The following is a 53,236-nucleotide window of genomic DNA, read 5'->3' as shown; positions in this document are numbered from 1 at the left end:
TGATAAAGTATCTAACTTCGCATAGTACCGATACCTTTATAATCATAAAATCAAAAACCAGCCAAGTACTCACAAGCATACTTGGCTGGTTTTAATTACATATCTAATATCCTTTGTTTTTCAAGTGTAGCTTGAATTTTACTTTCCGGGCCATGCCAATTATCGGGTTTAAGTACTTTTTTAGTACGTGAATCATAGTGGGGACGACCATCGGGAAAAAGCTTTTCTAGATTAGCTTGGTGAATACTTGTAATAATTTCTTTCGGGTCAATCCCCATTAAAGCAAAAGTTCCATAAGCTAAATAAATTAAATCTCCTAAAGCATCACTTTGTTTCACTAAATCCGGATATGACGGACGTTTTTTCATTAAAACTTTCTCTTCTGCTCGTTTCAATGCTGCCTCAATCTCAACAAATCTGGCTTTAATTTGGCTTTTTCCATGAGCATCTGCCACTAAAAATTCTAATAACTCTTCAAGCATGAATTCACTACGATAAGCCACTTCTTGATTCGGCAATTGGGTGGGTCGTTCCTTAATTCTATCATCAAAAATTTGGTGAAACTCTCTAACCATTTGATAGTTATCTTTTATCATACTTTATGGCCTCATTTCTTAAAAAATTCTGTATAATCTGCGCAGTTAATCCCCAAATTAACCGTCCTTTGTACTCCCAAGTTTTAACATAACCAGATAAAAGAGGATAATTTTTTAGGTAACCTTGTAGTGTAGTGGGTAAATTTTTAGTTTGGGCTAAGTCAAAAATTTCTACCGGATGAGCTTTTAACCAGGACAAAGGTAACCAAAATATTTCTTCAACTTCGGCTGGTGCAGGATTTATTTTATGATAAGTAACCATACTAATTTCGGTAAAATAAACTTCAATGGGACGCGGATGGGTTAAACGCATTAAAGGCACCTTAACTTCAAAATCCTGAGGAGACAGACCCAACTCTTCACAACTTTCCCGTACTACAGCCGCTAAGGTGGATTCGCCAGCTTCAACTTTTCCACCCGGAAAACAAACTTCACCAGGTTGAGAGATATTCGGGGCCCGCACTTCTAGGAGCAACCGATCTTGATACTTCACAATTAATACAGCAGCTAGCGGGCGCATCAAACATTCACCTCATTCATTCTTCTTTTTCCTTCCTGACACATTGCCAATAATGGGCAACTTGCACAAGCCGGATTACGAGCTGTACAAACTTGCCGTCCCCAAGTGATGAACAGGTGATGAGCGTGAATCCACTCTTCTTGAGGAATTTTAGTCATTAAAACCTTTTCAGTTTGTAACACGCTAGCATCAGTTGCCACCATAGCTAAACGCTTGGAAACCCGCTCCACATGGGTATCAACAGCTAAAGCGGGAATATGAAAACGCTCAGCCAAAACAACATCTGCCGTTTTTCGCCCCACTCCCGCTAGACTTTGTAAATCGCGATGATTTCGAGGAACTTGACTGGCAAAATTATTAACTAAGTCACGGGCACAAGCTACTAAGTAGCGAGCCTTATTGTGGTATAAGCCTAATGTACTGATGTACTTTTCAACTTCAATTGGTTGAGCTTGCATCAAATTTTCTGGTTGTGGGTAAGCAGCAAATAAAGCCGGAGTCACCCGATTAACTGCTGCATCTGTTGTTTGAGCACTCAAGATTACGGCTAGTAAAAAATGAAAATCACTATCTGCTACTAAACTTGATCCCACCTTTGGAAACTTCGTAGCCATTACCGCTAAAGCTTGAGTAGTCGCCTTTTCATCAAGCATCTTTTTCCTTCCTTCCTAATCTTGAGTCCACTTTTTCAGGGGGATTTTCTTCCCTGTCCCCTTAGCTTGATTGCTAGCTGACCAGGCTTGTTTTTGATAACGCTGGTCGCGTAACTTTTGCACGTCAGCTGGTGTCCGAATATTTTGTTTCTCCCAAGATAATAAAATTTTATCCATATACTTCAGGCTAGGTGCCTGATTCATCACAGCTTCGCGCAGTGCTAATTTAACAATAGCTGGTTGGTAATGGTCCTGACTAAACCACATGGCGATTGTTTCAATCTCCATCGGGGTTAGCGCCCGGCCAAATTCACTTTCAATGGCACGATAAATATCTTCGGCTTGGATTTGCTCTTGGACTTGTTCAGCTTGAGCTTCTTTTTGCGTTAAAACGGCCGCTAATTTATCTAGCAATAAATCAAAACTATAAACATCGCTACGTTTACCATCAGCAGCCGTTTTTTGATCAATCTGCAATAATTTCTTGTCCAAAAGACTCTGGACCATCCCATAAATATCAACGATTTTTTGTTGCATAATTTGAGCAATGACATTTAAATCTGGTAAACTTTCTCCTCTTTGGAGATAACTTTGCATTTGCAAATACAGCATAAACTCACTTTCCGTCATACCTAGGGTCCGGTAATGTCGTAACACCAAACCAGAAACATCCACTTGGCCGGCCTGTAAATAGGCTTTCATGAATCCTTCCATCTTCTTTCCCCTCCTAATCTCTTCTCTAACATTATAACAAGAAAAAAATAAGACCACCATTTGGAAGTCTTATTTTTAATCTTTTTAATTATGGGTAAATCCGGTTCAACAAACGTGGGAATGGGATAGCTTCACGGATGTGGCTTTCACCAGTAATCCAAGTTACCGCCCGTTCAAGTCCCAAACCAAAACCTGAATGTGGTACAGAACCGTAACGACGTAAGTCAAGGTACCATTCGTAATCCTTCAAGTCTAAGCCAGCTTTCTTAATTTCGGCTTCTAATTTCACGGGATCAGTTTCCCGTTCAGAACCCCCGATAATTTCTCCATAACCTTCTGGAGCTAACATATCGGCACAAATTACTAAATCTTCGCGGGTTGGGTGGGGTTTCATGTAGAATGGTTTGATAGCCTTAGGGTAGTTAACTACAAAGACCGGCTTTTCAAAGTGGTTGGCCAAGTAAGTTTCTTCTGGCGAACCGAAGTCATCGCCCCACTTAGTATCAGGAAATTCACCTGAAGCTTGAAGTAATTCAATCGCTTCATCATAAGAAACCCGCGGGAATGGTAATTGGGTGTACTTACGTAAAGTTTCCTTATCCCGACCTAAGATATCTAATTCATAGTCACAGTGATCTAAGACGTTTTGAACCAAGAAAGCCACGTATTTTTCTTGAATTTCCAAACTTTCCTCTTGGTGCATGAAGGCCATTTCTGGTTCAATCATCCAAAATTCAATTAAGTGGCGCCGAGTCTTTGATTTTTCAGCCCGGAAGGTTGGGCCAAAAGTGAATACCTTTCCGTAAGCCATGGCACCGGCTTCAGCATATAATTGTCCTGACTGAGATAAGTACGCATCTCTATCAAAGTATTCGGTATGGAATAATTCTGAAGTCCCTTCTGGAGCTGAACCTGTCAAGATAGGGGCATCTAACTTCGTGAAACCTTCTTGGGCGAAAAATTCGTAAGTTGCCCGAATCATTTCGTTACGCACTTTCATAATTGCAAACTGCTTGGAAGAACGTAACCACAAGTGACGGTGATCCATCAAGAAGTCCGTCCCATGTTCCTTAGGGGTAATTGGGTATTCTTCACTTTCCCCGACCACTTCGATATCTTCAATCGCAATTTCGTAACCGAAATGTGAACGGGTATCTTCATGGATTTCTCCCGTAACATACATACTCGTTTCTTGCTTTACTTCTTTGGCTAATTGAAAGACTTCTTCAGAAACTTTATTCTTAACCACCACTCCTTGGAAAAAGGCTGAGCCATCACGTAATTGCAAGAAGGCAATTTTCCCACTTGAACGCTTATTGGTCAACCAAACGCCAATCTTTACTTTTTCGTTAACGTGGTTTTTTGCGTCGATAATGCTAATTGTTTCCAAAAGCTTTCCTCCTAAATTATTGTTGATGTGTTTGGATAAATTTGTAAATCCGATTGATTGCTTCTTCTAAGGTTGCCCGATCAGCTGCATATGAGATTCGCACACAATCTTCCATCCCAAAGGCTTCACCTGGCACAATAACAACTTGTTGTTCCGCCAATAAAGCTGCTACAAAGTCATTGGTTGAGTCAAAGCCACAAGCTTCGACCGCACCTTTGACATTAGGGAAAAGATAAAACGCTCCTTCTGGTTTCGGACCGACTTCAAAACCGGCAAGATTTTCAAGCATTGGATAAATTAAATTCAAACGTGCTTCATACTCTTTGCGCATTTCTTCCACACATGATTGGTCACCTGTCACCGCCGCCAAAGCTGCGTACTGGCTAGCGGCGGTGATGTTACTTGTTACGTGTCCTAGAAAAGCTGTAAGCTTAGCACTTACTTCCTGAGATGCCACCACATAACCGACCCGCCAACCAGTCATGGCATAAGCTTTGGATAAGCCGTTAACTAAAATTGTATTTGCTTGAATCTCTGCTGACAGTTCAACTAAAGAAACGAACCGATTACCATTATAAACTAACTTGCCATACATGTCATCTGCTAGCAAGAGAATTTTATGGTTCACCGCCCAATTTCCAATCGCTTCTAACTCCTCACGACTATAAATTAAACCGGCCGGATTTTGAGGGGTATTTAGAATTAATAGTTTTGTATGATCCGTGCGCTTAGCTTCTAAATCTGCGACTGTGACCTTCAAATTCTGAGAAGGTTGGACAAAAACGGGCTTAGCTTCCGCCAATTTAACTTGTTCCCCATAACTTACCCAATAAGGCAGAGGAATCAAGACTTCATCGCCGGGATTCAATAAAACTTGGGCCAAGGCATAGAGGGCTAACTTCCCTCCCGTCGTGATAACTACATTTTCGGCAACGTAATCAGTACCATAATCTAAATTAGTTCTTTGAGCCACAGCTTGTCTTAATTCAGGAATCCCGGCAGCAGGAGTATAAGAATTAGCTTTATCTTGTGTAATTGCCTGAATGGCAGCTTGCTTAATAAAATTTGGAGTTTCAAAGTCTGGTTCCCCAATGGACAAGTTTAAGACCTTTAAACCCTGAGCTTGCATTTCTTTTGCCTTAGCTGAGAGGCTTAAAGTTGCAGAGGGAGTAATATTTAATGCTCGTTTTGAAAATTCTACCATATTCACGACCCTTTCTTGAAGCACTAAAGATTTTGAATGGTTTGAATAACCGTTCCTTCTTTGAAGGAAATTACGTCATAACACAGTTGATGATTTTTGTTATAGTAAGTAACTTCCCAAACCGGAAATTTGTGTTTCTTTTGCGTCCACATACCTAAGGCAACTTGGGTAATCTTTTGCGGATGGCGATTTTTAGCTACCAGCTGGCGGGCTTGCTGGACAGAAATTCCCTTATTTTGGGAGTAAATGTTAACTTTACTAATTTTCCGGTCCTTAACTGCCATAACAACATAGTACGACTCACCCTTTTGGTCACGCCCACTGATTGCATAGTAATCGTCACCACGTTCAAACCAATAAAAGTCATCAACCTTAGTGATTTTGGCGTACTTGGCTGCAACATTTTGAGCTTGTCTTTTAGCATTAAAGTAAGGTAGTTGGGCCGCGATATATATATATAGCATCGCACCTAATACAGTAATCAAAGTCAAAATCCACCCTAAATTGCGCCAATTAACTGCCCTTTTTCGTGTTCTGCGCATAAATGTTCACTCAATCCTTATTATTGTTTGTGACTTTTTCTCACAACACTTTGATTATACCATTATTTTGTATGAGAATGATGATTTTCAAAAAATTCTTTCACTGCTTGACTAATTTTTTGACTAGTAAATTCTTTTTGTAGTAAAGCCGATGGTAAGGCATGACGGAACTGCTGACCATAACCTTTCGTAACCACTCGACTGTCTAAAACTACTAAAGCCCCCCAATCATCTTCCGAACGGACTAAACGTCCAAAACCTTGCTGAAAACGTAAAATCGCCTCAGGTAAGGAAATTTGGCTAAAAGGATTTTTACCTTGCATTTGCACTCTTTGATAACGCACCGTATTAATAAAGGAATCTGGTACCTGAAAAGGCAAACGAGCAATAATCAAGAGCTCTAGTTGCTCATTGGGTAAATTAATTCCTTCAAAGAAGGTCCCCGTCCCTAGCAACACGGCTTTCTTATCCTGATCAAGACGAAAACGCTTAGCTAATTTCTTGGGGCCACCAGTTACACCTTGAGCATAAATCACCCTTTCTTTGGTCAAACCCATGTGTGCTAGTTTTTCGTAAACTTGAGCAATACTATTCAAAGAATTGAACAAAACTAAGGTTTGACGCTTGGTATCACGAAGTATTTGCGCCAACATTTGCGCTTGGTACTCTACATATTGGCTTTCTTCAATCCGCGTAAAATCTGGACCATCGTTAACTAAGAAAGCTTGAGCTTGATTTCGATAGTCAAAAGCTTCCTCATAACTTTGTTCTTGTAAACCGGGGTTAAGATCTAACTGATCCAAAACATAAGCTTTCGTAGCACGGGTAAAAATCCCAGCCCCTACAAAAGCAACCTTATTAAAATGACGGTAAACTTGTTTTTGCAAGTAATCACGTCCACTTAATAAACCAAAATGAAGACGTAAGTGGGCATTTTCTTGCCCATAAACAAAGCTTAACCAAAAAATTTCTGGATTTTGGAGCTGTTCAACTTTTTCTAAGACTAACTTTTGGTACAAAATCATAGCTTGTTCTAATTGACTTACCAAGTGAAAATAATCTTGCAGTAAATCAGCATGACTTTGGCTCAGTCCTCCGAGATTTTGTGCCGCTAACATCCGAGTCTTGAGACTTTGATTTAAACGGCTAAATTCTGCTTGAGCCTTGTAAATCCGTTGAAAATCTGCAATATTGGCTTTAATTAGTCCCCGTAACTTGGAATTTTCTACTCTGACCTCGGTAATCCCAAATTTCTGATGTTTTTTTGGCATTAGATAAGCCATAAATAAGGTTCGTATGGCGATAATTTCATGGTCAATCACCCGTAATGCACGTAACAATTCACTAAATTGTTGTTTACTTAATAAAAGCTGGTTAATCAAATCATAAAAAGAAACGCTGACATGCGATTGCATCTTAACCGCAATTTTGTCGGATAGAATCTTAATGGCATCAAAGTCTAAAACCTCTTGATTACTCTTAATAGCTGCTTGCACCAAGTGATGAGCTTCATCGACAACCAGCACAGCTTGACCACTGCTGAGTTCTGCCGCATGACTAACCAAGTTGGCATGGGTGGTCACCACCATTTGAGCTTGCTTAATACGGGTTGTTTGTCTTTGCCAAAAGTCATACGGATAAAAAATATCGTCATTTTTGAGATAATCACTAGCCGCCATACTATCAAGGTAAGGTTCTTGATTTAGATGTAATTCATCCAAATCTCCGGTTTGAGTCTCTAAGAGCCACACCAAGATTTTCATCTGCAAAAGTCGAACATGTTCATTTTGAGGAATTTTTAAGCTTGACCAAAAATCTTTCAAACTTAGAAAATGGCTTTTAGCCTTACTTTCAACCAATTGTGGTGGGATATCAAATAGTGGCGCCACCTTTGTCTGGTATTCTTCTCCTAATTGTTTAGCTAAAGTCATGGTTGATGTTGCTAAAACTACCTTCTTACCAGCTAAAGCCTGGAAACTAGCAGGTAAAAGATAGGCCACCGTTTTTCCTGAACCGGTCGGTGCTTGCAGGAGCATTTCGCGACTTTTTTTTTGTTTAAAAAAGGTCTGTAAATCATCCATCATGGCTCCCTGCTTCTTCCGTAAGGTTAGCTTATTTTTGAAAAAAGCAACTTTTTCCTGGTCACTTTGCGGATAAGTAGCTCCTTGACTAGTAGCAGTCTGGCTTTGGGGACGTCTAATCACGATATCTTGCACCAAAACCCATTCATTAGCCAAACTTTCGCTTTGTTTCTGGCGCGCCGCTATTTGAAAGACTCGCCCGGTTTCATAAACTAGACTTTGCCCTAAGAATGCCAATTGCTTAAGCGTTGCTTGCGGTAAAGTTGCTACTTTTTGAAGAATTTTAGTTAAAATTTGCGCCGTCACCAAGGCATCACTATCAGCCCGATGCGGTTGGTGTGCAAGTTTGAGCGTACGACTTAAATCTTCCAAGCGATATGAAATAAATTTGGGGTAAACAATCTGGGCTAATTGAACCGTATCTAAACCTGGTAAATCTAAAGATGGATATCCTACTCTTTCGAGTTCATAATTCAAAAAACGATAATCAAATTGGATATTGTGCGCGACAAAGACCGTCTCTTGTAAAAAAGCATATATACTGCCAGCCACTTCTTCGAAGGTGGGAGCTTGTTTTAAATCAGCTTGCTTGATACCTGTTAAATTTTGGACTTCCTCACTTACCGGACATAAAGGATTCACTAAGGTATCAAAAGTATTGACTACTTCGCCTGCCTGCATTAACACACAGGAAAATTGAATAATCCGGTTTTGACCATCAAGACTGGTCCCCGTCGTTTCTAAATCTACGACAGCATAAGTTGTTTGGTTGTTCACCATGCTCACTACTTTCTAGTGTGTAATCTGTATTTATTTTACCACATTTAGGTAAGGATTGCTTTAGCTTGTCGTTCCAAGACTTTCTTTGTATAATTAATTTGATTACAATTTTTAAGCATAAAAATAAATTTTTGAAAGGAAAATTTCTATGTATCCAGTCATTTCGGGTGCCCGTGGTACTAGTCATGCTAAGATCATCTTAATGGGGGAACATGCCGTTGTTTACGGCCAACCTGCTATCGCCCTACCCTTACTGACCGTCCAAACTCAAGTTACAGTCACAACTTTACCTTGCCAACAATTTCTCTTAGAAAGTGACTACTATTCCGGCGCGGTAGCCGATTTACCAACCCAAATGCAGGGCTTTAAAGACCTCATTATGCACCTAATTACCGCTCATCCTAACAGTCCGGGATTTAAATTAACACTTACTAGCCAATTGCCAGCCGAAAGAGGTATGGGTTCATCAGCAGCAGTAGCCGTAGCTTTGGTCAAAGCCCTGACTAATTTCTACCAAGATCAGCTCAGCCACGACGAGCTCCTAGACTTGGCCAATATCGCCGAAAAAGCCACCCATAAAAATCCTAGTGGACTTGACGCCGCTACAGCAGCTAGTAACCAACCAATTTGGCTCATTCGCGGACAAAAACCCCGGCCCATCCCGATTAAGATGAATGCCTACTTGGTAATTTGTGATAGTGGAATCAAAGGCCAAACCAGTCAAGCTATCCAAATTGTCAAAAAAAAACTGATAGAATCACCCCAAGCAGGCCAAACGACTCTCACAAAGCTCGGACAATTGGCTTATAAAAGTCGCGAGTTTTTGGCCAAAAATCAGATTCAATCCCTAGGTCAAGCCTTTGACGCCGCCCATCACGAACTTCAAAAACTTGGTGTTAGTCTACCAGCACTCGATAACCTCATTACCATAGCCCGTCAAAACGGCTCAATTGGCAGTAAATTAACTGGCGGTGGTCGAGGAGGCTGCTTTATTAACCTCTTACCAGACTACGCGAGTGCCAAAAACTTAGCGGTTCAGCTCAAAGCCGCTGGCGTACGCCAAATTTGGATTCAAGCTTTAAACCAATTAAATTAAGAAAGGAAATTTTCGATGTTAAACAGCGCTAGTGCCCGTGCACATACCAACATTGCCCTTGCTAAATATTGGGGCAAAAGAGACGAAGAGCTCATTATCCCTATGAACTCTTCTTTATCCTTAACTCTAGATCACTTTTACACCGATACTCAAGTCACTTTTGACGACAGTCTTACTGCTGATCTCTTTGAACTTGATAATCGAACTTTACCAGCCACTAAGTTAACTCCTTTTTTAGACTTAGTACGACAAAAAGCTGGGATTAAAACTTTTGCGGCCGTTAAGTCCTTTAACCACGTACCTAATCAAGCCGGACTGGCTTCCTCGGCTTCTGCCTATGCAGCTTTGGCAGCGGCAGCTAGCAAAGCTGCCGGTCTCGAGCTCACCCGACCCGAACTTTCACGCTTAGCGCGACGCGGATCTGGTTCGGCCAGTCGCTCCATTTACGGTGGTTTTGTAGAGTGGCAAGAAGGCCACGACGATCTCACTTCAGTGGCTGTTCCAATTGAAGAAGAAACAGACTGGAAGATTGGTATGCTCGCTATTATTCTAAATGCTGGGGTCAAGAAAATCGCTAGTCGTGCAGGAATGCAACATGTCGTAAAAACTTCACCTTACTACCCCGCCTGGGTTAAAGAAAGTCAAGCTGATATTGATGCTTTAAAACAAGCCATCGCTAACCGTGATTTTACTCAATTAGGAGAGATTTCGGAAAGTAACGCCTTACGCATGCACGCACTAAACTTAGCAGCGCGCCCACCATTTTCTTACTTTGAGGCTAGCACTATCAGGGCAATAACCATGATTGAGGAACTTCGCGCCCAAGGAGTGTCATGTTACTATACTATGGACGCGGGCCCTAATGTCAAAGTCTTATGTCAAGAAGAGGATTTACCAACTATCAAGGCCTATTTGGCACCGGCTTTTGGAACGGAAAATCTGCTCTTTGCTCGACCAGGACAAGGAGTAAAATTCTTGGAAGGTGATCTTCATGGCTAAGATTAAAGTTCCAGGCAAGCTCTTCCTAGCTGGAGAATACGCTGTCACTCACCCGGGGCAACCAGCCATCATCATGGCCGTAGATCGCTACCTCACTGCCCAGATTACGCCCAGTCTCGAAGGATTTATCACTTCTAATCAATACCCGGGCAAGGTCCAAAAATTCACTCGTAAAGCCAACGGTGACCTTCTTTTTCTTAAAGAAGACCGACACTTTGACTTTATTATGACTACTTTAGAACAGGTGGAACAATTAGTTGCCCCGGCCAACCGCAAAAATTTTACGCTTCATTTCACTAGCCAGTTAAATGACGCTGTCAGCGGACATAAATATGGACTCGGATCTTCAGCAGCAGTAACCGTTGCCACTGTCAAGGCTCTCAATGATTTTTATAACCTAAAGCTCTCCAAATTAGCTATTTTTAAGCTTGCATCCCTAAGTCATCTCTTAATTCAAGGTTCGGGCTCTGGTGGCGATATTGCGGCCTCAACTTTCGGAGGTCTGATTGGCTACCACAGTTATGATCGTCAATGGCTCCAAGCCAGGAGACAAATCCTTAATATTAAAGAATTGTTAGCTACCGACTGGCCTAACTTAAAAATTGAAAACCTACCTTGGCCTCATGAACTTTTTTTCGAAGTTGGTTGGACTAATCAGGTTGCAGACACAAGTCAACTTTTGAAAAAGAAAGCTCTATCACCTGCAGACCAAGCAGAATTCTTAAAAGAGTCTCAAGCCGTCGTTGAAGCCTTAATTATAGCCTTTAAAAACGGCTTACATCCTCTCTTATGGCCCGGTTTCGCTAAAAATCGCCAGTTTCTCTTGGATATGGCTCAAAAACGACACTTCACACTGGAAACACCGGCTTTAAATCAATTGATTGAACTCGCTTTAGAAAGAAATGGTGCTGCCAAAACATCAGGAGCTGGTGGTGGTGATTGTGGCTTCGCTTTTTTTGAAAGTCAAAATGACGCTATCAGGACTCGCCGAATTTGGCGTAAAAATGGGATTATTCCCTTACAGCTCAAACTCGATCAAGAATCGTGAGGAGGTAACTTATGGATCCACATATGCATCGTAAGTATGAACACATTTCCCTAGCAGAAAAATTTTATGCCGAAGCTAAGGACAACGGCTTCGACCAAGTTCAACCGTTGAGCCAAAATTTACCCGAACTAGCTTTAGCTGATATCCAATTGGACAGTCGATTAGCTGGAAGAAAGATGACCCGGCCTTTCTTTTTAAATGCGGTTACCGGCGGGAGTCCCCAAGCTCAAAAAATCAATGAAAGTTTTGCTCGCGTCGCTGCTAAGACCGGCTTGGCCATGGCTGTCGGCTCCCAGAGTATTACTTTCAAATTTGAAGAAAGCTTACCTTCTTTTACTCGGGTGCGGGAATTAAATCCTGATGGACTATTGTTAGCTAATTTAGGAGCTCACCACCCCCTCGTAAACGCCCAAAAAGCTGTCGACCAAATCCAAGCTGATATTTTAGAACTTCATGTTAATGCAGCCCAAGAATTAACCATGCCTGAAGGCGACCGTGATTTTTTCTGGCAAGATAATATTGCAACCGCAGTTAATTCTCTTTTAGTTCCCGTAATAGTTAAAGAGGTTGGCTTTGGTATGAGCCCACGGTCCTTACTGAAACTTGCTAACCTAGGCGTTAAGTATGTCGACTTGGCTGGTAAAGGCGGTACCTCTTTTGTACAGATTGAAAACTTCCGTCGCCCCCAAAAAGAACTAGCCTTTCTGGATAACTTAGCTTTAACCACAGCACAAAGCCTGATTTTGGCTCAACCTTACCGAGAGAAATTGTCCTTAACTGCTAGCGGTGGCATTCGGACTGCCCAAGATATCGTTAAAGCCTTAATTTTAGGCGCAGATAATGTAGGAATTTCCGGTCACTTCCTGCACGTCTTACTCAAACAAGGTGAAGTCGGTCTTGAAGAAGAAATTCATCGTTTAACAGAAGAAATCAAACTCATTATGCTCCTACTTGGTTGTCAGACAATTGCTGAACTTCAACAAGTGCCTTACATCTTGACAGGGCAACTCAAAGATTATCAAGCTTTCAATAACTAATAAAAGTCCTTACGGGGACTTTTTATATTACTCTTGTATGCAGAACTTACAAATAGTCACACCAATGAAATGTATGAAGTCCTTCTACAATAAATTAAGCCAAATTAAAAACATCTCTCAAACCAAATTTGGTTGAGAGATGCTTTTCTAATACTATAAGAATTGCCGATGTTTTTTGGTAATCCAATGATATAAATTAACATAAATTAGGGCAAAGACCGTCCCTACTAAAATCCCTTTAATAAGGTTAAAAGGCACAACCCCTGTTAAAATTAAGGTTGGTAAAGGAACATTAATCTTTAAACCCAAAACTGCCATGTAAACCGGAGTAATCACCGTCCAATTAGCCAAGGACAAGAAGAAAGTTAAAGAAACAGTTCCAGCTGCAATTGCCCTGAAGTAATCGAAAAGTTTAGGCTGTTTATCTTTTAACAAGAAGTAGATTGGTAAGCATAAAGCAAATGTCGCCAATAAGTTGCTACCGACCCCAATGATTGATGGTAAAGCTAATCCCTTAATTACCAGATATAAAACCGACCTCACAATAGCAATCATTGACCCGCCGAAACCCCCTAAGGCAAAGAAACCTAATAAAATCGGCACATCAGCGAAATCAATCGACATCCAAGGGACAATCGGAATGATTGGGAAGTGGAAAAACATCAGTAGATAAGAAATTGCTGCTAAGCAGGCAATAATTACTGATTGACGAACAGTTGTAGCTTGTTTACTCATGGTTAAGCATCCTTTCTTAGATTACCTTCATGCTTAGAATAAAGAAAAGGTCCTATTTGTGAAAATAGGACCTTCCTATCCTACCTTCTCTCATCCAGACTTTACTGTCGGTTTTGGAATTGCACCAAATCAACCCGAAGGTTCGCGGACTATCACCGCCGGTCGGGAGTTACACCCTGCCCTGAAGATAAACCAATATAAATTTTATTAACACCTATATGATACAACGCTTTCATAATTTTGACAAGAATTTTACAAAGTTTTTTCCTTATTTTTATTCAAACAACCAAAAGAGAGTGGGAAAAAACTATATTTTCAATTAAATTTTAAAAAATTTCTATCAAAAAACGCTAGAAATTAACGTTATTAGCAACGTAATTTCTAACGTTTTTAGCTTTGAGACCTTTCTCCTAGCCTCTTTTCTCATATTTAGTATTCGTTTTCGTTATAACCAAATGCTTGTAAGTCGACCTTACGATCTTTCCAATTAGGTTGGACCTTGACCCATAATTCAAGATAAATTCTATCTCCCAACATGAGTTCAATATCCTTGCGAGCTTTAACCCCAATGTTTTTCAACATTTGGCCACCTTTACCAATGATAATTCCTTTTTGACTCTTTCTTTCAACAATAATTGAAGCTTGAACATGTAGTTTTTCTTCATCTTCTCGATTGATTCCCTCAATTAAAACAGCCACAGAGTGAGGTACCTCTTGACGGGTCAATTCCAAAATTTTTTCCCGGATTAATTCACTCATAATAAATCTTTCAGGGTGGTCAGTAATCATGTCTTCAGGATAGAATTGCGGACCTTCTGGTAAATGTTGTTCAAGCGAAAGTAATAATTCTTCAACATTGTTTCCTTGTAAAGCTGAAATAGGAAAAACTTCCGCGTATGGTAAGGTATCCTTGTAATCATCCATGATTTCTAATAATTTATTGGGATGAATTTGATCAATTTTATTAATAACTAAATATATTGGCTTTTTGACGTTTTTGAGACGATTAATAATGAAGTCATCCCCCTTGCCCCGCTTTTGCGTAGCATTCACCATAAACAAAACAGCGTCAACTTCGTTCAATGTTGACAAGGCTGATTCCACCATAAAGTCACCTAAACGACTTTGTGGTTTATGAATCCCTGGTGTATCAATAAAGACAATTTGGGAGCTATTCGTTGTATAAATTCCTTGAATCTTATTACGAGTCGTTTGAGCCTTGTCGCTCATAATGGCAATCTTTTGGCCAATAACGTGATTTAAAAATGTTGACTTGCCGACATTAGGTCGTCCTAAAATCGCTACAAAGCCTGAATGAAATTGATCTGTCAAAGTATTAATTCCTTCCTCTTTTTAATTTTATAAACTTAACAACTGCCATAAATGTGGTACAAAAATAATCGCACCTACAATCATGGCATAAATAGCCGCCAGTAAGACCGCACCCGCAGCCATATCTTTGGCCTTTTTAGCGAGGGGATGCCGTTCCATCCCGGTCGTTAAATCAACGACATTTTCTAAAGCCGAATTCCAGATTTCACTGGATAAAACTGCGAAGATGGCGCTTGTCAACCAAAGCCACTCCATGGTTATTAAGTGAAACCACCAACCTAAAACGGCCACTAAAATTATTGACGTCACATGAAAACGAACATTTCGTTCTTCTCGATAAGCAGTCACCAAACCTAGAATAGCAAATCCTAGTGAATGGAAAAAGTGACGATTCTTCCAACCACTAACATTTTCAGGCTTTTTGATGATTTCTTTTTTAGTCTCTTTTAAGTCCATAGGCATCTAAGATTTCCTTTTGTAAGCCAAACATTTCCTTTTCATCAGCCGCCCGCATATGATCATAACCATTTAAATGTAAAAAGCCATGCACCACTAAAAAACCTAATTCTCGTTCTTCAGAGTGGCCGAGATACTCTGCTTGTTCTTTGACTTTATCCATAGAAATCATGATATCACCGATGTTTTTAGGCATTTTAAAATCAGCATCTTCTGGTATGATAATCTCCATTTCATCGGGATTATCTTCTTCAATTGCAAAGGAAATGACATCCGTCGGTTTATCAACCACGATATTCCTTATTAATTTGATGGATTGCTTCATTATCCATTAAAGTAACTGACATTTCAGTCTCGGAAGGTAACTTAATAAAATTTCCAGCAAACTCAATCAAATCAGCCACCATATCTAATTTAGCTTGAGGTACGGTTTTTGTTTCATCATAAATTTCTAAATCCATGTACTTAATCTTCCTCTTTCATTGGAACTTCTGTTTTTTTACTTTCTTCTTGCTCTTGGGGCCGATCGTAGGCAGAAATAATTGCCGAAACTACCGGATGACGGACCACGTCTTTGGCATCAAATTCGACAAAACCAATCTTTTTAACTCCTTGCAAAACTCGTTTGGCATCAACTAAGCCGATTGGCTGTGACCTTTGGGTAAGTCAATCTGGGTTTCATCACCATTAACCACCATCTTCGAGCCAAAACCTAACCGCGTTAAGAACATCTTCATTTGCGCCCGGGTAGTGTTTTGCGCTTCATCTAAAATCACGAAAGCTTTATCTAAAGTTCGCCCCCGCATGTAAGCTAAAGGTGCAATTTCAATAATGCCCCTTTCAATTAGACGTTCGGTATGTTGGGCTCCCAAGATTGAATTTAAAGCATCATAAATCGGACGTAAATAAGGATCAACTTTTTCTTTCAAATCACCGGGTAAAAAGCCTAATGATTCCCCTGCTTCTACGGCTGGACGAGTTAAAATCAGTCGATCAACCTCCTTACGTTTTAAGGCAGCCACAGCCATAACGACTGCGAGGTAAGTCTTTCCAGTCCCTGCTGGACCAATACCAAAGGTCAAATCATTGTGACGGACCATTTGAACGTATTGTCGTTGACTGTAATTTTTAACCCGAATCGCGTGGCCGTGATTATCTTTTAATAAAACATCACTATATAGATCTTGGAAGTACTCCAAAGTTCCTCGTTGCGCCATATTCATAGCCGAAACCACATCAGCTTCTGACAAGCTCACCCCTTGTAGGAGTAAATTCTCTAATTGACGTAAAACTTCCAAAACCATGGACACATTTTCTTTGGACCCCTCAATCTTAATTTTAGTACCAAAAGGGTTTAAACTTACATCACTTTCTTCTTCGATTAATTTGAGATTGCCATCATTCACTCCACACAAAGCCAACACTAAGTTAGGCTTTTCCAGGTGAAATTCTTTTTCAACCATTTCTTCTGCGGCCAAAACAATCCCTCCTATTTATCCTAGTATTCTTCTTTATTCTACCATAATTCTAGCTTTTTGGATAATTATTCCCTCAAAAGCTCTAGAAATCATTTCACACGCATTCGCGTACTCAACAATCTAAAGAACTAATAAAAAAATGTAGCGCTTTTTGCACTACATTAAAAAGGATATACAACTTCCAATCGAAGTATATACAAGTTTTTAGGGCCAAAAAATACTAGCCTTTCCGGCTTTTCTTAAAAGTAACCCCTGCGCCTAAAGTAGCCAAGACAGTCGTTACTCCGAGTAAAATTTTGTTAATAGCCCCACCAGCCACTTGATCTGCTTGACTATTCACAGTTTTAGCTAACTTCACTGGAGCTTTCTCAACGGACATTTGGTCATCTGCTTGCTTTAAGGCAACTGTTTGCGCTTGGTTAGTTGCTTGGTTAGTTGACTCAACTGATGAATCCACTACTTTAACAGTGTTTTGATTAACACTTTCCTTAAAATTGACAGACTTACTTACCATTGGAACATTGGCGCTTGCTTGGATAGTGTTGCTTACGTGGTAAGTAGCTGAAACAGGCTTATACGCAGAAGCTACACTACCATTAGGAGTCGATACTACTGATTCAGCTACAGATGTTGGCGCCACTGTTGGTCCTAAATCCGTTGCAGTCGATGCAACAGTTACGTGATCTGTATTTTCTGCTACCAAATCTGCGGTATTTTCAACTGCTGTTGTGTCAGTAGTATTAGCTACCGGCTCCTTGTAAGCGGAGGCCACTAAGATACGACCATTAGATTGAGCTAACTTCATTTCAACTTCTTTAATAGCCAATAACGCTTGGTGAGCAGTTTGAATCTTAGTTAATTTAGTTTGAGCCACTTCTAAGTCAGCTTGTTGGCTGGCTAAAACTTCTTGGGCAAGAGTCAATTCTGCTTGAGCAGTAGCTTGCGCTTTTTGAGCAGCAACTAGGTTAGCTTGGGCTTGCTTCAATTGTGCTGGAGCTGCTTGGTAAGTAGCTAATTGGTTTTGCAACTTTACAATTTGCTCTTTTTTCGCTGTTACTTGCTTTTGACTTTGTTTAAGGGCTACTTGAGTAGCATTTAACGTCTTTGTTGCTTGAACTAATTGTGTTTGCTTAGCTTTTAAATCAGCTTGAGCGCTACTAATTTGGTTTTGTAATTCACTCACTTGAGCTTGGGCCGCCACCAAAGCTGCTTGGTTTTGACCTTGCACAGCTGCTGCAACTTGATAATCAGCTTGAACTGTAGCAACTTGCTTTTGAGCTACTTGGACGGCCTGCTTAGCCACTTGGACAGCTTGCGTCGCTTGTCTTTGAGCTTGTGCAGCCAATGTTAATAATTTAGCTTGACTTAATTGATTTGAACTACCAATTTTTTGTGTTAAGTTAGTAGCAGCTTGCTTTTGAGCTACTTGAGCCACAGCTAACGCCTTTTGCTTAGTATCTAAAGTTACTTGCGCTGCTTTTAGTTCTGCTTTTAAGTTTACTAACTTAGCAGATGTGTTCTTAATAATTACTTGAGCTTGGTTGGCTGATGTTTGCGCCTTTTGAAGCTTAGTTTGAGCTTGCGCTTGTTGATTTTGCACTTGACTCATCTTTGTCTTAGCGGCTGTCAAGTCTTTTTGAGCTTGTTTTAGTTGACTTTGTAAGTTATTAACTTGCTTTTGGGCTTGGTTTACCTGGCTTTGCTTATTAGCCACTTGGTTCTTAAGATTTGTGACTTCACTTTGAGCTTGCTTGTAGTTGGTTTCCACCTTTTGGTAACGTGCTGTTTGGTTAACAAAGTTACTTCGGTTGACATTTGACTTTCTAACTGGACTACAGTCAAAGCCATCTTTAATATAAGCTTCAAAGTTGTAGTGAATTTGCCCCATAGAGTCGATACTTAAACCAACATATTCATAGCCTGCATAAGTCACAAAGTTTGTAGCGTGTCCCCAAGAAACATGAGCGTCATTAAACATCATGCTAATAATCGTCCGATAAATTCCGCGCTTCAGATCGTTTAAGCTAATTTGACCTTTACGTAAGTATCCAGCACTAATATTTTCTCCCACGCCTACATGGTTAGCTTTCCCAACTTCGTTTAACCGTTTAACATCGTGAGCCCGGTAAGTGTAAAGTGACCAACCGTCAGCATCGTAAGCCTTAGCAACTTCATTAGCCACCTTGATTGAACCGTTACTTAATTTAAGGTCAGGCATTCCAAATTGACGTCGCATGTTATTAATTAAAACTAAAGTATATTCGTTCAAGTACAACATGTAGTCTTCAGAGATATCATTGTAACTATCAAAAACAATAGTCTTATCTACTTCACTATCAATAAATAAATTATTGTTGTATTCTTTTTCGCCTAAGGTTGTTAATTGCTCAGAAGTTACCCCTTGACCGTGAGCGTAATTCTTCAAGGCTGCTACAAATTGGTTGCTTATTTTAATTTCAGTATCATCAGCCAACACCGCAGCACTTGCATCGTTTAATAACTTCAAAGTACTTTGTAAATTAGCATTAGCCTTAGTTAAATCAGCATTTAAACTTGCTTTAGCTACTGTTAGATCATTAACTTGAGCTTGAGCAACAGTCACCGCGTCTTGTAAACTTTTAACCTTAGTTTCCGCTTTAATTTGAGCTGTTTGAGCTTTAACCACATCAGTTTGATTTTGAGCCAAGGCACTTTGGGCTTGAACTAAAATTTGATCAGCTTTCCGCGCGTTAACAATGGTCGTATTAGCCATATTAATTTGGTCTTTTAAACTGGCAACTTGTTTTTGAGCAACATCTTTTTGAGTTTGAGCAGTGGCTAAGTTTTGAGTCGCTTGAGCCATTTCTTTTTGAGTCGCTTCAATATCCGCTTTTACAGCCTGAGCTTGCGCTAATTTTTCTTCTTGATTAGTTGCAACTTGTTGAGCTTGGGCAACATTAGCCTGTAAGTGTTCTAAATCTACTTTACCTTGTAAATCAGCAATTTTATTATTATTAGCGTCAATTTGGGCTTGAATAGCTTGTAAGTGGGAATTAGCTACGTCAACTTGCTTTTGAGCTGCAACCTGTGCTTGGGAGGCGTCATCGAAGGCGGCTTGAGTAGCCTCTGCTTGAGCTTGCATTTGTGCTAATTCAGTTTGACTCTGAGAATAATCAGCTTGAACTTTTGCAGTGTTGGCTTGAGCTTCGTTAACCAAGACTTGGGAGGCTACGACTTGAGCTTGAGCTTCTTCAACATTTTGGGTAGCAGCTTGAGAAGCTGCTTGCTTTTGACTAACATTCTCGGAATTTGTATATACACTATTTTCGAGAGTTGATACTTTATTATTAGCTTGATTTAAATCTTCATTAACTTGACTTGACATGTATGAGTTAAATTCATTGCTTGTTTGGTTATTGTTGATATCGTCAGCTTGAATTTGAGGAGCTGCAATAACTGATCCACTAACTAATACGGCAAGTGATGCTCCGGTTACAATTGATTTTTTATTCACTTTCATTTTCATAATCTCCATTTGTTATTATTTTTAGTCCGAACATGTTTATACACGTATAATAACACGACTTCGAAAAAGCACAACACCCCAGACTCCCTCAAACTTGACTATACATGTTTGGTAAAAGCAAACTCTTGGTGATATATAAAATTTTTATAACCTTGTTTTTGCATGTACATGTTATAAGGTGGCGATAAATCAACTTTCATTGTCGTTAATAAATAACTTATGCGTAAATTTCCAACAATATATTTCGAAAATTTTAGTTTAAAATATACGAAATTGTTTTTGAAAAAAATATTTTTTTGTAAAACCGCACCTCTACCTAATGCAATCCGTCCTTTTTTATGCTAAACTACTAATTGTATTTAAAAGAGGTGGATTTTCATGAAACATTTAACAGCAATGTTTTGGGGTGCTATTTATGGTGAAGTCTTAGGTTTCTTAGTATCATCTTTAACGGGTGAACACTTTACTATGGGCATTAGCGCGTTGATTCCAGCCATCGCGGGTTGGTTATTCGTAGCCCTAGTCCAAAAATTCATCGATACTCCTGCAGAAAAATAGCGCCAAAAAAGAGATAGGATCAATATCCTATCTCTTTTTTAAATACCCTTTCTTTGGGTACTAAATTCTAACTGCTTTTTGTCATTTAAATCAATGGTAACTCGATCTCCCGGTAGGACTTGACCTGCAATAATCTCTTTTGCTAAGGGAGTTTCCACTTGGTTAGTAATAAATCTTTGCAGTGGCCGTGCACCATATTCTGGTACATAACCTTCCTGAGCCAGGTAGTGCTTAGCCGTATCAGAAATTTCCAAATCAATATCTTGTTCAACCAGGCGATTAGCTAAATTTTTCACCATCTTAACCACAATCTTTTCGATTGCAGCCAAACTTAATGGCGTAAACATGATAATATCATCAATTCGATTTAAGAATTCTGGCTTGAAGTGACCTTGAGCTAATTTCAAAACCGCATCCTTGGTGCTTTCACTAATTCGATCGTTTTTCACACCTTCGAGCAATAAATCACTACCTAAATTGGAAGTCATAATCATGATAGTATTTTTAAAGTTAACAGTCCGACCTTGCCCGTCAGTCAAACGTCCATCGTCTAAAACTTGTAAGAGAACATTAAAAACATCCGGGTGAGCTTTTTCTACTTCATCAAGCAAGATAATCGTGTAAGGCGAACGTCGTACGGCCTCAGTTAATTGCCCCCCTTCTTCATAACCTACATAACCGGGAGCCGCTCCAATTAAACGTGAAACAGAGGTCTTTTCCATATACTCACTCATATCAATACGAACTAAATGTCTTTCTGAATCGAAAAGATTTTCAGCCAAGGCTTTAGCTAATTCTGTCTTCCCTACCCCTGTTGGTCCTAAAAACATGAATGAACCCAATGGTTTACCCGGATCTTGAAGACCAGCGCGGGAGCGAAGAACGGCATTGGCCACCGCTTCTACAGCTTCATCTTGGCCAATAACACGTTCATGCAAACTATTTGCCAAATGTAAGAGTTTTTCTCTTTCACCTTGAACTAGCTTAGCCACTGGAATCCCCGTTAAACGAGAAATAACCGCAGCAATTTCATTTTGAGTTACTGATTCTTCCACTAACTTATTTTGCTTATCTGTATCCACCTGAAGCTGTGCTAATTGTTTTTGTAAGGCAGGCAATTCACCATTTTGAATTTGAGCAATTTTTTCGTAATCATAATCATTTTGAGCTTGCTCTAATTCATGCTGTTTACGGTCAATTTGATTTTTGACTTCACTAATCTGGTTAAGAGCTTCTTTTTCATTATCCCAACGGGCTTGAAGGACGCGGGCTTCTTCCTTCGCCTCAGCTAATTGCTTCTGGGCTTCTTCCAGACGTTTTTTTGAAGCCGGATCACTTTCCTTTTCCAAGGCATTTTCTTCAACCTGTAAGCGTAAGACTTGACGATTAATAACGTCTAGTTCATTGGGTACGGAGTTTAATTCCACACGAATTTCTGCACAGGCTTCATCCACTAAATCTAAGGCTTTATCTGGCAAAAAACGGTCGGTAATGTAACGATTAGATAAACTAGCCGCAGCCACTAAGGCATTGTCATGAATCTTCACTCCATGGTGAATTTCATATCGTTCTTTCAAGCCCCGTAAGATTGCAATCGTGTCTTCAACACTTGGTTCTTGTACCAGTACTTTTTGGAAACGTCTTTCTAAAGCTTGATCCTTTTCAATATTTTCACGATATTCATCTAAGGTTGTGGCTCCAATCAAGTGGAGTTCTCCCCGGGCAAGCATTGGTTTCAAAAGGTTTCCAGCATCCATGCTACCTTCCGTTTTGCCGGCACCAACAATGGTGTGAATTTCATCAATAAAAAGCAAAATCCGACCTTCAGATTTCTTGACTTCTTTGAGCACAGCTTTAAGTCTTTCCTCAAATTCACCACGATATTTTGCCCCAGCAATTAAAGAGCCCATGTCTAAAGAAAAAATCGTTTTATCACGAAGGTTTTCTGGTACATCCCGCCGGACAATTCTTTGAGCTAACCCTTCGACAATCGCCGTTTTTCCGACCCCTGGTTCCCCGATTAAAACGGGATTATTCTTACTTTTCCGGGATAAAATCCGAATTACATCACGAATTTCTTCATCTCTTCCAATGATAGGGTCTTGTTTTCCCTGACGGACTTCCTTAACTAAATCAACCCCATATTTTTCTAAAGCCTTATATTGACCTTCTTGATTTTTATCAACAATTCTTTCACCACTACGCAAATCTTTAACTACATTAGCTAGTTTTTTAGCTGTTAACCCTTGCTCTTGTAACCAACGAGTCAAAGGATTACCATCTAAGTCCATCAAGGCCAATAATAAAGTGTCAACTGCAATGTAGCTATCACCTAATTGATTACGCTTAGCTTCTGCTTCAGTAAACAAGCGGTTTAAAGCTGGTGACAGATTTGTACCATATTGAACATTGCCTTGAACGACCGAAATTTTATCCAATTCCTGGTCAACTTGGCCTTCAAAATCAACCACGTCAATCCCAGCCCGCTTAAAAAGATCCTGCCCCAGCTCACCTGGTTGTAAAGCAAATTTCAATAGGTGAGCCACATCAACTTCCTGATGTTTGCGCGTTTGAGCAATTTGTTGGGCTTGTCCAATCAAAGCTTGGGTCGCTTCCGTTAATTTTTCTGGATTCATATATTTTTCCCTCATCTTTCACCTAAATTCATATTCTATTATAATGATTTCCCTCAAAAAATACAAATAAATAGCACTCGATATTAACGAGTGCTAAAATTTTAAGCGCATTTGATTCCAATTAACATCCCCATGAGTCGAGCCCGCAAAACCTTCATTAACCATCCCAAAATTTTCATAGTAGGATATCAAATGATCCTTGCAGGTTAAAACCACACCCTGACGTTTTTGAACACGAGCATCCTCAATCGCAGCTTGCAAGCATTGTTGTGCTAACCCTTGTTTACGATAGTCTGGATGAGTGACCAAACTAAAAATCATTTGCCAAGCTCCTGTTTCTTGATGTAAATCTGCTTGTTCATACATGCGATCTTCTAAATTAGGACAATCTGTAACCATCCCGTTAGCGAAAGCTAAAAGTTTCCCGGTATCGCTAAACAATAACCAAAAATGGTTACCAAAAACTCGAATGCGGGCTTGGATACTAGCTAAACTCGCAGCCTCAGATACCGGAAAGCTCAAAGCTTCTAACTTCGCAATCGCACTCGCATCACCTAACCGAGCCTTTCTTAATTCCATCAAAAATCCCCCTTAATAAAAAAGTCCCCCAGGGAGACTTTCAATTATTTCAAACCGGTCATTTTCTTCAACTCATCAATTTCATCCCGAGTTAAGGCCCGGTAATCACCAGAGGTTAAACCTTTTAAGGTTAGGAAACCATAAGTTTCTCGGCTTAATTTTTGTACTGGGTGCCCCACAGCCTTTAACATATTTCTTACCTGGTGATTCCGACCTTCGTGAATAGTTAATTGCACGATAGCGGTTTGCTTCTGACGATCACTAGAAATTACCTTCACTTTAGCAGGCGCCGTCTTTTTGCCTTCGATGATCACCCCTAAGCGCAACCGTTTCAAAACATCATTGCTAGGAATTCCTTTAACTTTAGCTACATAAGTTTTATTAACTTTGTAACGGGGGTGCATAAGACGATTAGCCATTTGACCATCATTAGTTAGTAATAAGAGACCGGAAGTATCGTAGTCCAACCGTCCCACCGGGTAGACCCTTTGTGACACATCATCCAAAATATCGACTACGGTTTTGCGTCCTTTATCATCTTTAACAGCTGTAATCACCCCACGTGGCTTGTAAAGCAAGTAATAAACCTTATCTTCACGGTCAATGGCTTGACCATTAACTAAAACCACGTCACTAGGACTCACTTTTACTCCAAGTTCCTTGATGACTTGACCATTGACCATAACCTTACCATCTAAAATTAATTTCTCACTGGCCCGACGGGAAGCAATCCCTGCGTTAGCCATAACTTTTTGTAATCTTTCTTCCATTATTCCTCCGTTGCTTCTTCATCCAAAGTTTGTTGGAAAAGTTCTAAGAATTCGCCTTCTGTGCGCTTTTCATCCCCACCTTCTACCTCTTTAGGTAATTCGGGTAAATCCGCCACTGATTTTAAACCAAAGTAATCTAAAAATTCCTGGGTGGTTGCATATAAGATTGGTCGCCCTATCACATCTAAACGTCCATCTTCTTTAATTAAATTCAATAACAAGAGTTTTTGAATCATCCCACTTGAAGATACTCCTCGAATTTCATCGATAGCCACCCGCGTCACCGGTTGTTCGTAGGCAATAATCGCCAAGGTTTCCAATGCAGCGGGCGTCAAATTGGTCGTGGTCGGTTGTTCAAAATAGTGACGCACCAAAGGGGCAAAGCCCTTTTTAGTTACGAGCTTAAAATTTTCACCCGTTTGAAGAATTTCAAAGGAACAAGAAGTATCCTGTTTATATTTTTCCTGCAGTTTTTCAATTTGACTCAAAACTGCAGGCTTCATCAAGCCAACCAATTGTGCTAACTGACTGGCTGAGATTCCTTCGCTTCCACTCACAAAAAGTAGACTTTCAACTTTAGCTTGATTCGATAGCATCGACTTTCCTCTCAATCATTAAATCACCCAGTACTTCACTCTGGCTAGCAACGACTTTCTTGCGCTTGACTAGTTCTAAAAGTGCCAAGAAAGTCGTTACAATTTCTTCACGGTCACCATTTTCAAATAAAGCCGTAAATAAAACAGGCTTGTGATTTTCTTGTAATAACCTATTTAAACGTTGCATCTCATCTTTGATAGTATAACGTTCCGCTTGAACTTGCCGAGGTGCTTGAACTACTTCTAGTTTCTTTTTAGTCAATAAACGAACGAAAGCCTGCTGTAAAGCCTTCACTTCGAGCCCATCCTCAAGTTGCCCTAATTTTGCGTCTTCAGGTACCAACGCTTGGGGGCGACTGATTAATTGTTGGCGTTCATCAGCAAAGCCTTAAGATTTGCGGCTGCTCCTTAAAGGCTTGGTGTAAAAGTAATTGTTGCACCAATTCTTCACGCGGATCTTCATAAGTTTCATCTTCAACTTGGGGCGCTTGCTCATTTGGCAAAAGTAAGCGACTCTTAATATTTAACAAAGTTGCCGCCATTACCAAATATTCACCGGCAATGTCTAGTTGCATTTTTTTCATGCGGTGGAGATAGTCTAAGTACTGACTGGTAATAGCAACCATCTCAATATCGTAGATATCCATTTCATTTTGCTTAATTAAGTGCAACAATAAATCTAGCGGACCTTCAAAACTTTGCAATTTAAAGGTCAAAACATCTTCTTCATTAGCCATTTTTCCTTTGTTCCCACTTCGTAATTAGACTGCTAACTTCAATACTCCCCATCAATTTACGCTGGTAGAGCTTTTCTAATTCATCTAACATCAAGTAGGTCACACCTTCTTGGCGTTGGGCGGGAGAAACCGCAATTTCACGCACTAAAACTAAGTCCGGCACAACCTCTACTCCTACGACTCCAGCAAAATCACCATGATCATTTTGCCAAAGATATAGTTGACGTTCCTCACTCTGAGCATACCAATCCATCACTTCTTGCAAATGGGATAATTCCTTTAAGTCAGGAATAAAAGACAGCAAGCCCATGGCAATTTTTTTATAACTTTCTTTGTATTTATAAAGCATCATCCACTACCTTACCGTAACCCTTTCTGCCTAATCTTGTTGAATTAATTCCAATAGTCCATCAGCCTGCTTCACAACACCGGCCTTCATTAAATGACCCACAGCCCGCTTAAATTGACCCTTACTAATTCCAAAATATGCCTTAATCTCATCAGGAGAAGATTTATCTGTAAACGGCAGGACATACCCCGGCGTGTGTTGCAAAGCAGCTAAAATCATTTGGGCATCATCGCCAATAGCCTCAAAGGCACGCGGACGTAAAGAAATATTGAGGCTACCGTCAGGTTTGACATCAATTACCCGCCCAGAAACAACTTGCCCTAAACGGGGTTCTTGTTCTCTTTCAGAAGGGTGAATAAAACCAAGATTGTAGTGATCTGTTAAAATAAAAGTTCCTACCATCTTCAACCGGTAAACCGTTCCGGTCACATTGCGGTTTTTCATTTTGCGATCAGCTCGTACGGAAACTTGACGAATTTGTTCTTCTGTAGCTAATTCCCCCCATAAACGACCCTTGGCGTCAACTTTTAAGGCTAATAATAGCTTATCACCCACATTAGGCCATAATTCTGTAATAGTTGGTAGGTCATCTAAAGATACTGCCACATCCTTATTAGGTAAACCAATATCAACAAAAACCCCTAAAGAGCGGTTAACTTTAACGACTGTACCCCAATCATACCAGTCTAGGCGACTTTTAGGTAAAGTTTTTGTCAAAGCCAAGTGGTGGTTTTCATCCTCATAAGCAAAACCAGTAATCATCGCACCGGGTTTAGGCACCTTTTTAAGTTCACTTTTGGCTAAACGGAACGTATGGCCATCTTTTTGAGCGAAAATGGCCTGGTCATTTTCATCAGTAACCATGGCCGTAATTTCGCGTCCCATTAAATCTTGTAACATATAGTCTCCTCTTTAAAAGCTTAATTTAAATAAAGTAATAATACAGTAAGTGATTCCGGCCGCAATCACTGGTCCGGCCGCAATTCCTTTCAGGAAAACGACACCGGCAATAGTTCCTAAAACTAAAGCCACCGTCACTTGAGGTGAAGTCGCTAAAAAGCCCAACCCATTTTTGGAGAGCACTGCCACTAAGACCCCACAGGCCACCGCAATCCAACCAGCTGGTGACTTGAAAGCCTTAATTAAATCCTCAAAGCCAATCTCACCAGTTGCAATCGGCACCAAAACGGCAACCGTAATGATGGTCACCCCCCAGTTAATTCCTTTAGCATGGATGAGATTTAATAATTTGTCACTTTGAGGCAAAAGCTTAAAAAGCATAACCGCAACCGTAGCAATAATTAGTGAAGAGTTTTTTCCCAGGTAGGCCACTAATAAAATTAGGGCTAAAAATAACCAACTATTCAACGTGTTTCTTCCCTCCATTTTTTTGCATCACACCTCATTCTACCAAAAAATACCGGTAATTTGTTAATTTAACCGGTATTTCTTTAAATAATTTTACTTCTAGTCTAAAACAACTAATTCATAAGGTATTTGAGTATACATAGCATCCCCATTGTATTTGGAAATGGGAATCATCTTATAGGTTCCTTGACCCGTTTGAGCTAAAATAATGCGTCCATATTTGGCAAACAAATCTGCCTGTGCCAAAGTCTGCCCATCTTCCAAATAGCTTTCTGCACCTAAACTAGCATAAGCAGCTTGGCTACGTAAGAGATACGCTTTTAATTTCAAATTATCACCTTCTTTACTTATTTCTTTGCATGAAGTAAGCCAACAACCAAAAAGCTGGTGCTAAAAATAAGTATAACACAGTTAATAAAATGCTCTTACCTAGACCGTAGCCCCAATCATAAGAAATGGGATAAACTGTACTGTATTCGTAGGGATTAACTCGCACACCTGGACTGGACCAAGGACCGATTTTTTGATATTTAGCTCTTTGATTTTGGTAATTATCAAAATTATTTTGCCGATAATTAGCTACTTGAGCACTAAACCAGTTCGGATTTTTGATGCGAAAAATAGGATAGGTTAGTAACATCAAACCTAAGTATAAATGCAGAAATTCAACATGGTAACTACCATTTCCTTGCACGAGCAAAAACAGGGCTAATAGACAACCTCCAAAAAGAAAATATCCTAACATTTTTAAAACTTTTAGCATAACTTTTCCTCCCCTCGTCAATAACTACGATTAGTGGCTATAGACGTAACAGGCGTCACGACAACGTTTCCTTGTGCATCTAACAGTGGCGTTAAGCCCGTACCTTCGCCACTGTTATATATAAGATAATTGACCCCAGTCACCCTATCCACCACAATTTTATAATCCGTTACAATTCCTTGACGGTAGATAACCTCGAATCTTTGCTCTTTTTTCATTGGACATGTACCTCCTATGATTCTTCCCAAATTTTCTTAGCTGCAGGAAGATCAGCAAGCTTGGTTACTTCGTCCTTACTTAAAACCACTAAGTTGTTGTTACCATCTGCCAAGCGAGCAAAAGCTTCTAAGCTTTGATCCTTGAAGTAATTCTCATCAACTTGTCCTAAAGCTTCTTGAATCTTAGCAATCCGGTAAGCTTCCGCATCAGCTTTAGTTTTGGTGGCCTGCGCTTGCGCTTGCGCAGTATCAATCAAAGCCTGATTCTTAGCATCAGTTGTTAATTTGATATTACGCGCTTCCCCTTCAGCACGAGCAATAGCAGCCACTTTTTCCCGATCAGCTGTCAATTGCTTGTCCATAGCTCTTTGAATTTCAATCGAAGGCGTTAATTCATCAATATTGACCCGGTCAACATTAATTCCGTAGATATTTGTTAAGTCCCCAATAGCTTGGGCCAATTCGGCATTAATCTTAGAAGTTGATCCTAGGGCCTCGTTCAAATCCAGACGCCCAATGATATCACGTAAGTGTCCGCGAACTAATTGGGCCATTGATTCTACTGAATCACTGTTCTCATAAGTGTACTTACGAGCATCTGTAACATGATAATTCAAAGTTACCGATGCTTCAATATCCGCGTTATCCTTAGTAATTACAGAATATTTTTGTAACTTTAAAGGGTGCATGGCCATCTCCACCGGAACAATCCTTTGAATTAAAGGAACATAGAAATGCAAACCTGCATCCACACTCCGGGAATACTTCCCTAAAGTTTCCACCAAACCTTGACAATTTTGCTTAACAATTTTAACTCCTAACATAACTTCTTCCCTACTTTCATTTATACTAAGGGGCGTAAAGTGACGATATTACCAGTCACCTCTAAAACAATATAGTCCCGCTTTTCTGCAGGCTGATTACCCTCAATCAGGTAACGATAATAGATTCCAGCAATCTCGACCAAACCATTCTTAAGATCAATCTTACTAGCGGGGATTTTTTGCCCCATAAACTGCCGCTGCTCCAAGGTTTCGGTTTGATTTTCGGTATTTAATTCAGCTTCTAAAACGGAATTGAGATAACCATTCAAACTTTGATTTTCGGCCTTGGCACGATTTTCTAACAACTCCTTCATCTTGGCGGGCAAGCGTAAGAGAAAGGAGGTATTTTTATCTGCAGTCATCTGATTTCCTCCTTTGATATCATAATGATATCACAAAAATAACTATTATTGCAAGACAAATTGCCAAAAAATCCTTACCAGATTAACTAGCAAGGATTATGATTACTTGATAAAGGTTAATAAATTATCCTGTGAAAGTTCGGAATTATAAGTCCAACCGACTAAATCGAAATTTCTGAGTTGAGTCACATCACTAATTCCTTCTTCGGCACACCAACGTACAAAATATCCCCGAGCCCGCTTAGCATTCGTTGCTTTAGTGACATATTTCCCGTTGGAATTTTTTTCTTTAAAAGCAATGGTGATAAAGTTCTTCGCTTCTAAATAAGGTTGAACTGACTTAGCATACTCATCAGAGGCTAAATTAATCACAGGACCATTTTCAGCTACTAAATCGGCTAAACGTTCGCCCCAAAAATCATACATTTTTTCACCATTCAAACTATCTTTCATGTCTAAACGATGTGGTTGAACCCCATCGAAAGGTCGCAAGGCTCCATAAAAAGCGGATAAAATCCACAAGTGGTCTTGGAGGTAATCTAACTGCGCTTGGGTCAATAAATCTGCGCCTATAGCTTGGTATTGCAAACCTGTATAAGCCATAATCGCAGGTGTGAGACCTTGAGCGTAATCCAAGCGCTTCAGATCCTCGATACCGGCACTCACTAATTTATCACTAACTTGCCAGAGTTTCTTTAATTCCGCAAAATCCATTTTGCGTAAAACATCTCGCAAATAGTTGGACTGATCTTGATAGTAAGGCTGGTCAAAAACCTCAAAATCATCCTGATTAATTTGCATTTTTTTGGAGGGTGAAATAATTAATTGCATAAACGACCTCTTAAAAGAAAAAGAATCGCTTCTTTTTCCGTTCCTTTCTTTGACTAATGGATCCTTGACTAGGACGAGTGAAATCCTGGGCCACAACTCTTTGACCATTGATTAAGTTTTCGGCATTAAGTTCAAACTGCTGCGCCACTTCTGACCCCATTTTTTTGGTTAATTTATCGAAAGCCTCTCCCAACACAAACTTCCGTCCCTTTAGGGTATGGGCATCTGAAGCCATGATTTGCACTAAATTATGTGCCACCAATTGTTCGGAAATTTCTTGTACTCTGCTCCCAAACCCTCCTAAATAGCTGGTAGCAGTCAACTGAGCTAAGGCACCTTCACTAATGAAATCATAAAGTAAATCCAAATTTTTTTGAAAACCACGATTACGTTCTGGATGAACAATGACCGGCGTAGTCCCCACCTTACGCAAATCAAAAATCAAACGCTTAGCATAGCCAGGTACTTCACCATGAGGAAATTCAAGTAACATGTAACGCTTATTTTCATCAATCCCCAATAGGTCATCATAACGTTGAAGTAAATCACCATTGATATGAACTTCTTGACCAGGAAAGACTGCGAGCTCAATTCCTTGGGCATCTAATTGAGCTTGAAAATCCGCCGCTGCTTTAACAACATCCGTCGCGTGATTTACGTATTCATTATCTAAATGGTGAGGTGTCGCCAAAATATGCGTCACACCATCCGCCACTGCCTCACGTGCAAGGTTCAAGGAATGTTCTAAATCAGGGGAGCCATCATCTAATCCTGGTAAAATATGACAGTGTAAATCAACTAATTTATCTTGTGACATATAAAAAACCTCTTTACTAAATTCTTCTTCCTAATGTTACCTTAGTTTGTCTCCGTTAACAAGTTGGCCTCGTGTAAATAACGCTTAATATACACCTGATAAACCGTTGCTAAAATTGTATTTCGCAAAAAAATTTTATTAGGGTGTGCTTTTTGACAATCTAGAGGTGGTAAATTCGTTCCCTCAAAAACGTGATCGACAACCTTCTTTAATTCTGCTCGAAAATAGTTATAAGCCACTTCGGTTTCATAACTTGATTGTTGCATCGCTACTGCCAATTTTAGTTCGTCTAAAGACATCACACTTTTAGTCAAAGTAATGAAAAATAGATAACAAATTTGTTGCCGTGAATATTGTTTTTTTTCAGGACTAGTGATTATGTGTTTTTTAACATAATTACTCAACATTGAATTGGTCACCTTGATATCTAAAGGTTCCAAATAACGATTTAGATAGTTACTGGTCTGCTCTAAATACAAGCCTACATCAGGAATTTCGGTGTAAGCCGGTAAAATTTCTCTTTCCATCTTGTACCCTTTCTCTTGCTTTTGCTTAATAATTTAACCAAAAAAAAATCAAAAGTCAAGCCAAAACCGGTCATCGGTTATACCGTAACCCTTGACAAGAAACTACGTTCCAGGTACACTTTAAACAAGATATTACAAAGAAAAAGGACAAGTAAACTATGATCAAAAAAATCATTGCGGATTCGAGCGCCGATATTCTGGCTCTTGATGGCGTTAACTTTGAAAATGTGCCATTAACCTTAATTATTGATGGTCAAGAAATTCATGATGACCAAAATCTCGATTTAAAAAAACTAAAAACTAAATTAAAGGCTACTAACGATAAAACCAGTACTTCTTGCCCCAATGTTCACCGCTGGCAAGAAGCTTTCGGAGATGCCGATGAAGTTTACGGGGTAACCATTACCAGCCAACTTTCCGGTTCTTACAACGCCGCTCAGCAAGCCGCTAGCATTAATCAAGAAGAAAAAAACAACCAAAAAATTTTCATGCTTGACTCCAAATCAGCTGGTCCCGAAATGGGACTTTTAGTAGAAAAAATGGCGGAATTAGTCAAAGCAGATTTGAGTTTTGAAGAAATCTCCGCCCAAATGACTGCTTACCACCAACGTACCCATTTAGCTTTTGCCCTAGAAGATTTAACTAACTTAGCCCGTAACGGACGTGTTAACGGAACTATCGCTAAACTAGCCGGTATGTTAGGAATTCGTATGGTCGGTCGTGCTAGTGATTCCGGGGACTTAGAATCCGTCGGTAAAGCACGGGGTGCTAAAAAGGCTATCCGCCTGTTACTTTCCGAAATGGAAGCCCATGGTTTTGACCACGGACGAGCTAAAATTGGTCACAACAATAATCCTGACGGCGCCCAAGCCTTAGCTTCTGCTATCCGAGCCGCTCACCCTAAAAGCCAAGTTGATATCGTAGAGTTACGGGGACTTTGCTCTTACTATGCAGAAGAAGGTGGTCTCATGGTCGGCTACGAAGGGTAAAATAGTATCCTATTCATAAAAAACGGTTTTCGTGCGAAAACCGTTTTTTGTTACTATTAACTAAATACAGCTATAAAGCTTATCTTCACTTTCATCGTTTAAGGCTATCAGTATAAACCTTCATTTGACGGCCAGCCTGCATCCCAAAAACGACCGTTTCGGCAATCGAATTTCCCCCAACACGATTATTTCCATGTAAACCGCCCGCAACTTCCCCAGCTGCAAAGAGACCGGCAATCACTTTTCCATCACTGTCAAGCACTTCCGTTTTGTCCGTAATATGAATCCCACCCATAGTGTAGTGAACAGCAGGCGCGATGTGAATCGCGGTAAATGGACCTTTTTCTAAAGTATGAAGACTCATGCTACGACTAAAATCTTCATCTTCACCTTTAGCTACTAACTCATTGTAGCGTTTAGCAGTAGCCAAGAGAGTTTTAACCGGCACCCTAATCTTTTCAGCTAGCTCTTCTAAACTTGTAGCATTTTCCACCAAACCTGTCTTGTCGTAAAATTCGATGGCCTTGACCCGGTTACGGACCGATTGGTCTAAGACTAAGTAGGCACTTTGTTCAGGCAAAGCGGTAATCGCATTTGAAACAACCTTGCGTGTATCCAGTTCATTAACAAAACGTCGCCCTTTTTGGTTAACCAAAATTGCTCCTTCTCCCCGAACAGCTTCCCCAATTAGAAAAGCATGTGGTTGATCTTGTTGGACCGTCGGGTGAACCTGAATTAAATTCATATCAACTAACTGGGCACCCACTTTTTGGGCTAAGACCAAACCATCCCCAGTGGCTCCTTCATGGTTAGTAGTCTTGTAAGCCAACAGGTCAGGCCGATATTTAGCGATGATTTCTTTACCAGCGCCAAAACCACCAGTCGCTAAGAGCACAGCTTTAGCTACAATCGTCTTTTCTTGACCAGCCTGATTGATGACCTTAACTCCACAAATCTTACCATCTACTTGTACCAATTCGGTGACTGAAGTTTTATGGACAACAGGAATATCATATCTTTGAACTACTTTTAAAAGTTCTGTAATTAAAAAGCCCCCAATCGGAACCATACTTGTTGGTCGGTGAGTCCGCTTAATACTCATGGCTCCGGTAACCGTTAAGTCATTTAAAAAAATACTGTGAGCTGCTAACCAGTCTACCGCTAAGCCGGCATGAGAAACGAAGTACCTCAAAAGATTTTGATCATTCATCTTTCCCCCTGCTTGATAAGTTTCTTGATAAAACTTATCCATTTCATCAACAATCCCCTTACGTGATTGGACATAAGTTTCGGCGGCATTCATCCCTGACGAAGCCCGATTAGTGTTCCCACCTAATTTGTCCAGCTTTTCTAAAACTACAACCCGCATGCCTAGTTCACGTGCTTGTAAAGCCGCTACTAAACCTGTCGCGCCCGAACCTATAATCACGGCATCATATTGATTTTTTAAACTCGTAAATTCTTGAGGTATAAAAACAAATTTTCCAGTCATATTCCTACCTCGCTAATCGACGTTGGTCATCTTTAAGGGATTCACCCATTCGTCATATTGTTCTGCAGTTACCTTACCAGATTCCAAGGCGGCTTGCCGTAAAGTAACCCCATTTCTTTCGGCGGTTTGCGCAATCACCGCACTGTCGTGGTAACCGATATGTGGTGATAAAGCCGTCACAGTCATCAAAGAATTTTCAACCAATTCTTCCATGCGTTTTTCATTGACTTCTAAGCCTTTAACTAAGTGTTCCGTAAAACCATCAATCGTACCAGCTAATAAATCTGCCGACTCTAGGAAGGCATCAATCAAAACAGGTTTAAAGACGTTCATTTCAAAGTTACCTTGTGAAGCAGACATCGTTACTACTACATCATTCCCCATAACACGCACAGCAGCCATAGTTACAGCTTCACATTGAGTTGGGTTAACTTTTCCTGGCATGATAGATGAGCCTGGTTCGTTAGCAGGAATCTTCAATTCACCATACCCAGCTCGTGGACCAGAAGCCAAAAAACGAATATCATTAGCAATCTTCATCATATCACTAGCCAAAGACTTGAAAGCCCCGTGCACAACATTTAGGCCGGAGTGGGCTGCTAATCCATAAAATTTATTAGAAGTAGCCGTAAAGTCCGTATGATAGATATCAGACATCTTCTTTGCAATTATATCGGCAAAACCAGGTACAGCATTCAAACCAGTTCCCACTGCAGTTCCCCCAATAGCTAATTCATTTAGAGTTGGAGCTAATTGCCTGAGGTATTCTAAATCATGTTCCAACATAGAAACCCAGCCAGAAATTTCTTGCCCGAAAGTCAATGGGGTTGCATCTTGTAAGTGCGTCCGCCCAATTTTCACAGTGTACCAGTACTTTGCTTGCTTTTCTTCCAATGCAGCAATTAGAGTTTGCACCGATTCTTCTAAGTTCTTTACGGCTTCAATTGCCACAATATTCATGGCTGTTGGGTAGATGTCATTTGAACTTTGGCCTCGATTAACATCGTCGTTTGGTAAAATTTCCACACTGTCATCCAACTTGGCAGCCACATGAGCAATAACTTCGTTGGTATTCATGTTTGTCTGGGTTCCAGAACCTGTTTGATAAATTTTCAAGGGAAAGGCTTTTTGTAATTCTTCATCGCCTAAATTTAACAATTCATTACAAGCTTTAACAATTAAAGTACTCTTTTCAGCAGTTAAATTATCCAAAGTAAAATTAGCTTGCGCGGCTGCCTTTTTTAATTGAATTAAAGCCCGAATTAAATTCAAGGGCATAAGTTTCCCGGTTGGAAAATTGTGCCGACTCCTTTCAGTTTGTGGTCCCCATAAAGCATCAGCGGGAATTTTTACGTCACCTAAGGTATCTGACTCAACACGGTATTCCACCATCTTGAATTCCTCCAATTTCTACTTGTTTTTTATTTCACAATTCCAATATAGCATGTACCTTTAACATAGTCAAAAATCCTCAAACTTAACACTATTTGTGCCATATATTCATTATGAATATGCAACGACAAAAAGACCCTCGATAGGGGAAAATCAAGGGTCAAATAAAGATGTAACTAACCCATTTTAAGGGGAATTGGGTTAAGTTAGATTTATGTTAATTAGCAATCAGCTTTTTCAAGGGGAAATCTTGGGGTTGCTGATAACATTAGTATACAAAATTTCAAATCTTTTATTGCCATCTAACCATTAGCGTCCTTTTATTTACCCTGACCGTCAAATTTTGGCAAAAACAGTAAAAGCCGACGTGCTAGGCTCTTTTTCTAGCATGTCAGCTTTACTTTATACCTAAGCTTTTTCAGCAGCAACTAAACGAATAATTTCTAAAATGGTATCTGTAGCTTGGGCCATTACCGTAGTTGATACGTATTCGTAACGACCGTGCATATTTTCACCACCGGCAAAGAAGTTAGGTGTTGGTAAACCTAAGAATGAAATCTTAGAGCCATCAGTCCCCCCACGAACCGGTTCAATAATTGGCTTAATATCTAAGTTTTCCATCGCTTTTTTGGCTACTTCTACCACTGACATGTCTTTTTCTAAGATTTCACGCATGTTGTAGTATTGATCATACATTTCGTAAGAGACCACCCCACGGCCAGCTTTTTCGTTCATAAAGGACACAATATCTTCAACTAATTTCTTACGTGCTTCGAAAATTTGGCGATCGTGATCGCGAATAATGTAAACCGCTTTAGCTTCCTCAACAGTTCCTTCAATTTTAAGCAAGTGATAGAAACCTTGACGACCATCGGTTTTTTCAGGTACGTCATTAGCTGGTAATTGGTTTTGGAAATCAACCGCTAATTGTAAGGCATTAATCATCAAGCCCTTAGCTGAACCGGGGTGCACATTTTTACCATGGAAGGTTAATTCCAATTGGGCCGCGTTAAAAGTTTCATATTCCAACTCACCTAGAGGGCCAGCATCCACAGTGTAGGCAAAATCTGCACCAAATTCTTTGACATGGAAGTTATCCGCCCCAGTCCCTATTTCTTCATCCGGTCCAAAAGCAACTTTCACAGGACCATGTTTAATTTCTGGATGTTGAATCAAGTATTCCATCGCAGTAATAATCTCAGCATCGCCAGCCTTATCATCGGCCCCTAATAAGGTCAACCCATCTGTCGTAATTAAGGTGTGGCCTTGGTATTTTTTTAAACTTGGAAATTCAGCCGGGTCTAAAACAAATTTACCCTCAGCATCTAAATTAATCACTGACTGACCATCATAGTTTTCCACGATTTGCGGATTGACATTTTCAGCGTTGAAATCCGCAGTGTCAAAGTGAGAGATGAAACCTACAGTCCGAACGTCATAATCCAAATTACTTGGCAAAGTCGCAAAAACATAGCCATCATCCATGATTTGCACATCTTGCAAACCAATTTCTTCAAGCTCTTGGGCTAAATTTTTAGCAAATTCCACTAAACTAGGGGTGGAAGGAACCGTCTTAGAAGCTTCATCTGAGCGGGTATTAACTTTGACATACTTTAAAAAACGGGGAATTAAATTTTCATACTTTTCCATCAAAAGTGCACCTCTTATCTAAAAGTAAATGGGTCGGTATTAATTTGATTGGTGACAATTTTTAACTGCCAGCCAGCTTTTTGCGCTTGGTTCGTCAAGCCTTCACTTAGTTTCACTTCACAAATCGCTTCGATATGGTGACCCAAATCAAAACCATGTAAGCCACTCGCTAAGATATCATGGCCGGTATGATAAGAAATATCTCCAGTCACATAGGCATCCGCTCCTTGCTTTAGGGCTTCAGAATAGAACTTGCCCCCTGAACCACCTAATACCGCAACCTTTTTAATTGTAGCATTTAAATCCTTGGAGATTAAGCGTAATCCAGATAAATGAAAAGTTTTTTTACAATAATTACTAAATTCTGCAACTGTCATGGCTTGGGGCAAGTCACCTACCGTCCCATAGCATAAGTTCCCACAGGGCCTTTTTGAGCTGGCAATAATCCACTAGTCGCACTTAAATTCAAAGCTTGGGCCAGCCAGTCATTCATCCCGTCAGGTGCGTTATCTAAGTTGGTATGCGCGGCATAAACCACTAAATCATGCTTAATAATCTCTGCATACATACGATTTTGGGGATTACGCATGTCAAACTTGCGGACCGGCACAAACATGGCCGGATGATGAGCTAAAATCATGTCGGCCCCCGCCTCTATAGCAGCAGATACGGTTTCAGGACGGACATCCAAAGTCACATAAACAGTTTGGACCTCTTGGTTAACATCCCCTAGTTGCAAACCTATCGGATCTCCTTGTTCGGCAATCGTAGGCGGAGCAATTTCGTCCATCCAGGCTATAATTTCACTTGCTTTAACCATATAACATCGCCTCGATTTCTTCAATTTCACTTGTTAAAGCGGCCATCTTTATCGTAGGTACTTCCTTAGCCTTTTGTAATTGAGCTTGCACCTTTTGTAATTTAGTAATTTTGGCTTGCCACTTAGCAACAAAGGCCGAATTCTTTTCGGTCATTAGGTACGGACCATACTTAAGTTCCTGAGCAGTTAACACCATTTGTGGACCAGATTGGTAGTTGGCCACCAAAATTTCATATGTGTGCTTATCTTCAGACAAAATCACTTCGTTTTCTAAATGATAATTATTTTGACATAACCACTGGCGGACACTACTTTCACCGACATTTGGTTGCAAAATCAAACGGGGGTGCCGAGCCAGCTTACTTGGATCTCGACTCAAAATATCAACAATTAATGGTCCACCCATACCACAGATCGTAATCGTGTCGATTTCATCAGCTTCCGTAATTGCAGCCAAACCATCGGCCAAACGTGCTACTACCTGATTTTCTAAACCTTCCTTACGAATCACGTGCTGAGCATTTTCATAAGGTCCTTTAACAACTTCACCGGCTACCGCATAGCTAAGCTTACCGTTTAAGGCTAAATAAGCTGGCAAGTAAGCGTGATCGGAGCCAATATCAGCTAACCGTGCCCCCTCCTCAACAAAACTAGCTACCGTTAAGAGGCGTTGTGATAAATTATGTGCATCCACTTATTTTCATCCTTTCACAATTTTCCTTATTCTTCTTAATTGTACCAAATTCTAACTAGACAAAAAAGGAGTATCCGCAGATACTCCTAAGGTTTAAGCCATTACCTCACGTCGCTTTAAACCAATCCCTGTCACCCCGGAAAGGATGGAGAAAATTGGTGAGGACCAAGCAAAAATCGTAAATGGCAAGAAAGCTATAACTGAAACCCCTAAGGCTGAAGCTGCAAAGGAAGCGGCCACGCCCCAAGGAACCAAGTAGTTAATCACTGAACCTCCGTCTTCCAGAACCCGAGATTGAGCTAAAGGATCTAAGTTCAACTTCTTAAAGGCCGGCTTAAAAGCATTCCCTGGTAAAATAACAGATAAGTATTGTTCCCCAACAAAGAGGTTTACCCCAATACCGGCAAAAATTGCAGTCGTAATCAGACTTCCTGGCTTAGTAAGGCGGTCAACCAAGGGCTTCATCGCCGTTTCAATCACACCAACTCGCATCAAAATTCCCCCGAGAGCCAAAGTCATGATAATTAAAGACACCGTTCCCATCATACTATCAATGCCCCCACGTGATAATAGAGCATCAACTGTCTTGTCGCCGGTTTTAGAAACGAAACCGGATTGAATTAAGCCCACTAGTTGCGCAATATTTAATTTAGGACTTTGGATGAAAGCCATCACGATTGACACAATAATGTTCAAAAATAAAGTTGGAATGGCCGGAATCTTACGCCAAGAACAAAGAAACATTAAAAGTACAGGAAGAGCCGCCCACCAAGAAACCGAGAAATTATTTTCCAAAATGGATATTGTGTGATTAATCTTGGTTAAACTGGCCGTTGCATGTGACATACCTAAGATGGCAAAAACCACTAGGGATAAAATAAAAGCCGGAATTGTTGTCCACATCATATTTTTAATATGGGCAAATAAATCAGAACCCGCAACAGCTGAGGCCAAGTTAGTCGAATCGGATAAAGGTGATGTCTTATCCCCGAAAATAGCCCCTGAGACTATCGCACCAGCAACTAAAGCTGGGTTGATACCTAAGGTAAGGCCCATCCCAAAAAGAGCAATTCCAACTGTCGAAATCGTGGTAAAACCACTCCCGATGGCAACTCCGACTAAAGCACAAACCACGAATACGGAAGGCACAAAGAATTGGACACTAACCAATTTAAAACCTAGAACCATTAAAGAAGGGATAATCCCCGCTTGAATCCATACAGCAATTAAAGATCCAATTAACATGAATAAAAAGATTGGTACAATAGCGGTACTAATTCCCTCCTTAATTCCTTCATGTAATTCTTCAAAAGAAATCCGTCGTACAGCTGCCCAGGCAAAAATCAGACCAGTTACAAATAAAACTGGTACTTGGGGCGAGAGTCCCAAGCCAATAACGCTGACCCCCAGGACTAAAATCATTACAATTAAAATGCTTAATGCTTCCATAAAATTAATCTTTTTCATAGCAAATCTACCTCATTTCTCTCAAATATCCGAACTTCACTTACTTTGATAGGCCTTCTTCATCACAATCGCTCCTTTAAACGTCAAAAAGCGTCCTGATTAAACACTAATGTGCTCAACCAGGACGCTTCGTGCGTGGTACCACCCAGCTTAGGCATCTGCCTATCTTATAGGAGGATAACGGCTCCCATCAAGACCGCATAAGATTGAACCACGTCTGTATTTGGCGCTTACCCCCTGACCGTTTCGCATCACCCAACGGCTTTCTGACTCCCAAGTTCAACGCTACTTTGACGTCTTATGTAATTTATGGTTTCCATCTTATCATCGATTATGAAAAGTGTCAATTGGTTTTATCATTTTTTTCTAATTTATTTTTGTATTATAGTTTTTTTCATGGTCAAACGATGAAAAAATGTCTTGCTAAGTACTTTCATCAACCTCAACTTGTGCTATACTTAAGCAGTATTAGATCAACTCATTGCTAGAGTTGTTTATGGGAGGAATTATACATATGGCTAATGATCAAGACCAAGTACAACATAAGCATCACGGTCACCATCACAAACATAAAAAGCATAATGCTTGGAAATTGATTTTAGGTGTGATTGTCGCACTTATCGTAATTGTAGGGGCCATCGGCGGAAAGTTCTACTTCGACGCCAAGAAGGCCGTTGATAGCACATATAAAACTGTTAAAACGCAAGACAAACGAGAAGGTAGCGTGAACCTTGAAAAGTCCCAGCCATTCTCTGTTTTACTTTTGGGGGTCGATACCGGTGAATACGGTCGAACCTACCAAGGACGATCAGATACCATGATGGTAGCGGCCATTGCCCCCAAGAAATCAACCTTAGTTCTATCCCTCGGGATACCAAAGTTGCCATTGCCAATCATGGTTCGGATAACAAAATTAATGCTGCCTATGCTTACGGTGACGTGGCTGGGGCTATTAACACCTTACAAAACTACCTTGATATTCCTATTGACCACTATGTCGAAATGGATATGAAAGGGATGGAACAATTATCCAAGGCTGTTGGTCCTGTTAAAGTTGATAACGACCTAGATTTCACTAACCTAGGACACCACTTTGACAAAGGGATGGTTACCATCAATAGTGATAACATCCTTGCTTTCACCCGCATGCGTTATGAGGATTCTCGTGGAGACTACGGTCGCCAAATGCGGCAACGAATCGTCCTCATGGCTATGGTGAAAAAGATTGCTTCTTTTGATAGTTTGACTAAATACCAACAAATCTTAAATGCCATCTCATCGAATGTCAAAACTGACTTAACCTTTGATGACATTAAGACAATTGCAGCTAACTACAATGACGGCGCAGCAGATAATATTGAACAGATCCAACTCCAAGGACAAAGCCAAATGATTGATGGCGTCTCCTTTGAAATTGTTCCTAAAAACGAGCAAGTTAAAGTTCAAAAAAACTTAAAGCAAGCCCTAAAAATTAAAGAATAGGTCCTAACCTAACCTTTTGGAGCGAAGAATCCAAAAGGTTTTTTATGTTAGGTATCATAAATATAAAGCAATAAAAAAACCGCCTTAACAGCGGTTTTTCAAAGTATTATATTAAATAATTCTTTCTAGGCATCAAAGCGCCCTTTGACCTATTTTCGAGGTCAGATGAAGAGTCGCTCCAAGAGCGTTAACGTTTCTTGTAAAACGGCCTTTACTTCATCAGCGGCAATCATGTCCTTAGGTAATGCCTCAAAATGAGCCATCACGGTCTGCCTCCTCTAGAAACTAGAAACGGCGCTTGTTCTTACGCTTCCGAGCAGCTTCGGATTTCTTCTTGCGTTTAACACTTGGTTTTTCGTAGAATTCACGCTTCCGGTATTCTTGTAAAGTACCTGTTTTTGAAACGGAACGTTTGAAGCGACGAAGAGCGTCATCAAGAGATTCGTTTTTACGAACGACTGTCTTTGACATGGTTGTTTCCCTCCCTCCGTGCTTTAAAGTAACCGTTAATTCAGTACATAACTTAACAGTTCTTTTCCATTATATCTAAATTGCTCAACAGCGTCAATAATTATTTACAAGTTTTTCAGTATAAAATTATTGCCTAAATGCGAGCTAAATTGCTTTTCTAATTGCGGTAGCGCCTTCATTTTTGTATACTATAGATAGAAAATTTTTACTAAGTTATGTGAAATGAGGTTTCTTTATGTCCACAAACAATATTTACATTATTTCTGACTCCTTAGGGGAAACAGCTAATTCTCTGGCACAAGCTGCGCTGGTACAATTCCCAGAAGATAAATTTGAAATCCAAAAATTCCCCATGGTTAAGTCCAAAGAAATTTTAACCGGAATTTTAAATTCAGCTAAAAACAAAAAAGCTATGGTTATCCATACTTTTGTTGATAGTGATTTTTCTACCGCTATCAACGAATTTTGCCAGGCCGAAAACTTGCCAGTCATCGACGCCATCTCTAATGTGATTAATACTGTTGCTAGCATTACGGGGAAGAAGCCTTTAGGTGAATCAGGGATTAACCACAATACCAACGAATCATACTTCAACCGGATTGAAGCCATTGAATTTGCCGTAACTTACGATGACGGTAAGGATCCCTCAGGCTTCACCAAAGCCGATATCGTTCTCCTAGGAGTTTCCCGGACTTCCAAAACCCCTCTTTCTTTGTACCTAGCTAACTACGGCTACAAGGTGGCTAACTTACCATTGGTACCTAAAACTAAGATTCCAGATGAAATTTTTCAAGTTGACCCCAACCGTGTCTTTGGTTTAACTAATGATGTGGCCGTTTTAAACAATATTCGCCGTCAAAGAATGATTGCCTATGGCTTAAACCCCGATACAGTTTACTCCAATACTGATTCCATTCAAGCTGAATTAGACTTTGCAACTGATTTATACCGCAAGATTGGGTGTTTACAAATCAATGTGGCTAATAAGTCTATCGAAGAAACGGCCATGTTTATTATCGAAAGTTTGACACAACATGGCCTACAAAAGGTTAACCAAAATACGCAAGTTTAAATTTTCTGAAAATCTCCGCTTTTTCGGAGATTTTTTTGTAGACTTTTATCGTAAAAAAAACGATAATTAGGTTAAGACTACTTAGAAAGGAAGAAAAATATGCTCACTGCCGACGAAATCCGTCAACTGCAAAAAGATTTTGAATTGGAAAATTATACGAAAATTCAAGCTACTTTACGCTACCTCATTCATAACCATGAATTATTTGAAGAATATTTTAATCGCCGCTTGGTTCTATCTGTGGAACTAGAAGCCAAACACCACTGTCGTATTAATATTTTTGACTTCTTCAAAAGCTTACCCACGATTAAAGACGATAGCGAAGCTGCCCAAGGATTAGATGTCTTACACGGCATGACCACCAAGAAAATTACCCCTTCTATTGATGTGGCTATCAAAACCTATATGCAAGGAATTAACGCCTCCTTGATTGGCGCAGGCTACAGAACCAAACTATCCGAAGACTTCACTAACTACATTATCTATGTCTCCTGGCGTAACTCAGAGCGACCTACGGTGACAAATTCTGCACCTATGGAAGCTAAAACAACACCACAACCCAACCTAGAAGACACGCAAACCTTTGTGCGTTTTCCAAAGCTTTAAAACACTGTCTTGATGGCAGTGTTTTTTGCTCGTGAATGAACTCGGTACTGAAGTACCGAGCTTCTAGCACTGGCAGTCAGATACTGCATGATACTAAAAGACGTTTAGGCAATGCACAAATTGTTCATTCAATTTTTTAAACCAATAGGCTTGTAAACCCTCTGTTTACAAGCCCTATTCTAGCTTAACTTTTCAACTTAAACCTCTTCAAAATTATGTCATACTTAACATACCTAAATAGAGAAGTCGCGATAATTCCCCAATACTTGAATATTGGGAGAAATACTAACAAAAGCCTTGGAATCTGAAGCAGCTAAAGCCCGACGCATTTCAGGGACTTCATAGCGAGAAATAATCGTAATCAACACACTCTTATCTTTATGGGTATAAGCTCCTTGAGCATGATTTAAAACCGTAATCCCATGATGGATGCTATTTTGTAGGCAATCTACCACACCTTTAGGCTGATCGGTAATAATCATAACTTGTAAAAGTTGTTGGCGGGTAAAAGTCATATCTATCACATGGGCATTGATGAAAATTCCCAAGGCAGAGTAAAAAGCATGCGGCCAACCATAAACCATTCCTGCAGCAATCACAATCAAAAAATTAAACATGAGATTAATTGAACCTATCGATTTACCTGTTTTCTTTCGGATGGTTAACCCTAAGATATCCAGTCCCCCGGTGGAAATTCCATTCCGTAAAGCTAATCCGGTCCCAAAACCATTAACACATCCCCCAAAAATGGCACAAATAATCGGATCGGTGGTCAAACTCAAGGGGTGGAGGATCTTAATCATCAAAGATGAAGAAAAAACGGCAATGATGGTAAAAATTGTAAAGGTCCGCCCAACCGCAACCAGGCCAAAATAAATAGGGGTACATTTAAAATAAATAAGAAGAGCCCGGCAGACAAATGCCATCCTTGTTTTGCCAGTAAGGAAACTAAAAGTTGCGCCAAGCCGGTAATTCCTGATGAATAAACCTTCCCCGGTGTCCAAAAGAAATTCATGGCAACCGAAACTAAAATTCCATAAAAAATTGCGGTGGAAATTTTTGCCATATAGGTATGGCGCCGCCAAATTCGCTGTAGTTCGTCCATTTATTTATTCCTTCCAGTGCTCCTGGCTAAATTGGCGACGTAATTTAGTTTCATCTTCAAATTGATCGGGATTTTTCTTAAAATAATCCTGGTGATATTCTTCGGCAACATAAAACGGCTGCACATCTTCAATTTGTGTGACAATCGGATCGCTAAACTCCCCACTTTGAGCCAGAGCCTCCTTGGACTTCGTAGCAACTTCTCTTTGATGAGCGTCTTTTACAAAGATGACCGGACGATAGTTATCCCCGCGGTCTTGGAACTGGCCCATGGCATCTGTTGGGTCAGTTTGGCGCCAGTAGATTTCCACTAATTCCTCATACGAAATCACTTCCGGGTCAAAAGTAATCTTAACCGCTTCTGTATGGCCGGTTTCATGGGCTTTGACTTGTTCATAAGTAGGATTCTCTACAAAGCCCCCTGTATAACCTGAAATAACTGATTTGATTCCCGGCTGTTGGTCAAAAGGTGTTACCATACACCAAAAGCAACCGCCCGCGAAAATGGCTGTTTCTTCCATTTGCAAAACCTCCGTTAAAAGTAATTTTATTTATTATAACAAAAAGTAAACGTTGGCGGTCAAAATTTTTGTAATTTTACTAAAAAGACCCGGTCAAAACCAGGTCTTCCGTTGCTATTCTTCTTTAGGTAATTCCACTTCTAAAGCTAATTCTTCTAATTGCTTAGGCGCCACGAGTGAAGGAGCATTCGTTAAAGGTTCAGAGGCGTGTGAATTCTTAGGGAAGGCAATTACTTCACGGATATTGTCCTTCTTAGCCAAGAGCATAGCGAAACGGTCTAAACCAAGGGCTAAACCACCATGAGGAGGGAAACCTGAATCTAAGGCATCCATAAACCATCCAAATTGCGCTTCAGCATCTTCTTGGCTAAAGCCTAAAGCCTTAAACATCTTTTCTTGGACATCACGTTGGTGAATCCGGATAGATCCCCCCCCCAACTCATAACCATTCAAGACAATATCGTATGATTGAGCGTGAGCCTTGTGAGGATCAGTTTCTAATAAAGCCACATCCTCTTCATTTGGCATTGTAAATGGGTGGTGGGCCGCAATATAGCGATCAAATTCTTCGGAATATTCGAATAATGGCCAGTCAACGACCCAAATAAAGGCAAATTGATCTTGGTCAATCAAGTCTAATTCCTTAGCAATATCAACCCGTAAGTAACCTAAACTATCGGCTACGACCTTGCGACTGTCAGCCACAAATAAAATCAAATCGCCAACTTGAGCTTTGGCGGCTTCAACTACCTTGCACTGGCCTCTTGGTTGAAGAATTTGGCAATTGGACCATTTAAACCTTCTTCCGTCACCTTAACCCAAGCTAAACCTTTAGCACCAAAGCGCTTGATGTAATCCTGTTTAGCTTCGATTTGCTTGCGAGAATACTTGTCAGCCCCACCAGTTACGGTAATAGCCTTAACTTGCCCGCCATTTTCTAAGGCCATATCAAAGACCTTAAAGCCGGCACCTGTTACCGCTTGGCTCATATCTTGTAACTCCATGCCAAAACGAATATCTGGCTTATCAGAGCCGAAACGATTCATGGCTTCATTCCAAGTGATTTCAGGAATTGGCGTAGTTAATTCTACCCCTAAAGTTTCCTTCATCACGTCTTTCAACAGACCTTCTGTCATTTCCCGAATTTCATCAGCGTCCATAAAGGAAGTTTCAATATCGATTTGAGTAAATTCTGGTTGGCGATCTCCCCGTAAATCTTCATCTCGGAAACAACGTGCAATTTGATAGTAACGATCAAAGCCCGCCCCCATCAAAAGTTGTTTGAACAATTGAGGTGATTGTGGCAAGGCGTAAAAGTGGCCAGGATAAACCCGGGAAGGTACTAAGTAATCACGTGCTCCTTCAGGCGTGGACCGCGTCAAGTATGGAGTTTCAATATCGATAAAGTGATGCTTATCGAGGTAGGCATGTACCGTTTGAGTAATGCGGTTACGAATCATTAGGGCTTTTTGCATTTCTGGGCGGCGTAAGTCCAAGTAACGATACTTCAAGCGCAATTCGTCAGAAGCAGTAATGTTGTCATCAATATCAAATGGTGCAGTTTTGGCTTTGTTTAAAATTTTTAAAGCATTGACTTCAACTTCAATAGCCCCTGTCTTTAAATTAGGGTTAGCTGTCTTACGAGCTTTAACCTTACCGATAACTTCCACAACAAATTCTGAACGTAAGCTTTCGGCTAACTTGTGCACATCAGCATCAACCTCAGGATTGAACACCAATTGGACAATTCCTTCGCGATCCCGCAAGTCAACAAAAATTAAGTTTCCTAAATTTCGGCGCTTTTGCACCCAACCTTTTAACACGACTTCTTGGTCGAGATATTGGTCTGTTACCAAACCACAGTATGTTGTTCTTTTCATATTTAAGCTTCCTCTTTTGTAATTTCTGCCAAAATTTGGGTAAATTTAGTCTTCAAATCAGCTAAAGGTACCTCCACTTGATTACCCGTCACCATGTTCTTCACATTGGCCATTTGGCTTTCCAATTCTTTTTTACCTAGAGTAATGGTTACTTTAGCCCCTAACTTGCTAGCGGTTTTGAATTGGGCCTTAGGTTTGCGGTCCAAGTAGTCACGATCAGCGGTAAATCCTTGGGCCCGGATAGCTTGCACTAAGGCAAAACTCGTGGCACTTGTCTCTTGACCAATGCCAACTACATAGGCATCCAAGTCATCATTTAAATCTAGTTCTTGGTCAGCTAAGATTAATAAGAGTCGCTCCACCCCTAAACCAAAACCGATTCCTGGAGTTTCGGGACCACCCAACTGTTCCACGAGACCATTGTACCGTCCACCAGCACATACGGTTGTCCATTTACCACCCAAGGACTTAGCGTCGGACATAATTTCAAAGATGGTATGGTTGTAGTAATCCAACCCCCGCACCATATTAGCATCGACTTCGTAGGCAATACCTAGATCATCTAGTAAGTCCGTCACAGTTTGGAAGTGTTGTTTGGCATCATCAGTTAAGTAATCTAGGATTTGAGGGGCATTGGCCACGATTTCTTGGTCCCCTTCATCTTTAGAGTCTAAAATTCGCAACGGATTTTTAGTCAAACGCTCCTTAGAGTCATCGGATAATTGGTCCGCAAATGGGGTTAAGTAGTCCACCAAAGCTTGGCGGTATGCTGTCCGTGTAGCTTGATCACCCAAAGTATTCAAAGCTAACTTCAAACTGTCCAAACCAAAGGACTTCAACAAGTCGACTGCCATGGCCATAACTTCAACATCTAAAGCAGGATTATCCACCCCAAAGGCTTCCACCCCAATTTGGTGAAATTCCCGTAACCGCCCGGATTGCGGACGTTCATAACGGAACATAGGTCCCATGTAGTAAGTTTTGACCGGTTTTTGGTTTTCAGGTCCGTATAATTTATTTTCAACAAAAGCTCGGACGACACCCGCAGTGCCTTCAGGGCGTAAGGTAATGTGCCGATCACCTTTATCATAGAAATCATACATTTCCTTGGTTACAATATCTGACGTTTCCCCTGAAGTCCGGGAAAAGACTTCAAAAGCTTCGAAAATTGGGGTTCGCACTTCTTCATACCGGTACTTAGCGAAGAGCTGCCGCGCTTTTTCTTCAACATATTGCCATTTTTTAGCTTGTGCGGGTAAAATATCCGCAGTTCCTTTTGGACGTTGGTACTTCAATTTTTTTCCTCCTTTACAACCGAAAAAAAAGCCCCTGTCACCTGACAAGGGCGCAAAATCGCACGGTACCACCTTTACTTTTACTCTGCGTGATAACGTAACGAACGGTATGTTTCCATACACCTCAAAAAGTGTCTTTGGCCAAGCGCCACTTATGAACTTCCAGCCTAGGTCCATTTCTCTAGTCAGTATAACTTGGTTACTCCTCTTTTTTCTCCGGTCTGATTTATATTATTTACCTTACTGATTTTTCCTTGTTTTGTCAAGCTTTGACCACGACTTTTCCGAAAAATTTCACCAAATTGGCCAGCCTAAATAATTTGCTAAATATCTAACAGAAGAATTTTGCCGGCGATAATCTTTTTGGGCTTGGCGTACCCGTTGAACATCATCAGTGACTAAGCCATCAACCCCAAAAGCCAAGAGTTTTTTTACACTAGCGGGGTCACTGACCGTCCAAGCATAAACTTGCTTATCTTGCCAATGCGCCCAGGCCACAAACTCCCGCGTCAGGGTCGCATACTGTACACCGTAGGCATCGGCCAAACCTATTGGATAAATTACATTATAAGGCAAGAGGTAGGCAACTTTGATTTGTGGAGCTTCAGACTTAAGGTCCTTAATTACCCGGTAATCTAAGCTATGCACCATCCAGTGGTTACGTAAAATTAGCGCCTGATAATGTTGGCAAAAATGCGTTAACATTCCCCTTGAGTCATGAGGGGTCGTCTTAATTTCTAACAAAAGTCTTTGTTTTTTCTTTTGGGCCATCGTTAGGTACTGGTCCGCACTAATCAAAGAAGCAGTCTGTCCTTTTTCTCGAACGTGAAGCTTTTCTAATTGCTTCAAAGTTAATTGATAAGGGGCACGTTTGATTCCAGCTAGGCCTTGTAGATTTTCGTCATGCAAGACCACGAATTGACCATCTCGTGTTTCATGTAAATCAGTTTCAACATAGTCAGGTTTGATCTGCGCTGTTCGGATTAAGGCTGGTAAGCTATTTTGAACTCCATTTTGCTGACTCACTCCTCGATGGGAGATAATTTCAGCCCCCCGCTGACCACTATCGGGTACATTAAGCCAACTCTCCCAGCCGATGGCGCCACCAGCTAAGATTAATAACACTGCCACTACAAGACCTTGATACCGACTCTGGATGCTAGTGGTCTGTAACGACTTACTTACTGGAAGTAATTGGCTTATATTTAAAACCATCATGGTTCCTAAAATTAGCTGATTACTGAACTGAATTAAGGTCAGATTCAGCCAGATACTTACTCCGGACCATTGTCCTCCTTGATGGTCGATAAAAAACTGCAATCCTAAAATCCCAGCATCACAAATTCCAACTCCGAAGATTCCCACAAGATTCAACTTGATAATTTGACGCCAGTCGCTTCTTCTAGGAACTTTACTAAGAAGAATATAGAGTAAAAATAAATATAATATTCCTAAAATCAAAACCATACTGCTTTTTTCGACCATTAGGTAATGTAAAAGCATAGACCAGTTTAATTTACCTAACAGAGGCGTGTGATAAACTACGGTTATTCCAGGCCCAAGTACTGCCAAACCAACCATAAAAAACGGTACCGGTGTCCAACCTAATTGCTTTAACTTAATCCACGTCGAACCTAAAACTACCCATAAAGAAGTAATTCCCATTTTTATGGCTACCACACCTACTATCAAATAAATACACTGACCATAAAGGCAAGCTAAAAATATTCCTAGCTCAAATAACAACAACATGACTAAAAAGGGATGTTGGCTAAGAATTGTCAGTGTGCTAGCTAGAGAAATAAAAGGTAACGCAATCTCCTGTAGTAAAAACGTCGTTAAGAGACGAAAAAGTGGCCAAAGTATATAGAAATTAACGAGGTCGACACTGGCCAGTAAACAAAAATAGGCTTTGCCCGATTGCAAGCGTGCTCTTATTCCTGGTTTCAAAACCTCACACCTTTCCTAAAAATTAACAGTTCATAAATTCAGCTTTTATTATAACATGTTGATTTGCTATAATAGACACATACGCTATTATTTGAAGGTGCATAATATGGAAAATAATTTAGGGCCTCGTTCCCGTAAACATCAATCCAAAAAAACGACATTAAAATGGTCAACCCGTCACACTGTACTCCTCGCATTGGTAGCGATAATTTTGACAATTTTTCTTTTTCGTGTCAGTCGCTATTTCAAGCAAGACGTAATTTCCGTCAATCAGGCTTACCTTTATCAAAAAAGCGACCTTGATTCCCAAAAAACTGCCAGCTTACCCCAAGGTAGCCGGATTACTATCTTGTCTTCACGCTACCACTGGTACTACATTAAAACTGATGATGGTCACCTTGGCTGGATTCCCGACTGGTATTTTAGCACTGACAAGCAAATTACCGTAACTAGTCTTAAAAATGCTACCATTGTATTGGACGCCGGGCACGGGGGAAGGGATTCCGGAGCCTTATCAAGCGGTGAAGCTGAAGAAAAAACTTACACTTTAATCTACATCAAGGAATTAGCCCGTAAACTCCAGGCGCGTGGAGCCAAGGTTTATTTGACCCGTAACAAAGACGAATATATCAGTCTGGCAGCTCGACCTCAACTTTCCAACCGAGTCCACGCCGATGCCTTTATCTCAATTCACTTTGACTCTTCGCCCGATGCTAATACGGCTTCCGGGGTGACAACTTACTACTACAGCAAGAAACTTTCTTATTCCTTAGCCTATAATCTTTCTTCCCAATTTTCTTCCCTGGGATTAGATAACAAAGGAATTGATTTTGGGAACTTTCAGGTCTTACGAGATAATCAACGACCAGCTGTCTTACTGGAATTTGGTTACATCAATAGCGATAATGACTTCGCCATGATTAAATCCAGCAAATACAGAAATGCTGCTACCAATGATATTATTAAAGGTTTAAACAACTACTTTACCGCCAAAGCGGATGATGAAAGCGAGACGAAGTAAATGGCCAATAAAAAACGACTCCTTAATCTAAGCCTAATTATACTCGTAATTTTAGGGATAGCCTCCTTAGGACATGTAATTTACTCCAAGAGCCATCCCCAAGTTGATTACCGACCCGTGCCTAAGACTAACTTAGCAAACGTCGTCAAAAAGAGTGACTTAATTATTGTAGCCGAAGTGAAACAATCAAATCTTAAGCAAAAAAACTTTGACAAACTACCAGCAACTTCCTATCAAGTCACAGTTAAACAAGTTCTAAAAGGTACCGCAACTACCGGGCAGAAACTTAATTTATATAAGGCAGGCGCCCAAAAACACCGCACCGGGGGCTACATTCTCTATCAAGGTGATAAAATTCCCCAAGCTCAGCATACCTATCTGTTCGTCTTAGAAAAAAGACAAGGTAAATGGTATGCTGGCACCCCTTCGACCATGCAAGTTGCTACTAAGGCCAAAATCAAGCAAGTCCAAACTTATCTCAAATAAAAAGCAATGTTTACTTTTCACATTTGAAAATAAACATTGCCTTTTTTAATCCAATAAACTTTTAAAAGAGCGAATTCTAAGTTCTGGTTTACTTTGGGGCATAATTAAATCATCGGGATCAAATAGAATTCCTGCCATTCCCGCATTGTGTCCCGCCATCACATCTAAGTCGCGGTCACCAACCATTACGGCTTGATTCTTATCAACACCATACTTTTGACACAAATAGTTAAGAGAGTCAGGTGATGGTTTACGAGCAAAATGTTGTTTGCCCGTCACCCCACCACTAAAAAGCGAACTTAGATTATGTTTTTCCAGAGCCTCTAATGCGCCTTGAGATCGATGAGTTAACAAAAAATTACGTCCGCCCGCCGCCACCACGGCTTGACAAACCTCTTTAACATATTCAAAAGGTTGAAAATCAGCTTGATAAGTAGATTCAATAGACTCATATTCGGCCCGTAATTCTGCCAAATCAATCTCTGGATGTGAAGCTAAATCTACCTGCATGGTGGCTCCTAGAGAATTTTGACGCATTTGGCGGTAAGCTTGAGTCCCGTCGATACTAACACCAAAACTTTGCCAGGCCTTGACATAGGATGCAGTCATGGCTGGATAGGTGTCAAAGAGATTACCATCAAAATCCCAAAAATAATCACGATATTGCATTACATTTTCCTTTACAAAAATTCAAAAAAGGATGATCGACTTCATCCTTTCAGTTTACTTCTTTGGTGATTCAT

The 53,236-nt window shown here is 40.3% G+C and carries 50 protein-coding genes, 6 pseudogenes and 1 riboswitch; of the genes and pseudogenes, 11 read left to right on the top strand and 45 right to left on the bottom strand.

The genetic code is table 11. From position 1 onward, the window contains the following. Positions 1-95: 95 nt before the first annotated feature. From JCM10991_RS03650 to JCM10991_RS03615, 8 genes are all read right to left on the bottom strand, one after another. Complete coding sequence (locus JCM10991_RS03650) at positions 96-596, bottom strand: pyrophosphohydrolase domain-containing protein (protein ID WP_025020590.1); 501 nt, start codon at positions 594-596, stop codon at positions 96-98. Then, a complete protein-coding gene (locus JCM10991_RS03645) occupies positions 583-1,116 on the bottom strand; it encodes an NUDIX hydrolase (RefSeq protein WP_025020589.1) in 534 nt (177 codons plus the stop codon). Before JCM10991_RS03645 ends, JCM10991_RS03650 begins: the two co-directional genes overlap by 14 nt. After that, on the bottom strand, positions 1,116-1,769 hold the full coding sequence (gene nth, locus JCM10991_RS03640; RefSeq protein ID WP_023859016.1) for an endonuclease III: 654 nt from the start codon (positions 1,767-1,769) through the stop codon (positions 1,116-1,118). Before nth ends, JCM10991_RS03645 begins: the two co-directional genes overlap by 1 nt. A 15-nt stretch (positions 1,770-1,784) precedes the next feature. After that, complete coding sequence (locus JCM10991_RS03635; protein ID WP_023859017.1) at positions 1,785-2,483, bottom strand: DnaD domain-containing protein; 699 nt, start codon at positions 2,481-2,483, stop codon at positions 1,785-1,787. An 88-nt stretch (positions 2,484-2,571) separates the two neighbouring features. Next, positions 2,572-3,873: an asparagine--tRNA ligase gene (gene asnS, locus JCM10991_RS03630; RefSeq protein ID WP_025020588.1), complete on the bottom strand. Its 1,302-nt coding sequence runs from the start codon at positions 3,871-3,873 to the stop codon at positions 2,572-2,574. Positions 3,874-3,889: 16 nt separating this feature from the next. Then, positions 3,890-5,077, bottom strand: a complete 1,188-nt coding sequence (locus JCM10991_RS03625; protein ID WP_023859019.1) for a pyridoxal phosphate-dependent aminotransferase — start codon at positions 5,075-5,077, stop codon at positions 3,890-3,892. A gap of 23 nt (positions 5,078-5,100) precedes the next feature. After that, the gene (locus JCM10991_RS03620) at positions 5,101-5,619 is read right to left on the bottom strand and encodes a cell wall elongation regulator TseB-like domain-containing protein (RefSeq protein ID WP_023859020.1); all 519 of its coding nucleotides are present in this window, start codon (positions 5,617-5,619) and stop codon (positions 5,101-5,103) included. Between the two features lie 62 nt (positions 5,620-5,681). Next, entirely contained in the window at positions 5,682-8,480 is a 2,799-nt protein-coding gene (locus tag JCM10991_RS03615) for a helicase C-terminal domain-containing protein (protein ID WP_025020587.1), read from the bottom strand. 148 nt (positions 8,481-8,628) lie between these two features. Between JCM10991_RS03615 and mvk the strand changes: the two genes are divergently transcribed. The 4 genes from mvk to fni are packed head-to-tail and all read left to right on the top strand — an operon-like array spanning position 8,629 to position 12,660. Next, positions 8,629-9,576, top strand: a complete 948-nt coding sequence (mvk, locus tag JCM10991_RS03610; protein WP_025020586.1) for a mevalonate kinase — start codon at positions 8,629-8,631, stop codon at positions 9,574-9,576. A gap of 15 nt (positions 9,577-9,591) precedes the next feature. Next, positions 9,592-10,575, top strand: a complete 984-nt coding sequence (mvaD, locus tag JCM10991_RS03605; protein WP_025020585.1) for a diphosphomevalonate decarboxylase — start codon at positions 9,592-9,594, stop codon at positions 10,573-10,575. Beyond that, entirely contained in the window at positions 10,568-11,623 is a 1,056-nt protein-coding gene (locus tag JCM10991_RS03600) for a phosphomevalonate kinase (RefSeq protein ID WP_025020584.1), read from the top strand. Before mvaD ends, JCM10991_RS03600 begins: the two co-directional genes overlap by 8 nt. An 11-nt stretch (positions 11,624-11,634) precedes the next feature. Beyond that, complete coding sequence (gene fni, locus JCM10991_RS03595) at positions 11,635-12,660, top strand: type 2 isopentenyl-diphosphate Delta-isomerase (RefSeq protein WP_025020583.1); 1,026 nt, start codon at positions 11,635-11,637, stop codon at positions 12,658-12,660. A 153-nt stretch (positions 12,661-12,813) separates the two neighbouring features. Here fni and JCM10991_RS03590 read toward each other — a convergent pair whose 3' ends face one another. The 6 genes and pseudogenes from JCM10991_RS03590 to JCM10991_RS03560 all read right to left on the bottom strand — a co-directional run bounded on the left by JCM10991_RS03590 (position 12,814) and on the right by JCM10991_RS03560 (position 20,160). Continuing rightward, a complete protein-coding gene (locus JCM10991_RS03590) occupies positions 12,814-13,395 on the bottom strand; it encodes an ECF transporter S component (protein WP_023860630.1) in 582 nt (193 codons plus the stop codon). Positions 13,396-13,473: 78 nt separating this feature from the next. Continuing rightward, positions 13,474-13,588: riboswitch (FMN riboswitch) on the bottom strand. Between the two features lie 236 nt (positions 13,589-13,824). Then, positions 13,825-14,727, bottom strand: a complete 903-nt coding sequence (gene era / locus JCM10991_RS03580; RefSeq protein ID WP_025020582.1) for a GTPase Era — start codon at positions 14,725-14,727, stop codon at positions 13,825-13,827. A gap of 27 nt (positions 14,728-14,754) precedes the next feature. Beyond that, on the bottom strand, positions 14,755-15,183 hold the full coding sequence (locus JCM10991_RS03575; protein WP_025020581.1) for a diacylglycerol kinase family protein: 429 nt from the start codon (positions 15,181-15,183) through the stop codon (positions 14,755-14,757). Beyond that, positions 15,164-15,644: pseudogene (gene ybeY, locus JCM10991_RS12515) on the bottom strand (rRNA maturation RNase YbeY). The gene JCM10991_RS03575 and the pseudogene ybeY overlap by 20 nt, the downstream one beginning before the upstream one ends. A gap of 4 nt (positions 15,645-15,648) precedes the next feature. Further along, positions 15,649-16,661: pseudogene (locus JCM10991_RS12510) on the bottom strand (PhoH family protein). Positions 16,662-16,881: 220 nt separating this feature from the next. Then, positions 16,882-20,160: an SEC10/PgrA surface exclusion domain-containing protein gene (locus tag JCM10991_RS03560; RefSeq protein ID WP_025020580.1), complete on the bottom strand. Its 3,279-nt coding sequence runs from the start codon at positions 20,158-20,160 to the stop codon at positions 16,882-16,884. A 384-nt stretch (positions 20,161-20,544) separates the two neighbouring features. Between JCM10991_RS03560 and JCM10991_RS03555 the strand changes: the two genes are divergently transcribed. After that, entirely contained in the window at positions 20,545-20,724 is a 180-nt protein-coding gene (locus tag JCM10991_RS03555) for a DUF2929 family protein (protein WP_023860624.1), read from the top strand. 38 nt (positions 20,725-20,762) lie between these two features. Here JCM10991_RS03555 and clpB read toward each other — a convergent pair whose 3' ends face one another. The 17 genes from clpB to JCM10991_RS03475 form a co-directional block, all read right to left on the bottom strand. Further along, positions 20,763-23,360 carry an ATP-dependent chaperone ClpB gene (gene clpB / locus JCM10991_RS03550; RefSeq protein WP_025020579.1) on the bottom strand — a complete coding sequence of 866 codons (2,598 nt, stop codon included), beginning with the start codon at positions 23,358-23,360 and terminating at the stop codon, positions 20,763-20,765. 93 nt (positions 23,361-23,453) lie between these two features. Beyond that, a complete protein-coding gene (locus JCM10991_RS03545; RefSeq protein WP_025020578.1) occupies positions 23,454-23,939 on the bottom strand; it encodes a GNAT family N-acetyltransferase in 486 nt (161 codons plus the stop codon). A gap of 44 nt (positions 23,940-23,983) precedes the next feature. Continuing rightward, positions 23,984-24,709 (bottom strand): pseudouridine synthase, encoded by a 726-nt coding sequence (locus JCM10991_RS03540; protein WP_025020577.1) that lies wholly within the window; start codon positions 24,707-24,709, stop codon positions 23,984-23,986. Continuing rightward, positions 24,709-25,305 (bottom strand): SMC-Scp complex subunit ScpB, encoded by a 597-nt coding sequence (gene scpB, locus JCM10991_RS03535; RefSeq protein WP_023860620.1) that lies wholly within the window; start codon positions 25,303-25,305, stop codon positions 24,709-24,711. The genes JCM10991_RS03540 and scpB overlap by 1 nt, the downstream gene beginning before the upstream one ends. After that, entirely contained in the window at positions 25,286-25,648 is a 363-nt protein-coding gene (locus tag JCM10991_RS15650; protein ID WP_225349913.1) for a segregation/condensation protein A, read from the bottom strand. Before JCM10991_RS15650 ends, scpB begins: the two co-directional genes overlap by 20 nt. 34 nt (positions 25,649-25,682) lie before the next feature. Further along, entirely contained in the window at positions 25,683-26,042 is a 360-nt protein-coding gene (locus JCM10991_RS15645) for a segregation and condensation protein A (RefSeq protein WP_225349912.1), read from the bottom strand. Further along, entirely contained in the window at positions 26,035-26,391 is a 357-nt protein-coding gene (locus tag JCM10991_RS03525) for a RibT protein (RefSeq protein WP_025020576.1), read from the bottom strand. Before JCM10991_RS03525 ends, JCM10991_RS15645 begins: the two co-directional genes overlap by 8 nt. A gap of 30 nt (positions 26,392-26,421) precedes the next feature. Continuing rightward, positions 26,422-27,291, bottom strand: coding sequence for a CvfB family protein (locus tag JCM10991_RS03520; protein ID WP_023860617.1), 870 nt, complete (start codon positions 27,289-27,291; stop codon positions 26,422-26,424). Between the two features lie 12 nt (positions 27,292-27,303). Next, positions 27,304-27,759 carry a DUF441 domain-containing protein gene (locus tag JCM10991_RS03515; protein ID WP_025020575.1) on the bottom strand — a complete coding sequence of 152 codons (456 nt, stop codon included), beginning with the start codon at positions 27,757-27,759 and terminating at the stop codon, positions 27,304-27,306. A 99-nt stretch (positions 27,760-27,858) separates the two neighbouring features. After that, entirely contained in the window at positions 27,859-28,089 is a 231-nt protein-coding gene (locus JCM10991_RS03510; RefSeq protein ID WP_023860615.1) for a hypothetical protein, read from the bottom strand. 13 nt (positions 28,090-28,102) lie between these two features. Further along, positions 28,103-28,522, bottom strand: coding sequence for a hypothetical protein (locus JCM10991_RS03505; RefSeq protein WP_025020574.1), 420 nt, complete (start codon positions 28,520-28,522; stop codon positions 28,103-28,105). A 17-nt stretch (positions 28,523-28,539) separates the two neighbouring features. Then, the gene (locus tag JCM10991_RS03500; protein WP_025020573.1) at positions 28,540-28,740 is read right to left on the bottom strand and encodes a DUF6440 family protein; all 201 of its coding nucleotides are present in this window, start codon (positions 28,738-28,740) and stop codon (positions 28,540-28,542) included. Positions 28,741-28,754: 14 nt separating this feature from the next. Then, entirely contained in the window at positions 28,755-29,564 is an 810-nt protein-coding gene (locus JCM10991_RS03495; RefSeq protein ID WP_023860612.1) for an SPFH domain-containing protein, read from the bottom strand. Positions 29,565-29,584: 20 nt separating this feature from the next. Then, positions 29,585-29,926 carry an Arc family DNA-binding protein gene (locus JCM10991_RS03490; protein WP_025020572.1) on the bottom strand — a complete coding sequence of 114 codons (342 nt, stop codon included), beginning with the start codon at positions 29,924-29,926 and terminating at the stop codon, positions 29,585-29,587. Between the two features lie 102 nt (positions 29,927-30,028). After that, a complete protein-coding gene (yaaA, locus tag JCM10991_RS03485; protein WP_025020571.1) occupies positions 30,029-30,757 on the bottom strand; it encodes a peroxide stress protein YaaA in 729 nt (242 codons plus the stop codon). A gap of 10 nt (positions 30,758-30,767) precedes the next feature. After that, positions 30,768-31,574: a tyrosine-protein phosphatase gene (locus tag JCM10991_RS03480; RefSeq protein WP_025020570.1), complete on the bottom strand. Its 807-nt coding sequence runs from the start codon at positions 31,572-31,574 to the stop codon at positions 30,768-30,770. 41 nt (positions 31,575-31,615) lie between these two features. Continuing rightward, positions 31,616-32,101: a DUF1836 domain-containing protein gene (locus JCM10991_RS03475; RefSeq protein WP_051527946.1), complete on the bottom strand. Its 486-nt coding sequence runs from the start codon at positions 32,099-32,101 to the stop codon at positions 31,616-31,618. A 158-nt stretch (positions 32,102-32,259) separates the two neighbouring features. On the opposite strand from JCM10991_RS03475, the gene JCM10991_RS03470 reads away from it, so the two are divergent. Then, on the top strand, positions 32,260-33,090 hold the full coding sequence (locus JCM10991_RS03470) for a DegV family protein (protein ID WP_023860607.1): 831 nt from the start codon (positions 32,260-32,262) through the stop codon (positions 33,088-33,090). A gap of 91 nt (positions 33,091-33,181) precedes the next feature. Here JCM10991_RS03470 and JCM10991_RS03465 read toward each other — a convergent pair whose 3' ends face one another. The 6 genes and pseudogenes from JCM10991_RS03465 to nhaC all read right to left on the bottom strand — a co-directional run bounded on the left by JCM10991_RS03465 (position 33,182) and on the right by nhaC (position 40,605). Continuing rightward, positions 33,182-34,582, bottom strand: coding sequence for a flavocytochrome c (locus JCM10991_RS03465; protein ID WP_025020568.1), 1,401 nt, complete (start codon positions 34,580-34,582; stop codon positions 33,182-33,184). Between the two features lie 12 nt (positions 34,583-34,594). Continuing rightward, a complete protein-coding gene (locus tag JCM10991_RS03460; RefSeq protein ID WP_025020567.1) occupies positions 34,595-35,974 on the bottom strand; it encodes a class II fumarate hydratase in 1,380 nt (459 codons plus the stop codon). 408 nt (positions 35,975-36,382) lie between these two features. Then, on the bottom strand, positions 36,383-37,624 hold the full coding sequence (gene pepT, locus JCM10991_RS03455; protein ID WP_025020566.1) for a peptidase T: 1,242 nt from the start codon (positions 37,622-37,624) through the stop codon (positions 36,383-36,385). A 14-nt stretch (positions 37,625-37,638) separates the two neighbouring features. After that, positions 37,639-38,444 (bottom strand): annotated as a pseudogene (locus JCM10991_RS12500) (Nif3-like dinuclear metal center hexameric protein). Continuing rightward, positions 38,437-39,138 (bottom strand): tRNA (adenine(22)-N(1))-methyltransferase, encoded by a 702-nt coding sequence (locus tag JCM10991_RS03445; protein WP_025020565.1) that lies wholly within the window; start codon positions 39,136-39,138, stop codon positions 38,437-38,439. Before JCM10991_RS03445 ends, JCM10991_RS12500 begins: the two are co-directional and overlap by 8 nt. A gap of 93 nt (positions 39,139-39,231) precedes the next feature. Further along, entirely contained in the window at positions 39,232-40,605 is a 1,374-nt protein-coding gene (gene nhaC / locus JCM10991_RS03440; protein ID WP_025020564.1) for a Na+/H+ antiporter NhaC, read from the bottom strand. A gap of 514 nt (positions 40,606-41,119) precedes the next feature. On the opposite strand from nhaC, the pseudogene JCM10991_RS12495 reads away from it, so the two are divergent. Further along, a pseudogene (locus tag JCM10991_RS12495) lies at positions 41,120-42,087 on the top strand (LCP family glycopolymer transferase). Positions 42,088-42,372: 285 nt separating this feature from the next. Here JCM10991_RS12495 and rpsU read toward each other — a convergent pair. Further along, positions 42,373-42,558 (bottom strand): 30S ribosomal protein S21, encoded by a 186-nt coding sequence (rpsU, locus tag JCM10991_RS03425; RefSeq protein ID WP_003694124.1) that lies wholly within the window; start codon positions 42,556-42,558, stop codon positions 42,373-42,375. A 235-nt stretch (positions 42,559-42,793) separates the two neighbouring features. Here rpsU and JCM10991_RS03420 point away from each other — a divergent pair, with 235 nt between their 5' ends. After that, positions 42,794-43,630 carry a pyruvate, water dikinase regulatory protein gene (locus JCM10991_RS03420; protein ID WP_023860599.1) on the top strand — a complete coding sequence of 279 codons (837 nt, stop codon included), beginning with the start codon at positions 42,794-42,796 and terminating at the stop codon, positions 43,628-43,630. A 99-nt stretch (positions 43,631-43,729) separates the two neighbouring features. Further along, complete coding sequence (locus tag JCM10991_RS03415) at positions 43,730-44,236, top strand: hypothetical protein (protein ID WP_023860598.1); 507 nt, start codon at positions 43,730-43,732, stop codon at positions 44,234-44,236. 233 nt (positions 44,237-44,469) lie between these two features. Here the strand turns inward: JCM10991_RS03415 and JCM10991_RS16065 are convergent, their stop codons facing one another. The 6 genes and pseudogenes from JCM10991_RS16065 to JCM10991_RS03390 all read right to left on the bottom strand — a co-directional run bounded on the left by JCM10991_RS16065 (position 44,470) and on the right by JCM10991_RS03390 (position 50,962). Then, the gene (locus JCM10991_RS16065; RefSeq protein ID WP_263640284.1) at positions 44,470-44,718 is read right to left on the bottom strand and encodes a YitT family protein; all 249 of its coding nucleotides are present in this window, start codon (positions 44,716-44,718) and stop codon (positions 44,470-44,472) included. A gap of 21 nt (positions 44,719-44,739) precedes the next feature. After that, positions 44,740-45,251 (bottom strand): annotated as a pseudogene (locus JCM10991_RS16060) (YitT family protein); the annotation flags it as partial. A 94-nt stretch (positions 45,252-45,345) separates the two neighbouring features. Further along, positions 45,346-45,861 (bottom strand): peptide-methionine (S)-S-oxide reductase MsrA, encoded by a 516-nt coding sequence (msrA, locus tag JCM10991_RS03405; RefSeq protein ID WP_025020563.1) that lies wholly within the window; start codon positions 45,859-45,861, stop codon positions 45,346-45,348. A gap of 114 nt (positions 45,862-45,975) precedes the next feature. Further along, positions 45,976-47,741: pseudogene (aspS, locus tag JCM10991_RS12485) on the bottom strand (aspartate--tRNA ligase). Between the two features lie 2 nt (positions 47,742-47,743). Further along, positions 47,744-49,036: a histidine--tRNA ligase gene (gene hisS / locus JCM10991_RS03395; RefSeq protein ID WP_025020562.1), complete on the bottom strand. Its 1,293-nt coding sequence runs from the start codon at positions 49,034-49,036 to the stop codon at positions 47,744-47,746. A 294-nt stretch (positions 49,037-49,330) separates the two neighbouring features. Beyond that, complete coding sequence (locus JCM10991_RS03390; protein WP_225349914.1) at positions 49,331-50,962, bottom strand: glycerophosphodiester phosphodiesterase; 1,632 nt, start codon at positions 50,960-50,962, stop codon at positions 49,331-49,333. A 130-nt stretch (positions 50,963-51,092) separates the two neighbouring features. On the opposite strand from JCM10991_RS03390, the gene JCM10991_RS12480 reads away from it, so the two are divergent. Then, complete coding sequence (locus tag JCM10991_RS12480; RefSeq protein ID WP_023860592.1) at positions 51,093-52,007, top strand: N-acetylmuramoyl-L-alanine amidase family protein; 915 nt, start codon at positions 51,093-51,095, stop codon at positions 52,005-52,007. After that, positions 52,008-52,493 carry a hypothetical protein gene (locus JCM10991_RS03380; RefSeq protein ID WP_023860591.1) on the top strand — a complete coding sequence of 162 codons (486 nt, stop codon included), beginning with the start codon at positions 52,008-52,010 and terminating at the stop codon, positions 52,491-52,493. It abuts the gene before it with no gap. A 45-nt stretch (positions 52,494-52,538) separates the two neighbouring features. Here the strand turns inward: JCM10991_RS03380 and JCM10991_RS03375 are convergent, their stop codons facing one another. Continuing rightward, positions 52,539-53,162: an HAD-IA family hydrolase gene (locus tag JCM10991_RS03375; RefSeq protein WP_025020560.1), complete on the bottom strand. Its 624-nt coding sequence runs from the start codon at positions 53,160-53,162 to the stop codon at positions 52,539-52,541. Positions 53,163-53,236 lie beyond the last annotated feature (74 nt).

The sequence above is a fragment of the Ligilactobacillus equi DSM 15833 = JCM 10991 genome, assembly GCF_000615765.1.
GTDB lineage: Bacteria > Bacillota > Bacilli > Lactobacillales > Lactobacillaceae > Ligilactobacillus > Ligilactobacillus equi.
The sequence above is the reverse complement of the archived record's forward strand: the minus strand, read 5'-3'. Positions and strand labels throughout refer to the sequence as shown.

Coding starts and splice junctions, on each gene's coding strand:
- JCM10991_RS03380 (WP_023860591.1), top strand. CDS start 52,008: ATGGCCAATAAAAAACGACTCCTTAATCTAAGCCTAATTATACTCGTA.
- JCM10991_RS03520 (WP_023860617.1), bottom strand. CDS start 27,291: ATGTTACAAGATTTAATGGGACGCGAAATTACGGCCATGGTTACTGAT.
- rpsU (WP_003694124.1), bottom strand. CDS start 42,558: ATGTCAAAGACAGTCGTTCGTAAAAACGAATCTCTTGATGACGCTCTT.
- yaaA (WP_025020571.1), bottom strand. CDS start 30,757: ATGCAATTAATTATTTCACCCTCCAAAAAAATGCAAATTAATCAGGAT.
- JCM10991_RS03590 (WP_023860630.1), bottom strand. CDS start 13,395: ATGAGTAAACAAGCTACAACTGTTCGTCAATCAGTAATTATTGCCTGC.
- JCM10991_RS03460 (WP_025020567.1), bottom strand. CDS start 35,974: ATGGTGGAATACCGTGTTGAGTCAGATACCTTAGGTGACGTAAAAATT.
- JCM10991_RS03505 (WP_025020574.1), bottom strand. CDS start 28,522: ATGCTAAAAGTTTTAAAAATGTTAGGATATTTTCTTTTTGGAGGTTGT.
- JCM10991_RS03545 (WP_025020578.1), bottom strand. CDS start 23,939: ATGGAATTAAGAAAGGCTCGGTTAGGTGATGCGAGTGCGATTGCGAAG.
- JCM10991_RS03495 (WP_023860612.1), bottom strand. CDS start 29,564: ATGTTAGGAGTTAAAATTGTTAAGCAAAATTGTCAAGGTTTGGTGGAA.
- mvaD (WP_025020585.1), top strand. CDS start 9,592: ATGTTAAACAGCGCTAGTGCCCGTGCACATACCAACATTGCCCTTGCT.
- JCM10991_RS03465 (WP_025020568.1), bottom strand. CDS start 34,582: ATGACTGGAAAATTTGTTTTTATACCTCAAGAATTTACGAGTTTAAAA.
- JCM10991_RS03470 (WP_023860607.1), top strand. CDS start 32,260: ATGATCAAAAAAATCATTGCGGATTCGAGCGCCGATATTCTGGCTCTT.
- JCM10991_RS03480 (WP_025020570.1), bottom strand. CDS start 31,574: ATGTCACAAGATAAATTAGTTGATTTACACTGTCATATTTTACCAGGA.
- JCM10991_RS03415 (WP_023860598.1), top strand. CDS start 43,730: ATGCTCACTGCCGACGAAATCCGTCAACTGCAAAAAGATTTTGAATTG.
- JCM10991_RS03375 (WP_025020560.1), bottom strand. CDS start 53,162: ATGCAATATCGTGATTATTTTTGGGATTTTGATGGTAATCTCTTTGAC.
- JCM10991_RS03625 (WP_023859019.1), bottom strand. CDS start 5,077: ATGGTAGAATTTTCAAAACGAGCATTAAATATTACTCCCTCTGCAACT.
- JCM10991_RS03650 (WP_025020590.1), bottom strand. CDS start 596: ATGATAAAAGATAACTATCAAATGGTTAGAGAGTTTCACCAAATTTTT.
- JCM10991_RS03635 (WP_023859017.1), bottom strand. CDS start 2,483: ATGGAAGGATTCATGAAAGCCTATTTACAGGCCGGCCAAGTGGATGTT.
- pepT (WP_025020566.1), bottom strand. CDS start 37,624: ATGGAAAAGTATGAAAATTTAATTCCCCGTTTTTTAAAGTATGTCAAA.
- JCM10991_RS03575 (WP_025020581.1), bottom strand. CDS start 15,183: ATGGACTTAAAAGAGACTAAAAAAGAAATCATCAAAAAGCCTGAAAAT.
- JCM10991_RS12480 (WP_023860592.1), top strand. CDS start 51,093: ATGGAAAATAATTTAGGGCCTCGTTCCCGTAAACATCAATCCAAAAAA.
- JCM10991_RS15645 (WP_225349912.1), bottom strand. CDS start 26,042: ATGGCTAATGAAGAAGATGTTTTGACCTTTAAATTGCAAAGTTTTGAA.
- JCM10991_RS03555 (WP_023860624.1), top strand. CDS start 20,545: ATGAAACATTTAACAGCAATGTTTTGGGGTGCTATTTATGGTGAAGTC.
- msrA (WP_025020563.1), bottom strand. CDS start 45,861: ATGGAAGAAACAGCCATTTTCGCGGGCGGTTGCTTTTGGTGTATGGTA.
- mvk (WP_025020586.1), top strand. CDS start 8,629: ATGTATCCAGTCATTTCGGGTGCCCGTGGTACTAGTCATGCTAAGATC.
- JCM10991_RS03615 (WP_025020587.1), bottom strand. CDS start 8,480: ATGGTGAACAACCAAACAACTTATGCTGTCGTAGATTTAGAAACGACG.
- JCM10991_RS03645 (WP_025020589.1), bottom strand. CDS start 1,116: ATGCGCCCGCTAGCTGCTGTATTAATTGTGAAGTATCAAGATCGGTTG.
- JCM10991_RS03600 (WP_025020584.1), top strand. CDS start 10,568: ATGGCTAAGATTAAAGTTCCAGGCAAGCTCTTCCTAGCTGGAGAATAC.
- JCM10991_RS03420 (WP_023860599.1), top strand. CDS start 42,794: ATGTCCACAAACAATATTTACATTATTTCTGACTCCTTAGGGGAAACA.
- scpB (WP_023860620.1), bottom strand. CDS start 25,305: ATGCTATCGAATCAAGCTAAAGTTGAAAGTCTACTTTTTGTGAGTGGA.
- nhaC (WP_025020564.1), bottom strand. CDS start 40,605: ATGAAAAAGATTAATTTTATGGAAGCATTAAGCATTTTAATTGTAATG.
- JCM10991_RS03500 (WP_025020573.1), bottom strand. CDS start 28,740: ATGAAAAAAGAGCAAAGATTCGAGGTTATCTACCGTCAAGGAATTGTA.
- fni (WP_025020583.1), top strand. CDS start 11,635: ATGGATCCACATATGCATCGTAAGTATGAACACATTTCCCTAGCAGAA.
- JCM10991_RS03560 (WP_025020580.1), bottom strand. CDS start 20,160: ATGAAAGTGAATAAAAAATCAATTGTAACCGGAGCATCACTTGCCGTA.
- JCM10991_RS03620 (WP_023859020.1), bottom strand. CDS start 5,619: ATGCGCAGAACACGAAAAAGGGCAGTTAATTGGCGCAATTTAGGGTGG.
- JCM10991_RS03540 (WP_025020577.1), bottom strand. CDS start 24,709: ATGGAAGAAAGATTACAAAAAGTTATGGCTAACGCAGGGATTGCTTCC.
- JCM10991_RS16065 (WP_263640284.1), bottom strand. CDS start 44,718: ATGATTATTACCGATCAGCCTAAAGGTGTGGTAGATTGCCTACAAAAT.
- JCM10991_RS03475 (WP_051527946.1), bottom strand. CDS start 32,101: ATGGAAAGAGAAATTTTACCGGCTTACACCGAAATTCCTGATGTAGGC.
- JCM10991_RS03525 (WP_025020576.1), bottom strand. CDS start 26,391: ATGCTTTATAAATACAAAGAAAGTTATAAAAAAATTGCCATGGGCTTG.
- nth (WP_023859016.1), bottom strand. CDS start 1,769: ATGCTTGATGAAAAGGCGACTACTCAAGCTTTAGCGGTAATGGCTACG.
- clpB (WP_025020579.1), bottom strand. CDS start 23,360: ATGAATCCAGAAAAATTAACGGAAGCGACCCAAGCTTTGATTGGACAA.
- JCM10991_RS03490 (WP_025020572.1), bottom strand. CDS start 29,926: ATGACTGCAGATAAAAATACCTCCTTTCTCTTACGCTTGCCCGCCAAG.